At 48.0% G+C, this 57671-nt stretch carries 45 protein-coding genes (1 of these 45 running past the window's edge); 29 read left to right on the top strand and 16 right to left on the bottom strand.

Going from position 1 to position 57671, the window contains the following annotated elements:
* The 3 genes from rnhB to AAGC78_RS08500 form a co-directional block, all read left to right on the top strand.
* Nucleotides 1–420: the 3' portion of a ribonuclease HII gene (gene rnhB, locus AAGC78_RS08510; protein WP_435783635.1), read on the top strand. 207 nt of this gene lie to the left of the window's left edge; only the last 420 of its 627 coding nucleotides appear in the window; the start codon falls outside the window, past its left edge; the stop codon is at nucleotides 418–420.
* A gap of 24 nt (nucleotides 421–444) precedes the next feature.
* Nucleotides 445–3978 (top strand): DNA polymerase III subunit alpha, encoded by a 3534-nt coding sequence (gene dnaE, locus AAGC78_RS08505; RefSeq protein WP_435783634.1) that lies wholly within the window; start codon nucleotides 445–447, stop codon nucleotides 3976–3978.
* 223 nt (nucleotides 3979–4201) lie between these two features.
* The gene (locus tag AAGC78_RS08500; protein WP_435783633.1) at nucleotides 4202–5149 is read left to right on the top strand and encodes an acetyl-CoA carboxylase carboxyltransferase subunit alpha; all 948 of its coding nucleotides are present in this window, start codon (nucleotides 4202–4204) and stop codon (nucleotides 5147–5149) included.
* 67 nt (nucleotides 5150–5216) lie between these two features.
* Here the strand turns inward: AAGC78_RS08500 and AAGC78_RS08495 are convergent, their stop codons facing one another.
* The 8 genes from AAGC78_RS08495 to yciH form a co-directional block, all read right to left on the bottom strand.
* A complete protein-coding gene (locus tag AAGC78_RS08495; protein ID WP_435783632.1) occupies nucleotides 5217–7451 on the bottom strand; it encodes a bifunctional serine/threonine-protein kinase/formylglycine-generating enzyme family protein in 2235 nt (744 codons plus the stop codon).
* Nucleotides 7452–7624: 173 nt separating this feature from the next.
* Nucleotides 7625–10162 (bottom strand): YgiQ family radical SAM protein, encoded by a 2538-nt coding sequence (locus AAGC78_RS08490; protein WP_435783631.1) that lies wholly within the window; start codon nucleotides 10160–10162, stop codon nucleotides 7625–7627.
* Between the two features lie 102 nt (nucleotides 10163–10264).
* Nucleotides 10265–11491: a serine hydrolase domain-containing protein gene (locus AAGC78_RS08485; protein WP_435783630.1), complete on the bottom strand. Its 1227-nt coding sequence runs from the start codon at nucleotides 11489–11491 to the stop codon at nucleotides 10265–10267.
* A 142-nt stretch (nucleotides 11492–11633) separates the two neighbouring features.
* Entirely contained in the window at nucleotides 11634–12680 is a 1047-nt protein-coding gene (locus AAGC78_RS08480) for a helix-turn-helix transcriptional regulator (RefSeq protein WP_435783629.1), read from the bottom strand.
* Nucleotides 12681–12748: 68 nt separating this feature from the next.
* Entirely contained in the window at nucleotides 12749–13072 is a 324-nt protein-coding gene (locus AAGC78_RS08475; RefSeq protein WP_435783628.1) for a rhodanese-like domain-containing protein, read from the bottom strand.
* 112 nt (nucleotides 13073–13184) lie between these two features.
* Nucleotides 13185–13721 (bottom strand): energy transducer TonB, encoded by a 537-nt coding sequence (locus AAGC78_RS08470; RefSeq protein WP_435783627.1) that lies wholly within the window; start codon nucleotides 13719–13721, stop codon nucleotides 13185–13187.
* Nucleotides 13722–13924: 203 nt separating this feature from the next.
* Entirely contained in the window at nucleotides 13925–14146 is a 222-nt protein-coding gene (locus AAGC78_RS08465; protein ID WP_049629270.1) for a DUF3820 family protein, read from the bottom strand.
* Between the two features lie 2 nt (nucleotides 14147–14148).
* The gene (gene yciH / locus AAGC78_RS08460) at nucleotides 14149–14478 is read right to left on the bottom strand and encodes a stress response translation initiation inhibitor YciH (RefSeq protein WP_435783626.1); all 330 of its coding nucleotides are present in this window, start codon (nucleotides 14476–14478) and stop codon (nucleotides 14149–14151) included.
* A gap of 109 nt (nucleotides 14479–14587) precedes the next feature.
* Between yciH and AAGC78_RS08455 the strand changes: the two genes are divergently transcribed.
* The 3 genes from AAGC78_RS08455 (at nucleotide 14588) to AAGC78_RS08445 (ending at nucleotide 18770) form a co-directional block, all read left to right on the top strand.
* On the top strand, nucleotides 14588–15772 hold the full coding sequence (locus AAGC78_RS08455) for a serine hydrolase domain-containing protein (RefSeq protein ID WP_435783625.1): 1185 nt from the start codon (nucleotides 14588–14590) through the stop codon (nucleotides 15770–15772).
* Nucleotides 15773–15789: 17 nt separating this feature from the next.
* On the top strand, nucleotides 15790–16011 hold the full coding sequence (locus tag AAGC78_RS08450; RefSeq protein WP_435783624.1) for a SlyX family protein: 222 nt from the start codon (nucleotides 15790–15792) through the stop codon (nucleotides 16009–16011).
* A gap of 191 nt (nucleotides 16012–16202) precedes the next feature.
* Nucleotides 16203–18770, top strand: a complete 2568-nt coding sequence (locus AAGC78_RS08445; protein WP_435783623.1) for an EAL domain-containing protein — start codon at nucleotides 16203–16205, stop codon at nucleotides 18768–18770.
* A gap of 20 nt (nucleotides 18771–18790) precedes the next feature.
* On the opposite strand, the gene AAGC78_RS08440 is transcribed toward AAGC78_RS08445, so the two are convergent.
* The gene (locus tag AAGC78_RS08440; protein WP_435783732.1) at nucleotides 18791–20269 is read right to left on the bottom strand and encodes a M48 family metalloprotease; all 1479 of its coding nucleotides are present in this window, start codon (nucleotides 20267–20269) and stop codon (nucleotides 18791–18793) included.
* 282 nt (nucleotides 20270–20551) lie between these two features.
* Here AAGC78_RS08440 and AAGC78_RS08435 point away from each other — a divergent pair, with 282 nt between their 5' ends.
* The 4 genes from AAGC78_RS08435 (at nucleotide 20552) to aceF (ending at nucleotide 28613) form a co-directional block, all read left to right on the top strand.
* Nucleotides 20552–20812, top strand: a complete 261-nt coding sequence (locus AAGC78_RS08435; RefSeq protein WP_435783622.1) for a sulfurtransferase TusA family protein — start codon at nucleotides 20552–20554, stop codon at nucleotides 20810–20812.
* A 93-nt stretch (nucleotides 20813–20905) separates the two neighbouring features.
* Nucleotides 20906–23815, top strand: coding sequence for an insulinase family protein (locus AAGC78_RS08430; RefSeq protein WP_435783621.1), 2910 nt, complete (start codon nucleotides 20906–20908; stop codon nucleotides 23813–23815).
* 454 nt (nucleotides 23816–24269) lie between these two features.
* Nucleotides 24270–26918 (top strand): pyruvate dehydrogenase (acetyl-transferring), homodimeric type, encoded by a 2649-nt coding sequence (gene aceE, locus AAGC78_RS08425; RefSeq protein WP_435783620.1) that lies wholly within the window; start codon nucleotides 24270–24272, stop codon nucleotides 26916–26918.
* A gap of 96 nt (nucleotides 26919–27014) precedes the next feature.
* The gene (gene aceF, locus AAGC78_RS08420; protein ID WP_435783619.1) at nucleotides 27015–28613 is read left to right on the top strand and encodes a dihydrolipoyllysine-residue acetyltransferase; all 1599 of its coding nucleotides are present in this window, start codon (nucleotides 27015–27017) and stop codon (nucleotides 28611–28613) included.
* 76 nt (nucleotides 28614–28689) lie between these two features.
* Here the strand turns inward: aceF and AAGC78_RS08415 are convergent, their stop codons facing one another.
* The 3 genes from AAGC78_RS08415 to mobA form a co-directional block, all read right to left on the bottom strand.
* Nucleotides 28690–29280, bottom strand: a complete 591-nt coding sequence (locus AAGC78_RS08415) for a DUF1287 domain-containing protein (protein ID WP_435783618.1) — start codon at nucleotides 29278–29280, stop codon at nucleotides 28690–28692.
* Between the two features lie 39 nt (nucleotides 29281–29319).
* Nucleotides 29320–29712: a VanZ family protein gene (locus tag AAGC78_RS08410; RefSeq protein ID WP_435783617.1), complete on the bottom strand. Its 393-nt coding sequence runs from the start codon at nucleotides 29710–29712 to the stop codon at nucleotides 29320–29322.
* 70 nt (nucleotides 29713–29782) lie between these two features.
* Complete coding sequence (gene mobA, locus AAGC78_RS08405; protein ID WP_435783616.1) at nucleotides 29783–30406, bottom strand: molybdenum cofactor guanylyltransferase MobA; 624 nt, start codon at nucleotides 30404–30406, stop codon at nucleotides 29783–29785.
* 281 nt (nucleotides 30407–30687) lie between these two features.
* Here mobA and AAGC78_RS08400 point away from each other — a divergent pair, with 281 nt between their 5' ends.
* A complete protein-coding gene (locus tag AAGC78_RS08400) occupies nucleotides 30688–32133 on the top strand; it encodes a catalase (RefSeq protein WP_435783615.1) in 1446 nt (481 codons plus the stop codon).
* 85 nt (nucleotides 32134–32218) lie between these two features.
* On the opposite strand, the gene AAGC78_RS08395 is transcribed toward AAGC78_RS08400, so the two are convergent.
* Both AAGC78_RS08395 and AAGC78_RS08390 read right to left on the bottom strand, forming a co-directional pair.
* A complete protein-coding gene (locus AAGC78_RS08395; RefSeq protein WP_435783614.1) occupies nucleotides 32219–33919 on the bottom strand; it encodes a GMC oxidoreductase in 1701 nt (566 codons plus the stop codon).
* A gap of 2 nt (nucleotides 33920–33921) precedes the next feature.
* The gene (locus tag AAGC78_RS08390) at nucleotides 33922–34515 is read right to left on the bottom strand and encodes a gluconate 2-dehydrogenase subunit 3 family protein (RefSeq protein WP_435783613.1); all 594 of its coding nucleotides are present in this window, start codon (nucleotides 34513–34515) and stop codon (nucleotides 33922–33924) included.
* A gap of 399 nt (nucleotides 34516–34914) precedes the next feature.
* Between AAGC78_RS08390 and AAGC78_RS08385 the strand changes: the two genes are divergently transcribed.
* From AAGC78_RS08385 to tadA, 6 genes are all read left to right on the top strand, one after another.
* The gene (locus AAGC78_RS08385) at nucleotides 34915–35679 is read left to right on the top strand and encodes a helix-turn-helix domain-containing protein (protein WP_435783612.1); all 765 of its coding nucleotides are present in this window, start codon (nucleotides 34915–34917) and stop codon (nucleotides 35677–35679) included.
* A gap of 147 nt (nucleotides 35680–35826) precedes the next feature.
* On the top strand, nucleotides 35827–36471 hold the full coding sequence (gene pdxH / locus AAGC78_RS08380) for a pyridoxamine 5'-phosphate oxidase (protein WP_435783611.1): 645 nt from the start codon (nucleotides 35827–35829) through the stop codon (nucleotides 36469–36471).
* The gene (locus AAGC78_RS08375) at nucleotides 36471–37454 is read left to right on the top strand and encodes an NAD(P)H-quinone oxidoreductase (RefSeq protein WP_435783731.1); all 984 of its coding nucleotides are present in this window, start codon (nucleotides 36471–36473) and stop codon (nucleotides 37452–37454) included. Before pdxH ends, AAGC78_RS08375 begins: the two co-directional genes overlap by 1 nt.
* 8 nt (nucleotides 37455–37462) lie before the next feature.
* On the top strand, nucleotides 37463–38665 hold the full coding sequence (locus tag AAGC78_RS08370; protein WP_435783610.1) for a CaiB/BaiF CoA transferase family protein: 1203 nt from the start codon (nucleotides 37463–37465) through the stop codon (nucleotides 38663–38665).
* A 24-nt stretch (nucleotides 38666–38689) separates the two neighbouring features.
* Complete coding sequence (locus AAGC78_RS08365) at nucleotides 38690–38959, top strand: DUF1653 domain-containing protein (protein ID WP_435783609.1); 270 nt, start codon at nucleotides 38690–38692, stop codon at nucleotides 38957–38959.
* On the top strand, nucleotides 38956–39510 hold the full coding sequence (gene tadA, locus AAGC78_RS08360) for a tRNA adenosine(34) deaminase TadA (protein WP_435783608.1): 555 nt from the start codon (nucleotides 38956–38958) through the stop codon (nucleotides 39508–39510). Before AAGC78_RS08365 ends, tadA begins: the two co-directional genes overlap by 4 nt.
* A 312-nt stretch (nucleotides 39511–39822) precedes the next feature.
* Here the strand turns inward: tadA and ppnN are convergent, their stop codons facing one another.
* The gene (gene ppnN / locus AAGC78_RS08355; RefSeq protein ID WP_435783607.1) at nucleotides 39823–41235 is read right to left on the bottom strand and encodes a nucleotide 5'-monophosphate nucleosidase PpnN; all 1413 of its coding nucleotides are present in this window, start codon (nucleotides 41233–41235) and stop codon (nucleotides 39823–39825) included.
* Nucleotides 41236–41419: 184 nt separating this feature from the next.
* Between ppnN and AAGC78_RS08350 the strand changes: the two genes are divergently transcribed.
* Nucleotides 41420–42085 (top strand): alpha/beta hydrolase, encoded by a 666-nt coding sequence (locus tag AAGC78_RS08350; protein WP_435783606.1) that lies wholly within the window; start codon nucleotides 41420–41422, stop codon nucleotides 42083–42085.
* Nucleotides 42086–42103: 18 nt separating this feature from the next.
* Here AAGC78_RS08350 and AAGC78_RS08345 read toward each other — a convergent pair whose 3' ends face one another.
* Nucleotides 42104–43189 carry a beta-N-acetylglucosaminidase domain-containing protein gene (locus AAGC78_RS08345; protein ID WP_435783605.1) on the bottom strand — a complete coding sequence of 362 codons (1086 nt, stop codon included), beginning with the start codon at nucleotides 43187–43189 and terminating at the stop codon, nucleotides 42104–42106.
* A gap of 445 nt (nucleotides 43190–43634) precedes the next feature.
* On the opposite strand from AAGC78_RS08345, the gene pgi reads away from it, so the two are divergent.
* The 11 genes from pgi to alaS all read left to right on the top strand — a co-directional run.
* Complete coding sequence (gene pgi / locus AAGC78_RS08340) at nucleotides 43635–45296, top strand: glucose-6-phosphate isomerase (RefSeq protein ID WP_435783604.1); 1662 nt, start codon at nucleotides 43635–43637, stop codon at nucleotides 45294–45296.
* A gap of 136 nt (nucleotides 45297–45432) precedes the next feature.
* A complete protein-coding gene (gene edd / locus AAGC78_RS08335) occupies nucleotides 45433–47259 on the top strand; it encodes a phosphogluconate dehydratase (protein WP_435783603.1) in 1827 nt (608 codons plus the stop codon).
* 97 nt (nucleotides 47260–47356) lie between these two features.
* Nucleotides 47357–48844 carry a glucose-6-phosphate dehydrogenase gene (gene zwf / locus AAGC78_RS08330; protein WP_435783602.1) on the top strand — a complete coding sequence of 496 codons (1488 nt, stop codon included), beginning with the start codon at nucleotides 47357–47359 and terminating at the stop codon, nucleotides 48842–48844.
* The gene (pgl, locus tag AAGC78_RS08325) at nucleotides 48838–49548 is read left to right on the top strand and encodes a 6-phosphogluconolactonase (protein ID WP_435783601.1); all 711 of its coding nucleotides are present in this window, start codon (nucleotides 48838–48840) and stop codon (nucleotides 49546–49548) included. Before zwf ends, pgl begins: the two co-directional genes overlap by 7 nt.
* Before the next feature lie 82 nt (nucleotides 49549–49630).
* Nucleotides 49631–50266 (top strand): bifunctional 4-hydroxy-2-oxoglutarate aldolase/2-dehydro-3-deoxy-phosphogluconate aldolase, encoded by a 636-nt coding sequence (eda, locus tag AAGC78_RS08320; protein WP_435783600.1) that lies wholly within the window; start codon nucleotides 49631–49633, stop codon nucleotides 50264–50266.
* A gap of 109 nt (nucleotides 50267–50375) precedes the next feature.
* Nucleotides 50376–51383, top strand: coding sequence for a type I glyceraldehyde-3-phosphate dehydrogenase (gene gap / locus AAGC78_RS08315; RefSeq protein WP_435783599.1), 1008 nt, complete (start codon nucleotides 50376–50378; stop codon nucleotides 51381–51383).
* A gap of 14 nt (nucleotides 51384–51397) precedes the next feature.
* Nucleotides 51398–52843 (top strand): pyruvate kinase, encoded by a 1446-nt coding sequence (gene pyk / locus AAGC78_RS08310; protein WP_435783598.1) that lies wholly within the window; start codon nucleotides 51398–51400, stop codon nucleotides 52841–52843.
* A 79-nt stretch (nucleotides 52844–52922) separates the two neighbouring features.
* Nucleotides 52923–53738, top strand: coding sequence for a M23 family metallopeptidase (locus AAGC78_RS08305; protein WP_435783597.1), 816 nt, complete (start codon nucleotides 52923–52925; stop codon nucleotides 53736–53738).
* A gap of 48 nt (nucleotides 53739–53786) precedes the next feature.
* Nucleotides 53787–55619 (top strand): C13 family peptidase, encoded by a 1833-nt coding sequence (locus tag AAGC78_RS08300; RefSeq protein WP_435783596.1) that lies wholly within the window; start codon nucleotides 53787–53789, stop codon nucleotides 55617–55619.
* A gap of 89 nt (nucleotides 55620–55708) precedes the next feature.
* Nucleotides 55709–55903 carry a Trm112 family protein gene (locus tag AAGC78_RS08295; protein ID WP_435783595.1) on the top strand — a complete coding sequence of 65 codons (195 nt, stop codon included), beginning with the start codon at nucleotides 55709–55711 and terminating at the stop codon, nucleotides 55901–55903.
* 55 nt (nucleotides 55904–55958) lie between these two features.
* Nucleotides 55959–57671, top strand: a 1713-nt coding sequence (gene alaS / locus AAGC78_RS08290) for an alanine--tRNA ligase (RefSeq protein WP_435783594.1), incomplete at its 3' end; no start/stop codon positions are given.

Genomic DNA, 57671 nt, shown 5'->3' with positions numbered 1-57671 from the left:
CAATTGAAAGCAAAAAGTTGGTACATCGCACGTGCGTCAGTGGCGGAGATCGATAGCATCAATATTTTACAAGCCAGTTTATTGGCAATGACTCGCGCAGTACAAGGCCTGCATATTCAGCCGGAGCATGTGTTGGTTGATGGCAATAAATTGCCAAAATGGAAATACACGTCAGAGGCCGTTGTGAAAGGTGATAGTCGGGTCGCAGCGATTAGCGCTGCCTCAATCCTCGCAAAAGTCACGCGTGATCGTGAAATGATTGAGTTGGATAAAGTGTATCCAGGTTATGGCTTTGCTGATCATAAAGGCTATCCGACCAAGGTGCATATGGATGCACTGGATAGATTGGGAATCACACCAATACACCGTACATCCTACGCACCTGTGCGAGCCAAGATCGAACAAATCGCGCTGTTTTAATTTACATCATCTTAAGAAATTATTATGCCTGCTGCTAATTTTGTGCACCTGCGTCTGCATACCGAATTCTCGCTGAGCGATAGCTTGGTGAGAATTAAGTCGTTGGTTAAACGTGTGGCAGAATTAAATATGCCTGCCTGTGCGATCACGGATCAAACGAATTTTTACGGCCTGATAAAATTTTACAAGGCTGCACAAGGTGCGGGTGTAAAACCTATAGCTGGTAGTGATTTTTGGATTGCAAGTAACGACAGTGAAGGTAAGCCTACTCTCATCACTTTATTGGCGATGAATGACAAGGGTTATAAAAATATTATTGAGCTAATCTCGCGCGGCTGGCGACAAGGGCAGCAGCAGGGCGCAGCTTACATTCAGCGCGAATGGATTTGTGAGCACAGTGAAGGTGTTATTGCATTGTCTGGCGGAAAACTGGGTGATGTGGGTATGGCTTTGCTGGGCGGCAGAACACCGCAAGCTGCTGAGTTATTGCAAGAGTGGATGCGCGATTTCCCTGATCGTTTTTATCTGGAGTTGCAGCGCACTGGCAGGGAGAACGATGAAAATCATTTGCACGCGGCAGTCGATTTAGCATCACAATTACATTGTCCGGTAGTGGCAACCAATGACGTGCGCTTTTTAAAAGCGAGCGAATTTGAAGTGCATGAGGCGCGGGTTTGTATCGGTGAAGGGCGCACACTTGATGACCCTCGTCGTGAGCGCCGTTACAGCGATCAACAATATTTACGCTCAGCGGAAGAGATGGCTGAGTTGTTTAGCGATATTCCTGAAGCAATTGCCAATACAGTTGAAATTGCCAAACGCTGCACCATCAATATTCAGATGGGTAAATATTTTTTGCCTGAATATCCGGTTCCCGAAGGTCTTACCGAAGCCGAATTTTTTCGCAAAATCTCCCATGAAGGTTTGGAGTTGCGACTTGAGCGAATTCTGGATAAGTCTGCCGCGAATTACACTGAGCGCCGCAAAGAATACGAAGATCGCTTGAATTTTGAATTGGATATTATTAACCAGATGGGATTCCCTGGTTATTTCCTTATCGTAATGGACTTTATCCAGTGGGCCAAGGATCACGACATTCCTGTAGGCCCGGGGCGGGGATCGGGTGCGGGTTCGCTGGTTGCTTATTCGCTAAAAATTACCGACCTTGATCCACTTGAATACGACTTGCTGTTTGAGCGTTTCTTGAATCCTGAACGTGTTTCCATGCCCGATTTCGATATCGATTTCTGCATGGACAATCGCGATAAAGTTATTTCCTACGTTGCGGATAACTACGGCCGCGATGCGGTTAGCCAGATCATCACTTTCGGTACCATGGCTGCAAAAGCGGTAGTGCGCGATGTGGCGCGAGTGCAAGGGAAATCTTACGGCCTCGCCGATAAACTTTCCAAAATGATTCCTCCCACACCGGGGATGACACTTGCGCAAGCACTACAAGAGGAACCACAGCTCAAAGAATTTATTGAGATAGATGGTGATGCTGGTGAAATCTGGGAGATGGCGGTACAGCTTGAAGGCCTAACGCGTAACGTTGGAAAGCATGCCGGTGGTGTAGTAATTGCGCCAACCAAATTAACTGACTTCTCGCCATTGTATTGCGATGAAACGGGCAGTGGCCTCGTCACTCAATTTGATAAAGGTGACGTAGAAGAAGCGGGCTTGGTGAAGTTCGACTTCCTTGGTTTGCGCACGCTCACGATTATCGATTGGGCGCGCATTATGATTGATAAACAGCGCGTTAAAAAAGGCGAAGCCCCACTCGATATCAGTGCAATTCCACTTGATGATTCAAAAACATTTGGTTTGTTGAAACGCGCAGAAACAACAGCGGTATTCCAGTTGGAATCCCGCGGCATGAAAGATCTGATTAAGCGCTTACAACCAGACAATATTGAAGACCTGATTGCATTGGTGGCACTTTTTCGTCCCGGTCCGTTGGAGTCGGGCATGGTGGATGACTTTATCAACCGTAAGCACGGTCGCGCGCAAGTCGCCTATCCCGATGCAAAATTTCAACATCACACATTAAAACCAGTGTTAGAACCTACCTACGGTGTAATTGTTTACCAGGAACAGGTAATGCAAATTGCGCAGGTACTGGCGGGTTACACCTTGGGCGGCGCGGACATGTTGCGCCGTGCGATGGGTAAGAAAAAACCGGAAGAAATGGCAAAGCAGCGCTCGGTATTTGAAGAGGGCGCAAAAAACCAGGGTGTTGATCCTGAGCTAGCGATTAAAATTTTCGATCTGGTGGAAAAATTTGCGGGTTACGGCTTTAACAAATCCCACTCCGCGGCTTACGCCATTGTTTCTTATCAAACTGCTTGGCTAAAAGCACATTATCCTGCGCATTTTATGGCGGCAACCATGTCATCGGACATGGATAAAACCGATAAGGTAGTTACCTTTATCGAAGAATGTCGCACGATGAAATTAAAGTTGTTACCGCCCGATGTTAACTCCGGTGAATTTCATTTTACGGTTGATGATGCAGGCCGAATTATTTACGGATTGGGCGCGATTAAAGGCTTGGGTGAAGGGCCAGTTGAATCGATTATTGCTGCGCGCAGTGAAGGCGGTCCGTTTAAAGATTTATTCGATTTCTGCGCGCGCGTTGATTCACGCAAAGTAAATAAGCGTGCAATGGAAGCCATTATCCGCTCAGGTGCAGCCGATAATTTGGGGCCAACATTCAATACACCACAACACAATATTGATCACGATCGCGCGGTGATGTTTGCTGCCATGAGTGAGGCGGTAAAAACGGCTGAGCAAGCAACGGCAAATACTAATGCAGGCATGATGGATTTATTTGGTTCTGTGATTGCAAGCGATGATTCGAGCGCAGATGTGTACAGCGATTTCCGTCGTGTTCGCACCTGGACAATGAAAGAGCGCTTGAACTCTGAGAAAGAGACGCTTGGTTTATATCTCACCGGTCACCCGATTGATGAATATGAAAGTGAGTTAACACATTTGGTTAGTTCGCGCATTGCCAACCTGAAGCCGGACAAGGGCACCCAGACAATTTCTGGCCTGGTAATTTCCCAGCGCGTAGTGCGAACCAAGCGCGGCGACAATATGGCAATTTTGACTATTGATGATCGCACTGGACGCATGGATATCACCTTGTTTGCCGAGACCTTCAATAATTCGCGCGATGTATTATCGAAAGATGGCTTGTTGGTGATCAGCGGCCAAGTGCGCTACGACGACTTTAGCGGCATGTTAAAAATGAGTGCCGATAACATCCGCCTGCTGGCTGATGTGCGGCAGGAAAAGGTGCGCGAACTCTGGCTTGAGTTGGAGTCGGGTGCTTTACCCGCGAGTTTTTCACGGGAGCTGGGTGAAATGCTTGATCCTTATCGTCAATCGCCCCAGCAAGATGCTCGTTGTGCCATAGTCGTCGATTACCTGCGTAGCGACTCCCGCGCCCAGTTGCGCTTTGGTAGCGATTGGAATATTCGTCCGGAAGACGAATTGTTGCAGCGTTTGCGCGACAATTACGGCAGTAGCAAGGTTAAGTTGGTCTATTGATGAGTAGGGTGAAAGCCGTCATTTTGCCTCTTGTCAACGGGCAAATCAGGCGGCATATACCCTCATTTTCACTGGAAAAGATCGACTAAACCGCCTATTTCGCGTAAGGTAGCGACCCAATTGTGCCTCCTGCTATTTTGGCTAAAATGTCGCCGAAAGCCAGACTGTTGCACTCACCCTACAAGTCAAAATGGTAGTTTCCTACCCGGATCAAGAGCTAGCTATGAATCTGAATTATCTGGATTTTGAACAGCCCATCGCCGAACTCGAAGGCAAGATTGAAGAATTACAACTGGTTGGCAATAGTTCCGATGTGAACCTTGCCGATGAAGTCGCCAAGTTGCGCGAAAAAAGCACCAAGCTGACCGAAACTATTTACTCCAAGCTGACTGCTTGGGATATCGTAAAAGTTGCCCGTCATCCGTTGCGCCCTTACACCTCGGATTACATTTCGCGCATCTTCACTGAATTTGATGAGCTGCACGGCGACCGTCACTTTGGTGACGACCATGCAATTATTGGTGGTGTAGCGCGTTTGGATGGCAAGCCGGTAATGGTTATTGGCGAAGAGAAAGGCCGCACTGTTCATGAAAAAGTGATGCGCAACTTCGGTATGCCGCGCCCTGAAGGCTATCGCAAAGCCTTGCGTTTGATGGAAATGGCTGAGCGGTTCAAGCTGCCAGTCCTGACTTTGATCGACACTCCCGGTGCATATCCTGGTATCGACTCGGAAGAGCGTGGGATCTCTGAATCTATCGCACAAAATCTCGCCGTGATGTCGCGTTTGCGCACCCCGATTATTTGTACCGTAATTGGTGAAGGTTCGTCCGGCGGCGCTTTGGCGATTGGTGTAGGCGATCATTTGAACATGTTGCAATACTCCACTTATTTCGTTATTTCTCCTGAAGGTTGCGCCAATATTATTTGGAAGACTGTTGCCAAAGCGCCAGAGGCTGCGCAGGCGATGGGTGTTACTTCTAAAATTTTGCAAGAGTTGGGAATTGTTGATGAAACCATTCCTGAGCCATTGGGTGGTGCCCATCGCAATACCGATGAAATGGCGAGAAAGTTACAAGAGCGTTTGGTTGCACAGGTTGATCGCCTGAGCAAAGAGCCGATTGATGCTCTGCTGGAGCGCCGCTACCAGCGCTTGATGAGCTACGGTAATTAAATACGAATAGCATAAAAAAACCGCTGATGAAAATCAGCGGTTTTTTTATGCCTGCGAGTTGTGCATATTAATCGCGATTAAAGATGCTGTCGGAAATATCCCGGAAAATACTGCGGCGACGAGGTTTTTGTCCGCTTTGGACTGCATCGCGTATTTGCTGTTGCGGAATATCTTGCGCCAAGCGAAAGCCAATGGATTTGCGCGATTTGCTTGCCGTAAATGCTATCTGTGAATAAGCGGTAATTGATTCGACATTACTGACAAATGACCCGCCGCGCACCGCGCGTTTTAAACAACTTTGCCTTGCAACTTTATCGGCACAATCATTAATCCATTCGGCAATATTTCCCGCAGTATCGTGAATGCCAAAATCGTTGGGCGGAAAACTACCCACCACACGTGTTTCATTATTTAAAAAACTTCCCCACAAGGATTTACAACCGTAACGGCAGTTTGCCCGCTCGGGTGCGTCATCTTTATTATTGCCCCACCAATAGCTGCCAGTAGTATTGCCGCGTGCGGCATATTCCCATTCGGCGGCAGTGGGCAGGCGATAATTTTTCCCGGTAGTTTTACTCAGCCAGTTAGCGTAGGCAATTGCATCATCCCAGCTGATATTAATAACTGGGCGTTCACCGCGTCCCCAACCCATGTCATCAGGTAAGGCGCGATTGGTTGCCAACGCAAAAAAATCGTATTCATTGAAGGTAATTTCGTAGCGACTAATCAAAAAATCACTTTCGATACTAACCGGCTTGGTTGTATTCTCGTCGGTACTGTTGGCGTTTCCCATTAAAAAATTACCGCCAGCTAATTGCACCATCTCCGGAAGAGGTAATTGAGCTTGGTCAGTTATTTGCACCGCCTTTTGCAAAGCGACATCCAGGATCTGGTTTTTTTCATTTAACCTGATCCATTTGGTTTTGGTTGTATAACCCGGGTGGCTAACTTCAATGTGATAAGCTCCGGACGGAAGCATTATTCCCGGTGCGTATTTTTCTTTAATGTTGAGAATGCGGATGCGCGCACTTGCAGGTGAGGGCGTTACGGTGAATGCCAGTGGTGATTCTTCTTCTGTAGTACTCGTATCCTTAGCTGGCGTCTTTTTATTCCCCATCAAAGTTTCCCAGCGCGATGCTGTATCTGCATTCGATTCGGGAGGCACAATATTATTGGCGATAATGAAAATAAATAGCACGACTATTGAGCTGTAAACCCAGTAACGCTTGTGGCGGTTGTCAGCAAAAATCTCGTGGTTGGATGTATTGCTTGATGCGTCGTTATCAATTAACGGTGCAGACGCTATGCGTGTTGCGATGAGAGTGTGCTGTGAAGCAGGAGCAGAAATGATTGGTTGCTCTTTGGCTTTCGTGTTGAATTTATTCTTTGCTGTTTTGTAATGTCTGGACAACTTGTGAGTGAGTAAGCTTGCGTCTTGTTTAAGCAGAAGCCCTAACGTTTTTAGCCACTGTAGCGATGATGTCTTTCCGGGCGCTCCTCCTAGCAAAAGTGAATTGCCATCGAGTAATTGCAATTCTGTTATTAATTCTTTTGCGCTTTGAAAACGTTGTTCCGGTTTTTTGGCGAGCAATTTATCCAGCACAGGTTGCAGGAAAAATAAATTCGATGGCAACTTAGGCGCTTGTTCATGAATATGCTTTATCCCTAATGCGAGTGAGCTATCGGCATGAAAGGGTTTTTGACCGGTGAGCATTTCAAATAAGACTACACCGAGGCTGTATAAGTCTGCACGGCCATCGCTTTGCTCACCTTTTGCTTGTTCGGGACTCATATAGTTGGGCGTGCCGACTATAGTTCCGACCTGCGTCATATTCACTTTCGATTTGATCGTTCGTGCTATACCAAAATCGGTAAGCACTGGTGAATCATCTTCGCGAAACAGAATATTTTCCGGTTTGATATCACGATGCACATAGCCTTTGCTATGCGCCCACTCCAACGCTGCTGCAATTCCAAGAGTCACTTTGAGTGCGCTCTCGATGTTGATGCCTTTGCGAATTTTTTCTTCCAATGATCCCTTGGGCAAAAACTCCATTGAGATGTAATTTAATTCTTCGTGCCGACCTATGTCGTAGATAGGAATAATATTGGGGTGGGATAACTGCCCGACGATATTAGCTTCGCGTTGGAAACGCTGATGGAATTCCGGGTCTTTATCAAGGGCGGGTTTCATCACCTTCAATGCAACTGTACGCCCGACACTGTGTTGTGTCGCAAGATAAACAGTCGCCATACCGCCGCTGTTAATCTTTTTGATGATGGTGTAGCCAGGAATTTGCATCTTAATCAGTAAGTCATATTTTTTCGGGTAAGCGGGAAGATGATCGTAGGATTGATTTTAACGGAGATTGCTGAATATAAACTGGCTGGGTTGCACAAATCCTTTTGTGCTGCATTCATTTTTTCTCGCGGTGTCTATTTGCTGGCGAGTTAAACTAACACTTGCTTCGAGTGTTAACGGTTTTTCGGGCTGCCGGGTTTACCAAGCGGTTTTTTTCCGGCAGGGCGATTATTGCTGTGCTGCGGTTTACTGGTTTTGCTACCAGTGAGTTCTTTTTTCGCAGATGATCCTGCTGGCTTGGTTGCTGTCTTGCTAGCAGTCGTTTGCGCATTGAATTTTTTTGCGCTTTCAAACTTATCACCAAAGGCTTTTGCTGCAGGTTTACTCGCAGTGCTGGTCGTCTGATTATTGCCGGACTTGCTAGTGAATTTACCTGAACCGGGTTTGCCAGTCGGTTTGCCACCGCGCGCATTGGGGTTGTGTCCTCGTCCGCTAGGGCGTACATCTGCTTTCTCATCCGGGATCAACGCGGAAGCGCTGTTGCCGATTAAGTGTGGCTTGCGCATGCTGCGCAGCGCTTCACGGATAATCGGCCAGTTAGCTGGATCGTGATAACGCAGTAACGCTTTTTGCAAACGACGCTGCTCTAATCCACGCGGAATATTAATCTTGCCACTCTTGTAGGTAAGTTTTTTCAGCGGATTGCGCTCACTCACATACATCGCAGTCGCGAGCGACATGGGCGATGGATAAAAGGTTTGTACCTGATCCACTTCAAAATTATTTTTCTTTAGCCAGAGCGCAAGGTTGAGCATATCCTCATCGCGCGTGCCGGGGTGAGCGGCGATAAAATACGGAATTAAAAATTGTTCCTTGCCTGCTTCTTTCGAGAACTTGTCGAACATACGTTTGAAGTCGTAGTAGCTCGTCATCTTGGGCTTCATCATCTGCGCGAGCACATTATCTTCGGTGTGCTCAGGCGCGATTTTTAAATAACCGCCAACGTGATGCGTGACTAGCTCTTTTACATATTCGGGATCGCGCACGGCTAAGTCATAACGCAAACCTGATGCAATTGAAATCCGGTTTACACCTTTAACTTTGCGCGCAGCGCGATACAAATTCGTTGTATGTTTATGATCGGTAGTCAGGTTTTTGCAAATTGTCGGATGTACGCACGATAAGCGACGGCATTTACTTAGCGTCGGCATATCTTTGCAGGTGAGGCGATACATATTCGCCGTCGGGCCGCCCAAATCAGAAATGTGTCCGGTAAAGCCCGGTACTTTTTCGCGGATATCTTCAATTTCTTTCAGAATTGATTCTTGCGAACGGCTTTGAATAATGCGCCCTTCATGTTCGGTGATTGAACAGAATGTGCAGCCGCCAAAACAGCCGCGCATGATATTCACTGACGTTTTAATCATGTCGTACGCGGGAATTTTTTGTTTGCCGTAAACCGGATGTGGCACGCGCGCGTAAGGCAAATCAAATACACCATCGAGTTCATCGGTTTCCAACGGAATCGGTGGTGGGTTGATCCAAACTTCGCGGTTCTCATGTTTCTGGATCATCGGGCGCGCGTTATACGGATTCGCTTCCTGATGCAAAACCCGCGAGGCGTGTGCATACAAAATCGGATCTTTGCGCACTTTATCGAACGACGGTAAACGCACGTAGACTTTTTCGTTATCAACCAGATCGCTCCGATTTTGCAGTGGCATAGGAATAATGCGAATCGGTTGTGGCTCATTAGGATCGAGCACTTTTTCGCTTTCGATTCCCTGTGCAGGGCAGCCTTGCGTTTTTAATTGATCTGCGGCTTCCGGATTTAATGCAGCAATTTGCTCGGCCATTTTGTCCGGATCGAGCTGGCGTAAACCAATCTGCGAATTGTTGATGTCAGCTTGCGCTGCATCCACAACGGATTTTGAATTGTGTTGATACTCGTAAGGGTTTGGCAGCTTATCGATATTGCCCGGCCAATCGATGCGGGTTGAATCGATTTCCGTCCAGCCAGCAGGCGCTTCTTTTTTGATAACCACTGTGCCGCGAATGCTGGTCATTTCTTTAATGCTTTTTCCTGCCGCCAGCGAATGCGCAATTTCGGCGATGGCGCGCTCGGCGTTGCCGTACAGCAAAATGTCAGCGGTCGCATCGATCAATACCGAACGACGAACTTCATTGCTCCAGTAATCGTATTGCGCAATACGGCGCAAACTGGCCTCGATTCCGCCAAGCACAATCGGCACGTCTTTGTAAGCTTCTTTGCAGCGCTGGCTGTACACAGTCACGGCGCGGTCGGGGCGTTTACCACCTTGGCCGCCGGGAGTGTAGGCGTCGTCCGAGCGCATACGCAGGTCGGCGGTGTAGCGGTTGATCATGGAATCCATGTTGCCCGCACTTACACCAAAAAACAGGTTGGGCTTGCCCAGTGCTTTAAACGGCTCTGCGCTTTTCCAATCGGGCTGGGCAATGATACCCACACGAAAGCCCAGTGATTCCATAAAGCGGCCAATCACCGCCATACCGAAGCTAGGGTGATCCACATAGGCGTCGCCACACACGATGATGATGTCGCAGCTATCCCAACCCAATTTATCCATTTCCTGCCGGCTCATAGGCAGGAAAGGCGCGGGCTTATAGGTCTTCGCCTGCGCGTGGATGTTGGGTTTTGTATAGGAAAACAGGTGTTTGGCGGTGTTGCTCATGCTTGGGTACTGCGCTGGGTAAGAATCAGGCGGCTATTGTCCCAGAAATAGGGGAATGGCAGTAGGCTTTTTTGGGAAATAGCCGCTCGGATTCGTATCGATCTATTGCTGTGAGAACAATCGTGCCAGCGGAATGCTCACTCGCCCGAAGTCCCAAAACTCCTCGACATTGGAATTGATCATAACGGCCACGGCCATATTCTGCGCTGGAATCACCATCAGCCAGCATTGTGAGCCGCGCGATACGCCGCCGTGATTGGTATTGTAGAGTTTTCCTTGTTCGTCTTCGTAATCGGCCCAGCGCCAGCCGAGCGCATAATTATTCTCATTGATGCTGCCATCTTTTAGTGTTTGTGGTTGCCAGAATAACTCGCGAGTGGTTGGCAGGATAAAATCATCATCTAGCCAGGCTGAACCGAGCTTTACCAAGTCGGATGGAGTAGAGATGAAACCTCCGCCCGCGAGGCGGTGGCTCAAGTCAACCGTTTGCCAGCGGCGAAAATTTGGGTAGCGACCATCGTCATTCCAATAAAAATCAGCGAGCCTGCTGCTCCCGTTGGCTTCGTGTTCTGCATCGGTCGCCTTCATATTGAGGGGAGCAAAAATTTCCCTGTGCATCGTTTTCAGATAAGTATCGCCTGCTACCGCTTCCAGAATTGCGCTGAGTAATACTGTGTTAAAGGTGGCGTAGTGAAACTGACTACCTGGCTCAAATAGCAGGTCGCTGCCGTCAAACACCTCTAGTGATTTCTCTACCGATATGTAGCGTTTTTTCAGCGCTGCTAAATGATAAAAGCCCCACCAGTCGCCAGTGTTGTCGATGTAATCGGGTATGCCGCTGGTGTGTGAGGCGAGTTGCCGGGGTGTGAGTTTGCCCCAGCTTTCGTTAGGTAAATTCGCGTGATAGTTCGCGATGGGGTTATCCAAATCGATTCTTCCTGCCTGAACCATTTTAGCGAGCAGTGTTGCTGTTAATGCTTTGGCGGTGCTGCCGGTGCGGAATTGGGTATCTGCAGTTGCCGGTATTTTCTGCTCGATATTGGCCCAGCCTACTGCTCCTGCCCAAACGATCTGTCCATCGATAGCGACTGCTGCCGAAATCGCGGGAGCATGGATATTGGTTTTATGTTGCGTGAGCAAATCCAATGCTGCTTGCGATTGTGGGTGAGCTGCGAAATTCGTCGATTGGGGTGTCGATTCCGGCAAGACAAAATCGGTCGGAAAAAACATAGGGACTTTGCCTTCATAGGCGAAGTATTGGTAGATCGGCCAACTAAACCAAATAAATATAGCGAGAACGCCCGTCGTGATTATTGTTTTGCGAAGCATAGATACACACCTTGTGAGTTGTTTTTAGAACTGGCACAAAGTGGCTAAAACGCGGGTGAAAATCTTATCGAATTCAAAAAAAGCTGATCATTTTTGAAAATGCGCAGCTGTTTTTATGAAACTTATAGTGTTTGAGTGAATTTCATCCTTGTTTGCTGCTGCGGTATGCAGTTGGTGTTTCACCGGTGATATCTTTAAATGCACGATTAAACGGCGCAATTGAACCGTAACCCAAATCAAGCGCTATGGATAACACGGGCAAATCGGATTCTGTGAGGCGTTTACGTGCTTCGGCGACGCGGTAATGATGAAGGAATGCAGCAAAATTGGTGTAGCCCAGATGTTGGTTGATGAGTTTGCGCAAATGATGTTCGGGGCAATGTAATTGTTGTGCGAGCTGTGTAATCGATAACTCCGATTGCAGGTAACCTTGTTCGGCGATGAAATCTTGCAACCGTGCATAAAGTGCGGACCCTGCTGGATTCGCATTCTGTGGCTCGGGATTTTCTGCTGTTAATGAATGAGTGGGTTGCAGGGTAAATGCTGTTTGGTGATTAAAAATCATCAATACCGTTGCGGAGCTGATCACCAGGCACAAGATGGATGTAATCAGCATAAATACATGATTGCGATTCAAACCACTATTGCTCAACTCAACAAGCGCCAGTACCACAAAATACAGTGCTAGCAGTGACACTAACCACGCCCGTGCATGACGCCGCTGCTCAATTAAATCGTCACTCCAGCTGCGCAGCACTGATACGATCAAATGCAGCATCAGGACTAGTCCCACCAAATGATTGAGATCGTGATAAGGACCAAAACCATCCAATACCAGAAAATAATAGCAGTGCCAGAGTGCGAGCAAACCTACAGCGAGCTTACTCCAGCTCGGCCAATGTGAGTTCCGAAAATTGTCATCAAACAGATGCAGGCCATACCACCAAATAAAAAAGGGCGTTGCATCCGTCAGCACTAGCAAGATATTGCGGGTCAGCCCTTCAGGGCGTGGAGAAAAGGGAGCGGTAAGCAACAGGAAGGCAGCAAAACAAATAGGAAGTACGATGGGTGCAATACGCTCAATAGCCGCTAATTTTTGCCCTCGGGATTGCTGCAGAAATAAAATGGCCAGCAAAAATAGCTGGCCGATGCAGGCGTAGCGAATAAAAAAATCAATCGAGGTAAGCATGCTGTCCTTTAGTGCTTATTGTGGCGCTTATGATGATGCTTATTATTGTATGCGCCGCAGTGTATTGATTATTTTGCTTGCTGTTGCAGCAGCGCCTCGTATCCACCTTCATTCACTGCATTTTTAAAACCCATGGCTTGCAGGGTTTGTTGGGCGATACCCGAGCGGTTGCCGGAGCGACAGTAAAGGTGGATGGTCGCATCTTTGTCGGTAGTAACTTCGCTGATGCGCGCAGCGATTTCCTCGTAGGGAATATGGGCGGCACCTTCAAGATGACCAGCGTTAAATTCGTCGGCGGTGCGGACATCAATCCAAATTTCGTTTGCGTGGGCGAGGGTGGACATGATCAACAATAAACCTGTAATGAGTAAGTAATTTAGGCTGCGCAGCATAGCAATCTCCCGTTGAGGTATTCCAGTTTTATAACGTTTATAGCCATCAGAAACAACTACGCCCGCAATGCGGGCGTAGTTGGAGGGGCGTTGGATTTTGGCTCTGGAGCGATTAAGCGCTCGCCAATAATCTGTCGTATTTGCGGCTGAGCATATCGTAGAACTGTTCACGCACTTGCACGATGGTGTTTTTCAGTGCGGTAATTTGCTCCAGCGAAATATCTTTGCGGCCGATGTAAACCTGCTTGCGGTAAACGGCAATCTTGGCGCCGTACAAACGCAGGCTGCGCTCCAGATTCTTCTCACCCAGCATCAACAATTTGGCTTCTGCTTCGGCCAGCTTCTTAAATTCGGCTACCAACTCGGTATTTACCGCATCCAGCTCGATACGGCGCGCCTGCGGCCAGCGGTCGCCGAATTGGATCGACTCCACCACCAGTGACGAATATTTGGCGAAAATGTGGGTAACGGTTCCCACCTGGGTGGATACCTCTTCCAGAATCTGCAGGCGGCGGTTGTCGCGCGCGCTGGTGCCCGGCTGGTTATTCCCTTTGCGCAGCACAATCCACGCAGTAACGGCGGCAATCAAGGCGCCCAAGCCAATTTTCAGGGAAGTGTCAGTTAGTTGTAGAAAAAGCTCGTTATCCATTTGGTAATGCCCCTCTGTCAGAAAAACGGCGGTTTAAATGCGTTGACAGGGGTTTTGCAAAAAATAGGCCAGTGATTGACCTGCGGTGAGGGTAGATGTGTGCCGGTATGCAGTTCAAGACCATCTGAGACATGGATGTCGAAGATGAGCCTCCATGGATGGATTTACGGCGGGTCTTGAACTGCATACCGGCATACATCGGATTAACGCAGAGGTTTAAGCAGTGGCTCCAACCCATTCAAGCGAATTTCATACATCAGCCCAAGCAATTGGCCGAGCTTGCCTTTAGGAAAGCCTTCGCGGCCCATCCACATAAGATAATGTTCGGGGATATCGGCAATTACATGGCCGGCATATTTGCCGTAAGGCATGGGAGTAGTGACCAGCTCTTTTAGCAGCTGCGGATCAAAGGGGAATTCGTCCATGATCAGCCGCCCGCCAACTTCACGGTGAAGCCGCGTTTTTCCAGCTCGGCCTTGAGTTTGTCGCGTTGGTCGCCCTGGATTTCAATCACGCCATCTTTCAACGAGCCACCGACACCGCAGGTAACTTTCAAGGCTTTGGCGAGGTCTTTTAATTTGGCTTCATCGAGCGGGACACCGGTAACTGTGGTCACACCCTTGCCATTGCGCCCAGCGGTCTCGCGGCGGATGCGGACTATGCCATCACCCTGCGGGATGCTCGCAACGGGTTTTTCTTCTTTCACCCGACCGGTTTCGGTGGAATAAACGAGGCGGGAGTTTTTGTCTTTGCTCATGGTGGCAGCTCACAGGAAACAAGCTGCCAATTCTAACCTCGGGCACTGGTAGAATGCGCGCAACTTTTTTCGACAATCTTTCACAGCAGTGAATTTACGGGATCGAACTATGACAGTGAATGGCCAATGGGCGCCGCAATGGCAACCGCTTATCGATGCATTCGCCGCTAATTTCGCGCAGGGTGAGGAGGGCGCGGGTATTGCGCTGGTTCATCGCGGTGAATTGGTGGTGAATGCATGGGCGGGTCAGCGCAGTAATAAGTTGGCTGGGCTTGAACGCGTTGATTGGAGTGAAGACACACTGGTCAATATTTTTTCGGCCGGCAAAGGTATGGTCGCGCTGTGTGTTTTGCAGTTAGTGGCTGCAGGAAAATTGCATCTGGATGAACCAGTCGCGGCTATCTGGCCGGAGTTTGCACAGGCTGACAAAGAAGCAATCACGCTGCGCCAATTGCTGTGTCATCGCGCCGGTATGTCGGCATTTCACCAGCATATTGCGAATGAGCAGATTTTTGACTGGGCGGCGATTACGCAAGCGGCAGCGGCGGAATCTCCCTGGTGGGAGCCGGGCACCGCGCAAGGTTATTCTCCATTTATGTTTGGTTGGATTCTCGGTGAGCTGGTCAAGCGCGCGAGCGGCAGCAATAGTTTTAACGAGTATTTCCAAGCGCATGTGGCCCAGCCGTTGGGAGTGAATTGTCACTTTGGTGTGCCTGATAATTTGCTGGATGCAATTGCTGATACCGGCCCGCTAAAACGTCCGTTGGGTGCTGCTGCCAGTTCAACCGGAGCCGATAGCATCGCGCTGGGGAAATTAATGAAAGCCGATCCGCGTGGCGTCACCAATCGTGCGTTTTCCAATCCCATTAGTTTGATGACCGCCACTAATTCCCATGAATGGCGCCAGGCGCAAATCCCGGCGGCCGGTGCCCATGCAGATGCGCGCGCGTTAGCGACTGTCTATGGCGAACTGGCAAAGGTGGATACAGATTTATTAGCGGCGTCCGCGCTGCCATTGTGCTGGCAAGAACAAACCTTTACCGATGATCGCACTCTCGGACTGCCTTTGCGGATTAGTCACGGATTTATGTTGTCGCAGCACGATCGCGCTGATTGTCGCTACGGTCGCGGTGCGCGCGGGTTTGGCCATCCAGGCGCGGGCGGCTGCCTTGGTTTTGCCGATCCCGACCATCAATTGGGTTTTGGTTACGTGACCCATCGAATGGGGCAGGGCTTATTGATCGACGAGCGTGCTGTGCGTTTGATCGATGCGGCTTATACCGTCCTTAAATAAAAAAGGTGAGCAGGAAAATGTCTGACATTGAAGAACAATTAATTGATGTACAAACCCGCGTTGCCTATCAGGAAGATACGCTGGCGCAATTAAATGATGTGATTACGAAGCAGGACGCCGAGATAGTTCAGCTGAAACAGCAAGTACGTTTGCTGGCCCAACGGTTGGATGAATTGGCGCGCGATCCGGCGCAAGGTGGGGATACAGAAATCACCAATGAACGACCGCCGCATTATTGACGGAGGTAGTTGGCTGATTTTTTATCGAGCTGGCCGGCCATTTTTTTGACGTCTTTGCCCCACAAATTGGCGCATCAATTACCATTAAACAGAATAACACCTGCCAAAGTGCGTATTCAGGCGCAGCTGAAAAATTCTTGTCTACACTGTGAGCTTGATAAGTCTTTTTTGGTATGGGGCTACTTTTCACTATGCAGCACTCCAGTTCAACGAGTGGAACGACAAGCCAATTGTCGGGTGAACTCGCTATCGAAAGCGCGTTGGGTGCGTCCAACATTGCGTCTTGGAACATGGATGTTTTAACCGGAGAGATGAATATCTCTGCGGAGCTATTTGAATTTTTGGCTGACCCTGCTCCTGAATTATCATCCCTTTCTGATTTGATGGCGTTGTTACCAAACGCCGATAAATACCTTTTTCTCCAATCGTTTAATTCCGATCATCTGGATCAAGACACTGACCGGTTGCGTTCATGCGATGTGCGTTTGGTTGGCCTGACGGGCGAACCGCGTGTGCGTTTTGTCGGGCGTTTGCAAGCGGGAGCCGATAAATCTGTTCGTCGTTTCGAAGGTATGGTGATCAGTGTGCGCCACTGGTTGGCAAACACCAGCGATGAGCACGCGCTGCAATTTTTATCCGGCCTGTTTGCCGAAAATCCGATCCCGAGTGTGATCACGGATAAACACGGCATCATTCTGCATATGAATCAGTCGATGGAACGTTTGTTCCATTTAACCCATCGCCAGGCAGAGAGCGCGGCAGGCTTTTATTCAGTGCTGCGCGATAAGCGCGCCAGTTCAGATCCGGAATTAGGGGCTGTGCTACGTGCTGTGTATGATCGTGGGGAAATTCAAACTATTGAGATGAATTACTCGCTGGGTAATATTCATCGCAGCCGTTTTATTTGCGATAAGAATTTATATTTCCGCGCAAGTTTTTTGCCGATCCGCGACCGGCAGGGCAACACTGAACGGGTGTTGATTCAACTGCAGGATTTGTCGCGTGAGAAAAGTGCGCGCGATGCGTTGCAAGAAAGCGAGGCGAGTTACAAAGCGTTTATCACCAATAGCTCGGAGGCCATTTGGTGTTACGACATGCTGCCTGCTGTGCCGGTGCAGTTGGAGTTGGAAGAGCAAGTCAAAAAAATTGCCCGCAGTGCGCGCCTGGTTGAAGCAAACAAAGTCCTGTTAAATATGCTGGGTGCCGACTCGCTGGACGACATATTGGGCATGGGGCTAATGGAAAGCGGCTCAACCAATTATGTGTTCGATATCCATTATTTTATCAATAACAATTACGAAATGATCGACCACGATATAGTGCGACAGGATCATCGCGGCAAAAATTATTATTTCCAGATTTGCTGTACCGGCATAGTGGAAGATGGCTATCTAAAACGTGTGTGGGGCACCACCAAAGATATTACCGCACGCAAACGCTACGAAGAAAAGCTCCGCTACCAATCATTCCATGATTCACTAACGGCATTGCCCAATCGCGAGAAATTATATCTTGATATGGAAACCTGCTTTGAGCAGCGCAGTGCTGATCAAATCAGTGCGCTGTTATTAATTGATCTGGATCGTTTTAAAGAAATTAACGATACCCTTGGTCACAACGTGGGTGATCATTTATTGCAATTGATCGGCCCGCGACTGGCGAATGAAATGTCTGAAGTGCCTGGTACGGTGGCGCGTTTAGGTGGCGATGAATTTGCGGTGTTTTTGCCGCGCATCCGCAGTACGCATCAAGCGGTGGTGTTTGGGCATCGGCTGTTGGATGCGCTCGCACAAGAATTTGATCTGGATGGTTTTACTACACAAATTTCCGCGAGTATCGGGATTGCGATATCACCACAGCAAGCGCAGGATCATCACGCGCTGATGCGCTATGCCGATATTGCCATGTACCACGCAAAAGGGCAGATGTTGGGCTTATCGATTTACAGCCCTGAATATGATCCGCACTCCACTAAACGACTCGCAATTGTGAGTGAGTTGGGGCGTGCGATTCGCGAAAACCAATTGTGTTTGTATTACCAACCCAAAGTATTGCTGAACGAAAAACGCTGTTACGGTTTTGAGGCGTTAATCCGTTGGATTCATCCCGAGTTAGGTTTTGTTCCGCCCGGTGATTTTATTCCTATCGCCGAATTAACCAGTTTGATTCACCAGCTCACTGCCTGGGTATTGGAAAAAGCAATTGAGCAGTGTCGTCGCTGGCAAGACCAAGGTATGTCTTTGAGTATTGCGGTGAATTTATCAGCGCGTAATTTGATGGATGACAATATCACCAAATTGGTGGAGCGATTGCTGACCAAATACCAATTGCCTGCATCGCGACTCGAACTGGAAATTACTGAAAGTTCGATCATGACTGATCCAACGCGCGCGTTGCGTAATCTCGATGCGCTGCACGCATTGGGGGTGCATTTGGCGATTGATGATTTCGGTACGGGGTATTCGTCGCTGGCGTATCTCAAGCGCTTGCCAGTGCAAACCTTGAAGATTGATAACTCGTTTGTGCGCAATATGCTGGAAGATCTGCAGGACGAGTTGATTGTCAATTCCACCATCCATCTTGCGCACAATTTGGGTTTAACTGTGGTAGCCGAAGGCGTAGAAAACGAAGCCTTGCTCGCGCGCTTGAGTGAAATGCGGTGCGATGAGGCGCAGGGATATTTTATTGGTCGGCCGATGGCGGTGATTAATGCGGATGAGTGGATTGTTGAATCCGGGTGGATCAAGCAGACATCTTGATGATGGCCGCTCCTTAACGATTAGAAACCTTCGTTGCGCATTTGTGCTTCTACATATTTCAAACGCTCTTCAATCAAGGCGGTGCGATAAGCGTTATTCTTGGTGAGTTTTAATGCGTTGCGTAACTGGATTTGTGCGCGGTCATAAATACCGTTCAAAATAAAATATTCAGCGCGCGCTTCATGTACACCGAGAATATTTCCTGCCAAACCATTCACTTCTGCAAGCAAATACCACACGTAATCATCGTTGCTGCGTTTGCGCGAATAGCGCTCCAAAATGTCGGCGCATTGTTGGTAAATTCCCGCCTTCATCAAGGCTTCTGCATGACGGATGATCAATGGATAGTTATCCGGATTCGCTTTTAATTGTGTTTCCAGAATCTCCAGGCCAGCTTTATAACGCTCTGCAGAGATTTCAATATCGGCGCGCATGATTTGGTAAGTGATGCGCTCAGGTTCTTTTTCCAGCAGTGGGGCGAGGGCATCGCGGGCGGCATCAAATTGGCTCGCTTCAGATAATGCCATTGCCCAACCGTAGCGGCTGGCATCGGGATTACTGCTGTCCTTGTCCAGCTCGCTTTTGAACATTCTGGCGGCGATCTGGGGTGTTTCCTCCGCTTCTACCCGTACGCGGGTGCGCATCAGTTGGAATTCCATATCGTCTGCCGCAGGTACTCGTGGGTATTGCTGGGCGCGGTTGCGGGCGTCAGCCACACGAGTTTCACTCACAGGGTGGGTAAGCAGGTATTCCGGCGGGCGGCGGTTCAGGCGATTCGCGCGAACCATTTCCTCAAACATATCGGCCGCGGCATGGGGGTCGAGTCCTGCTTGAACCATGGTCTGCATACCGATCCGGTCGGCTTCTTGTTCGTTTTGACGGCTGAATGCCAAAGACGCTTGCTGGGCGGCGGCCTGGGTTCCCATAATCGCGGCCATACCTGCATCACTATTACTATTGGCGGCCAATACCAGACCGGCGAGCATACCGGCGAGCATCGGCATCATCATTTTCTTCTGCTGTTCCAACCGGCGCGCATAGTGGCGCTGGCTCAAGTGGCCCATTTCGTGGGCGAGAACGGCGGCCAGTTGGTTCTCGGTTTTGGCGTACATCAGTAGGCCGGTATGTACCCCGATGATGTTTCCGGGTACCGCAAACGCGTTAAGCGTGTTATTTTCGACGACAACCAGATCCACCCGCTTTTCATCCAATTGGCTGTAGGGTATTAATTGGCCAAACAGGTTTTCCAAATAGCTGATGATCAACGGGTCGGATGATGTTGGAACCTGGCTGCGATAGGCTCTTAGCCAGCGCTGACCGAGGATCTTCTCTTGCACCGGTGAAATCATGATCGAACTGGTATCCCCAAGATTGGGCAATTCCACCTCTGCATGACTGCTGTAAGGGTTGGCGATAAGGCCGCCGAGGAGCAGTAGCACTAATCCGGCAGGCGCCAGCAGGCGCTGGGTCAAGGTTGAAATACAGCGATGAAAAGACATGGACACGGTACTGATTGACTCCTGCGGGATCGCGCTCGAATTTGCCTGTTGGGCAAAAAAATAGGGCGTAACTCTAGCCTTTTTGATGCTTAAAGACTAGGTTAGCAACCTTTTAAGACCATAAGCCTTATATCCGGTTCGATCAGTACCCGAATATATCCGCTTGATGGATTGCCAGAGTGTCTGGATTTACACAGCCAGTGCTTTTATGAGTGATTGCTTTGTGAGCAGCGGCCATGCCATCGCCTTACAATGCGTGCCTTTCGATATTGGTACCAAACCTTGAGTGAAACTATCGATTGTTTTACCTATCCCGTCAGCCGTGAACTGGATGCGCGCGGCTTGCGCTGCCCAATGCCATTGCTGAAAGCCAAACAGGCTTTGCGCGATTTGGCCGCGGGGCAGGTGTTACGGGTTTTGGCTACGGATGCCGGTTCAGTGCGCGATTTCCAGGCCTACGCAACATTGAGCGGGCAGGAATTGATGGCGTTTGCCGAGCAGGATGCCGTTTATTGTTATTTGCTTAAAAAGTCAGCGACCTGAAAGGGGCGCGGCTGGAAATTGATCAATCAAGGTTTCCCGTTATGGAAATGTTGATATCCAAGTGAGTTTGTTATGGTGAAATTGTGTTACAGAATGAATTTGGCTTCGAGTACATCCTGGCTGTTGGCGCTGGTGTGTTTGCTGTCCAATCAATCTCTGTTTGCACAAAGCACCAATGTTGTCAGCAATACCAATTCTTTATTTGATGCGACCCTTCCGCTTAACACGGCTATCAGTGTTATCAAAAGCGAAAACGACAAGCGCAGCTACCGCTACCTTATATTAGATAACCAACTGCGCGTTTTATTGATATCAGATCCGGTCACTGAAAAATCAGCTGCAGCGCTGGATGTAAATGTTGGTGCAAACCAAAATCCTGCCGATCGCTTGGGGCTTGCTCACTTTCTGGAGCACATGCTGTTTTTGGGTACAAAAAAATATCCCCATGCCGGTGAGTATCAGGAATTTATCTCACAGCACGGCGGCAGCTTTAATGCCTACACCGCAGCAGAAAATACCAACTACTTTTTTGAGATTGACAATAACCAACTTGATGCTGCGTTGGATCGGTTTTCCCAATTTTTTGTTGCCCCTTTATTTACTGCTGAATATGTTGATCGCGAGCGCAATGCGGTGCATTCCGAATATCTCGCCAAGCTGAAAGATGATTCGCGCCGCGAGTGGGAGGTTTATCGTGAGTTGATGAATCCGGCCCATCCCAGTGCTAAATTTTCGGTAGGGAATTTAACCACTTTAGCTGATCATGATAGCCATTCTATTCGCGATGATATGGTTGCGTTCTACGAGCAGCACTATTCATCACATTTGATGAATTTAGTGGTGTTGGGGCGCGATAACCTGGACGTACTTGAAGCTAGTGTGCGTACACGTTTTAGTGCTGTGCCCAAACGCGACATTAGTATTAGTAATAAATATCCACCGTTATTTGCGGGTGATCGTTTACCGGCCAGCCTCGAAATAAAACCTGAAAAAGAGTTGCGCCAACTAACCTTCAATTTTCCGATCCCTGATCCTGATCAGTTTTACGACAAAAAACCGTTTGCCTATATTGCTAACCTGCTGGGGCATGAGGCGGAAGGGAGTTTGTTGTCGTTATTGAAACGATTGGGCTGGGCGGATGCCGTGTATGCCGACACCAATTTACAAAGCCGTGGTGATGCGGTATTCCGTTTGACGATCAAGCTGACCCCGCAGGGTGTACGAGCACGCGATCAAATTGTTTCGCTGGTGTTTTATTGTATCGAACAAGTACAAGAGCGTGGTCTCGCGGCTTGGCGCTATACCGAGCTGCAACAATTGGGCGATATGAGTTTCCGTTTTCAGGAAAAGCGTGCGCCGATGCAAACCGTCAGTGCATTGGCTGAGTCGATGAAAACCTATCTTCCGCATGACATTTTGCGTGGTGATTATCTTTATTCCGCTTACGATGAAAGATTAATCAAAAAAAGTTTGTCTTATTTAAACAGTAAAAACTTGCTGTTGGTGTTGACTGCACCCGATGTAAAACCTTATCGCGTATCGCCACTTTATTCAGCTCCCTACAGCGTTCGAACTGGAGTCTCCGGCATACTGGAATTAAAGCCTGCTGTGCGTAAGGAGCTATTCCTGCCTGAGAAAAATTTGTTCATTCCCAAGCGGCTGATTGTCAAGTCGGGTTCCATGCTGGAAGATCCTGCGTCGATAGGTGGTAAACCGCAGCTGCTGACACAAAATAAAAATATGCGTGTATGGTTCGCGCAGGATCAAAAATTTGCCCAACCGCGTGCGCTGATTAATTTGCGTATCAAGTCTCCGCTGATTTCTGCCAATGCAGATGGCGCAGCACAAGCGCAGCTTTTTGCGGCCTTGCTAACTGACCAATTGAATGAGTTTGCGTACCCGGCGCGCCTTGCGGGCATTGATTACAATGCAATTGCCAATACTCGTGGATACGACATTAATATCTTTGGCTACTCCAGTCGCCAGGGGTTATTGATGAACAAAATTATGGAAGCGATGCGCCTCGGCAAATATAAAGAAGAGCGCTTTAAGCTTATCAAAGACGATTTATTACGCACTTGGCGTAACCAGAATAAAGACCTGCCTTATCAGGTTTTGGCAAAACAAGTGCCGGTGCTACAGTCTGAACCTGCATGGAGTAAAGCGCAGTTAATTGCAGCTCTTGAAAACAAAACTTTCGAGCAGTTTTCCCAATTTACGAATCGCCAGTTGATCGATGCCAAAATGGACGCGCTTTTTTACGGCAACTATTTCCGTGCAGAAGCGTTGAAATTATCAGTGTTGGTTGAGCATGAATTGCTGAGCCGTCAGGCTGGACGCGATCTGCCGCCGGTAAAATTATTGCTGTTGCCTAAGGGATCAGAAAAACCTTGGCTGTATTCGCATCCATTGGAGCATAGCGACAATATTGTTGAATTACTTGTCCAGAGTCCATCGTTGTCAATAGATGATACTGCTCACATGATGTTAGTGCGACAAACATTGCAGCCGGCTTTCTACAATCATTTACGCACAGAAAAACAATTGGGTTACGTAGTTGCTGCTGTAGCCGCGCCCATATTGAATCTCGAAGGTAGTTTGTTAGTGGTGCAATCGCCAACCACATCAGAAGAAAAGATTATTCGCGAGATTGATTTATTTTTGGATGAGCAGCATTTAGAGCTGGGCGAAGATTTTTTAATCAATCAACAATCATTAATTAGAAAATTGCGCGAACCTGCGCGCTCCTTGCAAGAGCAGGGCGAACGCTATTGGAATGCGATTACTAATTACGATGAAAGTTTTTCTCGCCGCCTTGATCTTGCAGAAGCAGTTTCGCGCATTACACCGGAATCGCTCGATAAATATTATCGCGCAGTATTTATGGATAAAAATCGCCGCCTATGGCTGACTTCCGATTCGATGCAAGCTCGTGAAAACTTTTTCCAAGTGCAAGACTTATCGATCCATAAACAACAAATGCAAAGCATCGCACAACCCTGATTTTGGTTTGTATTTGAGCAATATAGACCTTTGGTAGGATCGATCTCCCGCTTATGCTTTTTTTTGGTGCGGTAAAAAGGAAAATTATCATTATTTTTACTGTTTACTGCTTGGTGAATCCCAAAACTTTGGGTAATAATGCCAGCCCTGTTGCGAACCGGTTTTTTTAATAGCTTGATTCTATTTAAAACCTTGGGTTCTGCAATTTGTGCACTAAAGTTGTGCCCCTCCGGAGTGTTACCAAATAGGGTAGGGCTGGTAAAAAATTCCCACTTATGCAAGAATTCGGGGATTTTTTACACAAGTAAAAGGAATATTCCTCCTGTAACTCCATGAAAGTTCTGCACATTTTTTATTAAATGAGCGAATTTTGTGCGAAGCCCAGATCCAAATTCCTGTATTAGATACTACTGCTACGTGATGTGCGCATGTGCGCATAGCTGAGGAGATTTGAATGCTACAAGATATTGATGCCATTGAAACAAAAGAGTGGCTGGACGCCCTTAAGTCAGTTGTTCGTCACGCAGGTAAAGACCGCGCTGCTGAGTTATTGAAGTCTTTGTCTGAATCCGCTGTTAACCATGGCATTGAACAGCCTTCATCTATCCAGACTCCTTACCGCAATACCATTCCCGTAGAAAAAGAAATCAAGTCTCCCGGTGACAACGCCCTGGAGCGCAAAATTCGCTCAATTATCCGTTGGAATGCCATGGCAATGGTCATGAAAGCCAACGATAACGATGAAGGCCTTGGTGGCCATATCGCCTCATTTGCATCATCTGCAACCTTATACGATGTAGGTTTTAACCATTTTTTCCGCGGTAACGATGGCGACACGCCTGGCGACCTGATTTATTTCCAAGGTCACGTTTCTCCCGGTATGTATGCCCGCTCTTATGTTGAGGGCCGTTTAAGCGAAGCCCATTTGGATAATTTCCGTCGCGAAGTGAATGGCGGTGGTTTGTCTTCTTACCCACACCCATGGTTGATGCCAGACTACTGGCAGTTCCCAACCGTATCTATGGGCTTGGGCCCAATTAAGTCTATCTATCAAGCGCGTTTTAACCGTTATATGGAAGCGCGTGGTTTGATCCCGAAAACGGATCGCAAGGTATGGGCATTCCTTGGTGACGGTGAGTGTGATGAGCCGGAAAGCTTGGGCGCAATTTCTCTCGCAACCCGTGAGAAGTTGGACAATCTGATTTTTGTAATCAACTGTAACCTGCAGCGTCTGGACGGTCCGGTGCGCGGCAACAGCAAAATCGTACAAGAGTTGGAAGGCGTCTTCCGCGGTGCTGGCTGGAACGTAATTAAAGTTCTATGGGGTCGTGGTTGGGACGAGCTGCTGGCTAAAGATAAAACCGGCTTGCTGCAAAAGCGTATGGATGAAGTAGTTGATGGCGAGATGCAAAACTACAAAGCTAACGGCGGCGCTTACACCCGTGAACACTTCTTCGGTAAATATCCGGAGTTGCTGGAGCTGGTTAAAGATATGTCTGATGACGACATTATGGGCTTGGCTCGTGGTGGTCATGACGCGCACAAGGTATACAACGCTTACCATCAAGCCGTTAATACCAAAGGTAAACCAACTGTTATTCTGGCCCAAACCGTTAAAGGTTACGGCATGGGTACTGGTCAAGCGGTTAACAAAACCCACTCATTGAAAGAGTTGGATGTTAATAGCTTGAAAGCTTTCCGCGACCGTTTTGAATTGCCAATCAGCGATGAAGATCTGCCGAAGCTGCCGTACTACCGTCCGGCAGAAGACAGTCCTGAAATGCAATACATGAAATCGCGCCGTAAAGAGCTGAAAGGCTTTGTCCCATCGCGCGATCCAAGTTTCGATCCACTGTTGGTGCCAGCACTGGATGCATTTGCGGCGCAATTGAAGAGCACTGGTGAGCGTGAAATCTCCACCACTATGAGCTTTGTGCGTATCTTGTCTTCGCTGGTAAAAGACAAACAAATCGGCAAGCAAATCGTACCGATTGTTCCAGATGAAGCGCGTACCTTCGGCATGGAAGGTATGTTCAAAACCGTCGGTATCTACTCATCCGAAGGTCAAAAATATACTCCGCATGATGCGGGTCAAATGATGTCTTACCATGAATCTGCCACTGGCCAGATTTTGGAGGAGGGCATTAACGAAGCAGGTTCTATGGCTTCATGGATTGCTGCGGCGACTGCGTACAGCAACTACAAAAAGCCAATGATTCCGTTCTACATTTACTACTCCATGTTTGGTTTCCAACGTATTGGCGACTTGGCGTGGGCTGCGGGTGATTCGCAAGCGCGTGGCTTCCTGTTGGGTGCTACTGCTGGCCGTACTACCCTGAATGGCGAAGGTTTACAGCATCAGGATGGCCACAGCCATGTATTTGCCAATACCATCCCGAACTGCCGTTCTTATGATCCGACTTATGCACATGAGCTGGCCGTTATTATTCAGGACGGTATTAAGCGCATGTATCACGACAATGAAAATGTGTTCTATTACATTTCATTGATGAACGAAAACTACCAGCATCCTGACTTACCAGAAGGCTCGGAAGAAGGAATCATTAAAGGTATTTATCAATTGGAAAAAGGTGCTGGCAAAGCCAAGAACCGCGTTCAATTGATGGGGGCTGGAACAATCCTGCGCGAAGTACGTTTTGCTGCAGAAATCCTGCGCAAAGACTTCGATGTTGAAGCAGATGTGTGGAGTGTGACCAGTGTGAACGAATTGACCCGCGATGGTCAGCGCGCTACTCGCTGGAACATGCTGAACCCGACTGCTGCACCGCGTAAGCCCTATATTACCCAGGTATTGGAAGGCGCCGAAGGCCCATTCATTATCTCCACTGACAATTTGAAAACCTATTCCGAACAGTTGCGCGCTTATATTCCAGGCGATTACACAGTGTTGGGAACAGAAGGTTTCGGTCGCAGTGACACCCGTACCCAATTGCGTCATTTCTTCGAAGTGAACCGTTATTTCGTGGTAATTGCAGCACTCAAATCTTTGGCAGACCAAGGCAAGATTAAAGCCGATGTGGTAGCCAAGGCCATCAAGAAGTTTGGTATTGATCCGGAAAAAGCGGATCCAATGAGCGTATAAAACCGTCGCCCTCCCACAAAGAGGGCGACGTTGTTTGTATCCGTCCAAAACATTTATCAAATGTAGAAACAATTGAATTAGCGAGGAACGACTACAGTGGCAATTCAAACTATTAAAGTGCCTGATATTGGCGGCGCAGAAGGCGTTGAAGTTATCGAGATCTCTGTAAAAGTGGGCGATGTGATCGCCGAAGGGGATTCAATTGTCGTGCTTGAAACCGACAAGGCTTCAATGGAAATCCCGGCCGATATAGCAGGCAAGGTTGTCGCTATCAAAGTAAATTTGGGTGATAAGGTTTCTCAAGACAGTTTATTGCTGGAAGTAGAAGCAGAAGGTGGTGCGGCTCCTGCACCAGAAGCTGCTGCTCCTGTTGCAGCTGCTCCAGCAGCCGCAGCGCCGGCACCTGTTGCAGCAACGACTGCCGCAGCGGAAGTACAAATGGTTGTACCGGATATCGGCGGCGCAGAAGGCGTTGAAGTTATCGAGATTTCGGTAAAAGTAGGCGATGAAGTTGCCGCTGGCGATTCATTGATCGTGCTTGAAACTGACAAAGCATCAATGGAAATCCCTGCCGAAGCAGCGGGTAAAATTGTTAGTCTCGCAGTAAAAGTGGGCGATAAGCTTTCCCAAGGTTCAGTGATTGGTGTGTTGGCCACTAGCGGTGGTGCACCTGTTGCTGCGCCTGCAGCCACCCCTGCAAAAGCAGAACCTTCTCCAGCAGCAGCTCCTGTGCCAAAAGTTGAAGCACCAAAAGCAGCACCTGCGCCAGCAGCTGAAGTTGCGCAAACTGGTGATGTGTACGCAGGTCCAGCGGTGCGCAAACTTGCCCGTCAACTCGGTGTTGATATGGGCAAAGTATCTGGCACCGGCCCACGTGGTCGTTTGTTGAAAGATGACGTTCGCGGTTACGTGAAGCCAATCGTTCAAGCTGCACAATCTGGCGCAGCGGTGGGCGGTGCAGGTATTCCTCGCGTACCGGCAGTAGATTTTGCCAAGTTTGGTGAAATCGAAACCGTGAAAATGAGCAAAGTGAAGAAGATCACTGCGGACAACATGACCCGCAACTGGTTGAACGTTCCACACGTTACTCAATGGGATGACGCGGATATCACTGATCTCGAAGCATTCCGTAACGGTTTGAAAGCTGAAGCTGAAAAGCGTGGCAGCAAACTGACTCCATTACCTTTCATCATGAAAGCTTGTGCGGCTGCGTTGGTTGCAGAGCCAAGTTTCAACGTATCTTTGCATCACGATGGCGAAAGTATCGTGCAGAAGAAATACGTGCACATTGGTATCGCGGTAGATACACCTAATGGTCTGATGGTTCCAGTTATTCGTAACGTGGATAAAAAAGGCTTGTGGGAATTGACTGACGAAATAAATGCAATCGCGAAAAAAGCACGCGATGGTAAGTTGTTGCCAGCTGATATGCAGGGCGGTTGCTTCACCATTTCCAGCTTGGGCGCATCTGGCGGTAACGGCTTTACGCCAATCGTTAATGCACCGGAAGTTGCGATCCTCGGTGTAAGCCGTGCGCAAATGAAACCAGTATGGAATGGTAAAGAGTTCTTGCCGCGCAATATGTTGCCGCTGTCTCTTTCTTACGATCACCGTGCAATTAACGGTGCTGATGCAGGTCGTTTCTTCACTTATTTGACTGCAGTTATCGCTGACGTTAGACGTTTGCTGTTGTAATCAAACGCGTATATCAGTGTTAATAAAAAGGCCAGCAATTGCTGGCCTTTTTTGTTTTTGGTGATTAGAAAAATAATCAGTAGCGATAGTGTCCGGTAATGGCGTAATCAAACAGCATATCTTCGAGTTTAGGACCCGCGCCAATATTATGGACAATTAAAGGGCGTTGGCCATCAGCAGAGCGTTGATCCGTGACTATACCAATATGCGGTAAATTACCGGGCAGCATCCAGGTCACAAGGTCACCCGCTTGATAATGTTCCGGCTTGTTAGACGCAGATAATTTTTTTCCGTGACGGGTAAAAAATGTTTGCAGGTTAGGGACACGGCGATGATCGATATTGGTATCGGTTTTAGTTTGGTTCCAATTTCGCTTCGCTGGATAAAGTGCGAAATTCGCGCGCATATCTTCATGTACTAATTGTTGAAGATCGATATCGAGTTTGCGATACGCGCGAATGATCACATCAGTGCATACACCATACTGCGCAGGTACATCACCCATCGGATAAGCGATTTTAAAATAGGCACCATTATATGTAACTGAGTCGTTGGTCTGCGTAATTGCGGCGGCGACCAGCGTTTTTGTTTTGCCAGCTTCCACACTGATGTCTGCAATACTGCTGTTAGCAAGAAATAATAGCAGCCCACTTACTAATCCTCTCACGAATAACCTTGCCATCATCTACATCCTTCGCATAAAAAATTAGTTATTACCTTGTTGTATCGATGTTTTCCAGTAAAGTAATTTTGCAAAAGGCGAAATGTATTTTGTTAAAAGCGTAACTATGATCAGCCCTAAGATTACGCCAGTCGTGTTAGCAACTATATCCATTCCACTGAACGTGCGTGGTGGATTGAAATGCTGCGCAACTTCGATACCAATGGAAAAAATAACCAGGAAGCTTGCGCGTCGCCAAAGAGTCCAGGTAGGGCGCGCAAAACTAATTGAAATAGCGGCAACGCTGTAACCTGCAAAATGCATTAATAAATCGTTAAAAACAGGAATGGAATTTTCCGGATGGGGGGTAAGGCCGAGGTAGGTGTAGATCACCAATAAAACGTAAAACTGCAGCAGACATAGATAACGCCAAAGCATCGCAAACTCCTCATGATTAGTGCGGGAGCATAACAGTTTGGCGTTATTCAGGCGATTGTGACGGGCGCAGTTATTTTAGCAGGCTGACCATAGGTTCAGCGGCGTAGAGGTCTTGCGGTGTATTGATGTTGAAGAACGGATCATAACCATCTGCCGCAAATTCTACCTCGACCAGCTTTTGCTTTTTAATCCAATCTTGTAGACGCGGTACATCGCCTGTCTCCAGTTGTTTTTCAATCACACCAATAAGCGAGGCATGCCAAAGCGCAAAAATAGGATGGGCGCGATGATTGGATGTCGCCACTGCCAATTGCGCTTGTTGCGTAGCTGCAGCGGTAACTAGACGGGCGACGAGATCGGTTGGAAAGAAGGGCGTATCCGAAGCGAAGCTGGCGAGCCATTCCGCATCCGGGCTATTGCTCTTCATCCACTGCAAACCAGCATGGATGCCCGCCAATGGGCCAAGGTTATTCGGATAAACATCGGGCACAACGGGCAAGCGGGTGCGGGCAAAACGCAGGCTATTGCCATTGGCATTTAACAATAACGGGTTAACTTGGGGTTGGGCGCGCTCGATAGTCCGTTGTAGCAGGGTTTTACCAACCAATGGTAATAGGCATTTATCGCCACCGCCCATCCGGCGGGCTAAACCGCCAGCCAGGATAATGCCGACAACGGATTCGGGTGTACTCATAGATTTTTGCTGCGTCAGTATCTTGGTCTAGGATTAGTGGGGCGCCTAACCATTAATTGGCGCGCCATTCATTATATCTGCTTAAAGTTTAGTTTAGCTGCTGACAGAAGACGCAACCATGAATTTTACGGTTCCTTTCCGCCTGTCACGATTCCCCACCTAGATAATTATAAAAAGCTATTAATTGAATTTAGATAATTGATTTTTTATATTTTTAGTCGTCACCTAGTATAGCTTTGAAATTCAAATACCGTGTTAACCATAAATGGATGGATGTAATTATGAGCAAAACTGACTTAACGACCTCAGCCGGTGCTCCGGTGCCTGACGACAATAACAGTATCAGTGTTGGTCCGCGCGGCCCCTTGACGTTCGACAACCATTACCTGTTTGAGAAGCTCGCGCACTTCAACCGTGAACGCATACCTGAGCGCGTAGTGCATGCGCGCGGTACTGGTGCCTATGGCCATTTCACGTTGACCAAAAGTTTAAGCGATTACACCATCGCAGATTTTTTGCAAAAAGTGGGCGATAAAACCGAAGTCTTTTTGCGTTTTTCTACCGTTGGTGGTGGGCAGGATTCCAGTGATTACGCGCGCGATCCACGCGGTTTTGCGGTGAAGTTTTATACCCGCCAAGGCAATTACGATGTAGTGGGCAATAACACGCCGGTTTTCTTTTTAAATGACCCGATTAAATTCCCGGATTTCATTCACTCACAAAAGAAAAATCCGCAAACGAATTTGCCTGATCCTGCAGCGGCTTTTGAATTCTGGGCTAATCATCCACAGTCGTTACACCAGATGACAATCCTGATGTCGGATCGCGGTATTCCGCTGTCCTACCGCCACGTGCACGGCTTTGGTTCTCACACCTTGAGTTTGTGGAACGATAAAGGCGAGCGCTATTGGGTGAAGTGGCATTTCAAAACCAATCAGGGCATTAAAACCCTGACCGATGAAGAGGCTGCAAAAATGCCGCCGTTCGGTGCGCAAAAAGATTTGGTAGATGCGATCAATCGCAATGAGTTTCCGAGCTGGGCGGTGAAAATCCAGATTATGACTCAAGCGCAAGCGGAGACTTACCATATCAATCCATTTGATTTGACCAAAGTCTGGCCGCACAAAGATTTCCCGTTAATTGAAATCGGCCAGCTCGAATTAAATCGCAACGTACAAAATTATTTTGCCGAGACCGAACAGTCTGCATTTGCGCCGAGCAATTTGGTTCCCGGTACGGGAGCATCGCCTGACAAAATGCTGCAAGCGCGTTTGCTTGCGTATCAGGATGCACATCGCTATCGCGTAGGAGTGAATCATAATCAGCTGCCGGTGAATGCACCGCGTTGTCCGGTTAATCATTACCAGCGCGATGGTGCCGCTGCCGGTTGTCCATTTAGCAATGGCAGCCAGCCGCAAAATAGTGGTGCAAATTATTATCCAAATGATCGCGCAGCGCAGGGTTATCCGGCTCCGAATCCGGCATACCGTGAACCGCCAATGACCTTGAGTCATGCGGTGGTGGATCGCTACGATCAATTGAGTGAAGATTATTATTCGCAGGCGGGCGATTTATTCCGCTTGATGAGTGATGATCAAAAAATACAACTCGCACGCAATATTGCTGGTGGTTTGTCGAAGGCAAACGCATCGATTCAGGAGCGGATGTTGGGTTATCTGCATAAAGCTGATCCAACTTATGCAACCATGGTAAAAGCACTTTTGTAATTATTGTTCGAGAGAAATAAAAACGCCGCTGTTAATGCAGCGGCTTTTTTATTTGTGCTGGGTATTGCGTTAACAGGTAGCTCGATTAAAGCTTGCCGGCCACTATTTGCTTATGTGCATAGTCCACAGCGCGTGCGGTTAACGCCATGTAAGTGATACTCGGATTTTGTGTTCCAGAACTTGTCATGCACGCACCATCAGTCACAAATACATTGGGCACATCATGCATTTGATTCCATTTGTTTAGCACGCTGGTTTTTGGATCTCGCCCCATACGCGCCGTCCCCATTTCATGAATACAGGCTCCTGGTGCAGTGGCGTTATTGTACGAAGTGATATTGGTACAACCAGCGGCCTCTAACATTTCTATCGCACACTTAACGCCATCTTCACGCAGCTTATGCTCGTTCTCGCGCAGCTTTGCGTCGAAGGTGATGAGCGGCATTCCGTGTTTGTCGGTCTTGCTAAAATCGAGAAACATACGGTTCTCGTGATAAGGCAACATTTCGCCAAAACATGTCATTCTCACACCATAAGCGCCCGGTGTAAAAATAACGTCTTTGAGTGCGCTACCGATTACGCCTTCAGGTGCATTATTAATGCGTTGTGCTTGCCCCTGATAACCAAAACCGCGCAAGTAATCTTTCTTCTTACTTTGCTCATCAAGGTTAGTAAAACGCGGAATATAAAAGCCGGTTGGTTTACGACCGGAATAATAGGTATCTTCAAGCCCGGGCAAAATGCCGGACGCCCCCATTCCATAATGGTGATCCATCAGATTATGGCCAAGTTCGCCGCTACTATTGCCTAAGCCATTTGGAAACGTTTCCGAGCGACTGTTAAGCAAAATCGCAGTAGTGCCCACAGTACTGGCATTACAAAAAATAATGCGTGCGGTAATTTCCTGCTGTTCGCCCGTTGTCGCATCTTTAATTCGCACACCAGTCGCCCGGCCACTAGCTGCATCATAGACAATTTCTTGCACTATGCTGTTGGCGCGCAGGGTTAAGTTTCCTGTTTCCTCGGCAACGGGCAGTGTGGCTGATTGACTACTGAAATAAGCACCAAATGGGCAGCCGCGCCAGCAGCGGTCGCGCGATAAACATTGGCTGCGTTTACCTTTATGTTTGTCCGGTTTGTACTCGCTCAGGTTGGCGACACGACCTGGAGTAACTACGCGGTCAGGAAATTTTTTCGCAACACTTTCACGCAAATGTTGTTCAGCACAATTGAGCGGAAATGGTTTTAAAAATACACCGTCAGGAACTTGCTTCAAGTTTTCTTCTTGTCCACTTACGCCAACAAATGTTTCGACGTAGGTGTACCAGGCTTCAATATCAGCGTAACGAATTGGCCAATCAACGGCGATGCCTTCTTTTTTGTTCGCTTCAAAATCAATATCGCTCCATCTGTAACACTGACGTCCCCACATAAGTGAACGCCCACCAGTATGATGGCCGCGAATCCAGTCGAAGCGTTCAACTTCCTCGTAAGGGTATTCGTCGTCTTTATTGACCCAATGTTTATTTGCCTGTCTAACCCACCAAGGCAAACGATCTTGTTTGTGATAATGAGTAGCGATTTCTTTTTGGGGAACCCGATCGTTATGCGGCAGATCCCAAGGGTCCATCATCGCCGTAGGATAATCTCCATGTACCACGTCGCGGCCGCGCTCAAGTACGAGGGTTTTGTAACCTTTAGTACATAGCTCCATAGCGGCAAATCCGCCGCTAATGCCTGAGCCAATTACAATTGCGTCAAAATCGGTTGCAGTAGTTCTAATCATTTTTATAGTGCCCACGCTTTATTGTTAACTTCATTGACTGAAATACAGGGTTTGTAAAATCCTGGAATCGGCAAATAATTTAAAAACTTTTCACCAATTTCTTCAGTCGTTAAGTAATAGGCGATTACTTGTTGCTTGAACTCTACCAAGGCTTTTTTTGCACTTGTTACATCTTCACTCTGGCTCAGCTCAAGTGACTTTAGTGTTTCTACTTGATCCGTCGGTGAGAGCTGTAAAAATTTCTGCTGGCCTAGATAGCGTTCCAACGCTAACCACTGGGTTTTGAATGTGGCTTGGTAGTTGGAATCAAAAATCTGTCCCAACATGGAATCGAGTGTGACGTGAACTTTTACATCGGTCGCGGAAGGGCTGTCGGTGCGCGGCAAAATCGTATCCGCCAGTAATCCAACCAGCGCAAATTGCTCGGGTGTAAAAAAATGCAAAAGGTTGGAGTTGGCGCTGATGCCAGTTCCTTTTGCCTGATTTTGTTCAGCTGATTGCTCAGAACATCCCGACAAAATTGCACTCGCTAATGATGCGGATACAGCCGTGCCGGTAATCCAAGCGGTATACCTGAGAACTTCTCGTCTATTCATGGGGGTTGCCTGTGTAGGTGATGTCTTTTTATTTTTAATTGGACTGGCAGTTGAGTCCTTTGGTTAACTCAAGCACCATATGGTCAATATATACATAAGGTATTGGTGATGTAAATTGGCTAGCAATAACTGCTGCCAGATTCCTGCATAGCCGGGTTTGTTTGCCTAACAAAAGCTGTATCGACATGACATTTCTTAACGAAAAGTGTAGTTGTTTGGTGGGTACTGAGGTTGTTTGTTGGAAGCAGAAGATACTTTTTATCCCGTAAGGAGAGACCACTACAAAATTCATGTAGATTCATCAATATTCATCTTCCTAGTCCTGCATGAATTACCAAGAATAATCATAAATCCCAAGGGCATAGCCCAATCCCGTCCCCACTACAATAAGGAATTTCAATGAACATTGGAGAGCGCATCAAACAGCTGCGAACTGATAAAAACCTGACTCAGCCTCAACTTGCTGAGTTGGCAAATATCGAGCAGTCATACTTGTCTAAGTTGGAAAACGATAAATCCGTTCCCTCTGCAGACATTTTAATGGCAGTTTTAAGAGCACTGTCTGTGGATATCCCGACCTTTCTTCAAGGGTTGGATGAAAGCGTAATTGAGCGGCACTTAATGCAAGTACCTGAAATTACTTTGCATCGTAATGTGGAGTCGCGCCTGAGAGTTCGTGCGGTGAAGCGATGGTTGTTTGCATCGGCTCTCTGTTGTGCGGTTGGGCTGGCACTAGTGTTTGGTGGGTTGAAGCTGTTGCTATTTAGTCCGGTGGAGACAAGCTTGTATAAGTATGTGTCTGATGGGGTGATATTGGCTGGCGAACCCGAAGGCCTATTTGATCAATGGGAATTCAATCTGCGCAGAAAAATGAGTGCAACTACCCGTTTATTAGAACCAGATTTTGAACAGGCTTTTCATACAGCAAGAGATGAATTCCGTAAGCGCTTAAGTAATGACAATAAGCTGAGCATTATCAATAAAGGGCAGAAATTTAGAGAGGAGGTTTCAGGAGGCTATCGTATTTATCAGCTTCAGGGTGTTGATTCGGATACTAATCGGGTGTTTGAGCGCTATAACAATTGGCTCGCAGTGCTTGGGGCTTTTTTAGCGTTTGGCGGGCTAACTGGGTTTTTTGTGGAGTTTCGACTGCGTCGATTATGAGTTTGATGACGAACAAATGGCTAGCAAGAAGGTCGTATTAGGGGTTCTGTGAGTTAGAATAGCCTTATCGCATGCACTAAGTAAAAGGCACTGCTTGCAGTGCCTTTTTGCATTCCGGGTAATGATTAATTTGGGCGGAGTTACGGTATGGAATTAAAACTTGAGGATTTTCGCCGCGAGTATACGCAGGGCGGGTTGGATTTTGCGGATCTGGCGGCTAGTCCGTTTGAGCAATTCAATCAATGGATGGAGCAAACCATCAAATCCGGTATTCCAGATCCTAACGCCATGACCATCGCTACGGTTGATGCAAGCGGACAGCCTTCGCAACGGATCGTGTTGTTAAAGCATCTTGATGAAAAAGGATTTGTGTTTTATACCAACTTGAATAGTCGTAAAGCGCAGGATCTGAAACAGAATCCAAAAATTAGCTTGCACTTTCCCTGGTATTTTTTGGAGCGGCAAGTAAAAGTCTGCGGTGTTGTTGAGCAGTTGTCGGCAGCCGATGTGTTGAAATATTTTATCTCGCGCCCGCGTGAAAGCCAGTTGGGTGCTTGGGCTTCACACCAGAGTCGGCCGATTTCATCGCGTGCCTTGTTGATGCAACAATTTGAGGCGATGAAAAATAAATTCGCCAAGGGTGAAATTCCGCTGCCGGATTTTTGGGGTGGCTTCCGCGTTAAACCTCATCAGATCGAATTCTGGCAAGGCGGTGCGGCGCGCCTGCATGATCGCTTTGAATATAATTTGCAAGCCGAGGGTAGCTGGGCAATTCAGCGACTTGAACCATGATGAAATTTATTGCCTTAACCAACGCTGGCGGCGTGGAAAATTTACAGCTGCAGGCGATGGAGATTCCTGAACCTGCTGCTGATGAGGTATTGATCCGTGTTTACGCTGCGGGGATTAATCGCCCCGACATTATGCAGCGGCAAGGTCTATATCCGCCGCCTGCGGATGCATCGCCTATTTTAGGTTTGGAAGTGTCGGGCGAAATTGTTGCCTGTGGTGCAGAAGTAAATGATTGGAACGTTGGTGATAAAGTTTGCGCCTTGGTGAATGGTGGCGGCTACGCTGAATATGCGCTGGCTCCTGCAACCCAATGCCTGCCTATTCCTGAAAGCTTTTCTTACGTACAAGCTGCTGCGTTGCCAGAAACTTTTTTTACCGTGTGGCATAACCTGTTTCAACGCGCGCAATTAAAAGCGGGCGAGATTGTATTAATTCACGGCGGTTCGAGTGGCATAGGTACTGTGGCCATCCAATTGGCGCGCGCGTTTGGTGCCAAAGTATTTGCCACAGCGGGTTCAGCAGATAAATGTGAAGCTATTGAATCCTTGGGGGCGACAGCGATTCATTATCGCGATCAGGATTTTGTAGCAGTTATCAAGGAGAAAACCCAAGGGCAGGGCGTGAATGTGATTCTGGATATGGTGGGTGGTGATTATATCCAGCGCAATTTTTCTGCTGCTGCAAAAGATGGTCGCATAGTGAATATCGCGTTCTTACAAGGCAGTAAAACCCAAGTGGATTTTATGCCGCTGATGCTAAAACGCCTGACGTTTACCGGTTCTACCTTGCGTGCTCAATCTGCGCAATCAAAAGCACTCATTGCAAATGAGTTGAAGCAAAAAGTCTGGCCATTCCTCGAAAATAAAACCATTGAGCCAGTGATTGATTCGGTATTTCCTTTTGCGCAAGTTGCTGCTGCCCATACACGTATGGAATCTAGCGAACACGTGGGAAAAATTATCCTGGATTTTACGTTACAGTGAAAATAAATATGGCAAATAAAAATCGTCGTCCGCTGGATGGCATTCGCGTCATTGAAATAGGGCAGTTGCTCGCCGGCCCTTTCGCCGGTTGTATGCTCGCGTATTTTGGGGCGGAAGTAATAAAAATCGAGCCACCTGAAGGGGATCCTATCCGTGGATGGCGTGTATTGGAAAATGGTACTTCCCACTGGTGGCGGAGTATCGGGCGCAATAAAAAAAGTATCACACTGGATTTAAAAAAATCCGAAGGCCAACAACTTGCGCGGCAATTAATTGATAGCGCCGATGTGGTGATCGAAAACTTTCGCCCTGGTGTAATGGAAAACTGGGGCTTGGGCCCGGATGAAATAAAAAAATCGAATCCTAAAATAGTTTACGCGCGAATTTCCGGTTACGGTCAAACCGGTCCTTATGCAAGTAAGCCGGGTTTTGCATCTGTGTGCGAAGGTATGAGTGGTTTTCGTTATGTGAATGGTTTTCCTGACCAAGCGCCGGTGCGGCCTAATTTAAGCATTGGCGATACCATTTCCGGTATTCATGCTGCGCTCGGTATTGCATTGGCATTGTTAGAGCGTGAGCGAAATGAGGATGGTGATGGTCAAGTAGTGGATGTTGCACTCTACGAATCCATGTTTAATTTAATGGAGGCTGTGGTGCCGGAATTTTCTGGTGCAGGTGTTATTCGTGAACCTTCGGGTACTACCGTCACTGGCATTGTGCCGACCAATACCTATCGCTGCAAAAATGGAAAGTATGTCGTGATTGGTGGTAACGGCGATTCCATTTTCCAGCGGTTGATGGAAGTGGCTGGGCATCCGGAAATGGCGAATGATCCACGCATGGCAAATAATGCCGGGCGTGTTAAGCACGAAGTGGAAATTGATAATGCGCTAGCAGCCTGGTGCATGAGCAAAGATGCGGATGATATTTTGCAATTGCTGGAGCGAGCGCGTGTACCGGGCGGTCCGATTTATAATGTGCAGGACATGTTTGCCGATCCACATTTTAATGCGCGCGGAATGTTTGAACAGGTAGAAATTAGTGGCAAACCATTAAAAATTCCTGCGATTTTACCCAAGCTATCAGAGACACCCGGCAAAACAGATTGGCCCGGCGGTGATATTGGTAGTCACACGCAAGAAATTTTGCAGTCGGTGTTAAATCTATCGCAAGCCCGTATTGATGAATTAAAAACCACGGGCGTTATTTAAGGTACATTCATTAAGGTACATACAATGACTATAAAACCCGGTTTATATCGCCATTACAAAGGCAATGATTATTTTGTCTTTCAAGTGGCGACCCACAGTGAAACGCGCGAACCGTTGGTGTTTTATCGCTGCTTGTACGGCGATTACTCATGGTGGGTACGACCCTTGGCTATGTTCAATGAAACGGTTGAACTTGCGGGCGAAACTATTCCGCGCTTTCGTTTTGTACGCTCACTAACCGAGCAAGAGCTTGCTGATTATTTGTCGCCGTTGGTGGAAGTGAAAAAATCGTGAGTAATGGCGAGCAGATAAATCCTGAAGATCACGCGGTATTTTCTGTGGACGACGAACACTGGATGCGCCATGCAATAGTGCTTGCTGCAAAAGGTGAAGTATTAGGTGAAGTGCCGGTGGGGGCGGTGATTGTTCAGGATGGGAAAATTATCGGTGAAGGTTTTAATCAACCGATTAGCAGTCACGATCCAACTGCGCACGCCGAGATAATCGCATTGCGGAACGCGGCGCAGCAGATACAAAATTATCGCCTTATCGGCTCAACAATCTACGTCACACTCGAGCCTTGCACTATGTGTGTCGGCGCGTTGGTACATGCGCGTATTGCGCGTTTGGTGTTTGGTACTACGGAAACTAAAGCTGGTGCGGTAGTGAGTAAATCGCAGTTGTTGGATAGCGATTACCTTAATCACAAAGTTGATTATGCCGGTGGATTAATGGCGCAGCAGTGTCAGCATCAATTAAGTGATTTTTTTGCGGCGCGGCGGGAGCAAAAGCGGAAGGAAAAACAAGAGCGGCGCGAAGCATCAGTTGATAATCAAGATCCCTAAAATGAGTAGGGGCCGCATAAGCGGCCCCATACACATACTATCCCTAAGTAGAAGTAGTCAATTTGCGTCGATTTTCCTTTCGATTCCCTGACCGCCGTTCCTCCTGCGCTAGTGCAATCCTTTGATGTCATCCGACATCGCGTCCCTAACAGGTGGGCGCATCCATTGACCTTTCCTGGCCAGCACACATCATTGTCTACTTCCTTGATGTGACCATTATCTAGTGATGGCTGCTGGCAAGATAGTCGCTAAAGTCGCTAGTTTTTGTGAGACATTGACTACAATCTAGATCGCTTGAGTATATGTAATCGACTATTTTATAACCTTATAGCAAGGGATATATGCCCGCCCAGGCAGTTTCATCCGGCTTTGCTGTGCGAAAGATTCCAGCAATTCATCCACTGGTTGCATGATCTCGGGATCACCATGCAGTTCGAAGTGACCAAATTGTTCGATGGCCAGTATGCCTTCCTCCTTCACATTACCTGCAACTATCCCGGAAAACGCACGGCGCAAATTGGCGGCGAGCTGGTTAACCGGTTGGTTTTTGTGTAGCTCCAGATTGCGCATATTCTCGTGGGTAGGGATAAAAGGTTGTTGCAAGTCGGGGCTGATTTTTAACTGCCAGTTGAAGTAGTAGGCATCGTCGCTGTGCTTACGGAATTCGCGGACCTTTTTTATTCCCTCTTTCATCTCGTGTGCAACGGCGTCGGGATTATTGACGATAATTTTGTAGTGCGATTGCGCCTCTACTCCAAGGGTATCGCCAATAAATTTATCGATGCGCGAGAAATATTCCGCCGAGCTTGCCGGGCCGGTAAAAATGAGAGGGAAAGGGATATCTTTGTTGTCGGGGTGCAATAACAAGCCGAGGATATAAAGAATTTCTTCTGCAGTACCTGCACCACCGGGGAAAACAATAATGCCGTGGCCGAGACGCACAAATGCCTCAAGGCGTTTTTCAATATCGGGCATGATGCTCAGTTGATTAACAATCGGATTGGGAGCTTCTGCCGCAATGATGCCCGGCTCAGTAATACCAATGTAGCGACCGTTATTAATCCGTTGTTTGGCGTGGCCGATCGTTGCACCTTTCATTGGCCCTTTCATCGCACCCGGACCGCAGCCGGTGCAAATATCCAATCCACGCAAACCTAATTGATAACCAACTTCTTTGGTGTAGTCGTATTCGATGCGGTTGATGGAGTGGCCGCCCCAGCACACAACCAGATTAGGGTCTAATCCTGCTTTTAATAAATTGGCATTACGCAGCATGTGGAATACGGCATCGGTAATACCTTCTGCGCTGCGGACATTGAATTTTGGATTACCGCTAAGTTCATCGTTGTTGTAAATCACATCGCGCAATACGGTAAATAAATGTTCGCTGATACCGCGAATCATTTTGCCATCGACAAATGCATTCGCAGGTGCATTTTTAACAGCGAGTTTTATACCGCGTTCTTCCTGCACGATGCTGATATCAAAATCTTTGTAGCGCTCCAACAATTCTTTGCCGTCATCGAGGTCATTGCCAGTATTAAGTACAGCGAGCGCGCAGCTGCGGAATAATTTATACAGGCCGCTTTGGCTGGAGTCCAACAGTTTGGCAACTTCAACTTTGGATAACACATTTAATTGATCAATCGGGGCGATGATGGCGCTAACGGTTTGATATTCGCCAGCTTCTTGGTGGAAGGGTAGATCGGGGTTCAAGTTACTCATTAGTATTCCTTAGCATCACTGATGCAGTGGTTCCGGTAGGTCGCTACATAAACCAAGTGTAGTGTTATTTTGCCGTTTGTGCGCATCGGGGTGCTTGCCCAATTGAGTAATTGTCAGCAATATTGCATATCGATAAAAGTTTTGAGCAAAAATTAAACAAAGTTTCCCGTAGAAGAGAATCCTTATGGAATATTTACCTTGTGTTGAAAAACTGAACCAACCGCAATTACCGGTAACTGCCAGTGTTATTTGGTTGCATGGCTTGGGCGCAGATGGCAACGATTTTGCGCCACTGGTGCCCGAACTGCGGTTGCCCAAGGATTTATCAGTGCGTTTTGTTTTTCCTCATGCGCCGCATATTCCAGTCACCATCAACAATGGTTATGTGATGCCGGCTTGGTACGATATTTTGGAAATGAATCTGGATCGCAAGGTTGATGAAGCGCAACTGGTTGCCAGTGCGGATGCAGTGCAGAATTTGATCGAGCGCGAGCTTGCGCGTGGTGTGCCCAGTGAAAAAATTATTCTGGTTGGATTTTCGCAGGGCGGGGCAGTGGCCTATCAGGCAGGTTTAACCTATGAAAAACCTTTAGCTGGGTTGTTAATTTTGTCGAGCTATTTTGCTACCCATGCGACCGCCAGCATTCATCCCGCAAACCAGAAAACCCCAATACTGATTCAGCATGGCACGCGCGATCCAATTGTTAACGAAACTTTGGGTCAGCGCGCCTATCGCTTTTTGCAGGATCGTGGTTGCAGTGTAAATTATGAATCTTATCCGATGGAGCACACGGTCTGCATGGAGCAAGTTGAATCCATGTCACGTTGGATTCAAGCTGTTTTAAAATAAATATTGTTGCTAAAGCTGTTATTCAGTCAAACAGGCTGGATCAAACAGGTATTCATCGTTCAGCCAGGCAACAATTTCCTGTGCGTAAGGATTGCTGCCAAAGCGCTGATAGGTTTCCCGCAATATTTGCCGTTCAGTTGTCGTCAGGTTTTTTAAGCCGCAATCTTGTAATTGCTCAATATCATTTTGTAATTGCTTTGCGAGAGCGGTGCCGCAAAGGTCATTACAAATGTTGGTAAACGCGGACGCAGGCGAATAGTTTTCTTTTTCGCGATACGCCAGCGGCAAGCTGGCTAGCGGAATTTGTGAAAGCCAGGCTTGATTCATTGGGTTTACGGCGTGCCCTGCTACTTTGCCTGTTAATTGGCTGTGGTCTTTGTCGAATGCACGTAATTGCAGCAGGTTGGATTTTACTGCTCCGTCGTTAACGGGGTAGTTGTCCCACAAAAAAGGCTTGCGGCCAATCAGCTCAGTCACTTGAAGTAGATGCTCAGTTGAGTAGTTTGGCGAGCAGACTTTTTCTCCCGTCCAGAATATGTCTATACCTTTATCCAATTGTTGGGCAAAAGTGCGCCAATAATTTTCCGGCATAGCACCAAATACTTTTTCCAGTACTGGATCAAAACTGTAATAGGTTGGGCAGAAAATTATTTTTTTTGCGTTGCTAATTGCTGCGGCTTGATGGGCGATGTCGGTTTGGATCTGCGCGAGGCCGGGAATATCGCCACGCATATCGTCAAATAAAATACAGAGAATGTCGGGTTCAAGTTGATTGATTTGCCGAATGCGTTGATCCAATTGCGCGCGTTGGTTATTTGATTGATTGAGATAAATTTCATGGGGACTGAGGCCGATACCAAATTGAACGCCGGCAGCGTGATAGGTTTGGCGTAATTCCAGTAGTGCTTTTTTTTCAGCGAGCGGCCAATCGTCTTGCCAGTGTTTGCGCAAATGTTTGTCGCTTTTTGGTGCGTAGATGTAAAAGCTGTACTGATTTAGCGCAAGAAACTGCGCATAGTTTTTTCGAATATCCCAGCTCCAGCTGCGGCCAAAAAAGCCCTCTATAATTCCGCAGGGCGTTACATCGTTGTTATTTGTTTGCATGAATAAATTACTGGCTCGATGATCAATTATGGCGATAGTGTTTTTACTGTTGGGTCAGCGGGTTTTTGTAGTGAGCACGCAGGGAATTCGCCATCGGCAAATACTGTGCTTTAATTGACACTCAAAACCCATCTGCCTATCATAGCGGCCTTTTTGAGCAGCGCAATTCACGCGGATTTTGGGTAAATTTTGTGTGATTTCTTGATGCCGGTTGCTGATGCCATTTTTATTAATTTCGGTGCATTCGCAACTTCCAAGTTTGGTTTGCGCTGAAAGGCTTAATCCTAGGATGGCGAGCATACAAGTTTGAAGCTGGTAGGAAGTTTATCCTTTCTGCTTGTTGTCTTAAGCGTTGTCTGAGTCGGGTCGGGCTCGAGTTTAATAGAATAGAAATCAACCACTTTGTTTAGGTATACCACCTACGCATTTTATTTGCGGAGTAGAAATGACTAATCCTGATGTGCGTCCTACCGATTTGCCCTCCTGGAAAACCCTGACTGCCCATGCGGCCCAACTGAAGTCACAACATCTGAAAGACTTGTTCGCCGCTGACGACAAACGTTTTGATAAGTTCTCGCTACAACTATCCAGCCTGCTGTTTGACTACTCCAAAAATTTAATTACTGATGAAACCAAAGCTGCGCTCTTGGCGCTGGCAAAAGAATCCAATGTTGAAAGCTGGCGCGGCAAGATGTTTGCTGCAGAGCACATCAACGCCACTGAAGACCGTGCTGTTATGCACGTTGCCCTGCGCGATAAATCCTCCAAGCCAATCGTGATAGATGGCGCTGACGCTCGTCCGGCCATTAATGCCGAACTTGAGCGTATGCGTAAACTGAGCGAGAAGCTGCGTTCAGGTGGCTGGGTTGGTTTTACCGGTAAGACTATTACCGACATCGTGAGTATCGGCATTGGCGGCTCCAATCTCGGGCCATTGATGGTCTGTGAAGCGCTGAAGTCTTACAGCGATAAACGCTTCAACATGCATTTTGTATCCAATATCGACGGCGCACAGATTGCCGAAGTATTGGAAGGTTTGAATCCTGAAACCACATTGTTTGTTATCTCCTCCAAGACCTTTACCACGCAAGAGACCATGACCAACGCGCGTACTGCGGAACAATGGTTTATGGCAGCGGCGGGAGACAAGACTGCTATCGCCAAGCATTTTGTGGCGGTGTCGACCAACCGTAAGTTGGTAACTGCCTTTGGTATTGCAGAAGAAAACATCTTTGATATGTGGGATTGGGTCGGCGGCCGTTTCTCACTGTGGTCGGCGATTGGTCTGCCGATTGTGTTGTTCCTTGGCTACGAGCTGTTTGATGAGCTGCTGCAAGGCGCTTATGAAATGGATCAGCATTTCCAAACCGCACCTCTGGCTGAAAATGCGCCGGTGCTGTTGGCTTTGGTGGGGATTTGGAACCGCAATTTCCTTGGCTATCCTGCCCACGCATTGTTGCCTTATGACCAGTGCCTGCACCGTTTCCCTGCGTATATGCAGCAGGCGGAGATGGAGAGTAATGGTAAGTCAGTGAATTGGGCTGGCGAGCAAGTCAGCTACGGCAGTGTGCCGCTGGTATGGGGTGAAGTTGGGATCAATGGCCAGCACGCGTTCTACCAAATGCTGCATCAGGGCACCGATATTATCCCTGCTGATTTCATCGGCTCTATCGCTCCAACTGTAGCTGTTGAAGGTCACCACGATGCCTTGATGGCTAACTTTTTTGCCCAAACCCAAGCGTTGATGCTGGGGATTGATGCCGACCAAGTGCGTCGTGAGCTGTCAGCTAAAGGTATGAGTGCATCGCGTATTGAAGAAATCGTGGAGCACAAGGTACATCGCGGCAATCGTCCAACCAATACCTTCCTGCTGAATAAGGTGGATGCGCGCTCGCTGGGTGCCTTGATTGCGCTTTATGAGCACAAAATTTTTGTTCAAGGTATCATTTGGCGTATACATTCATTCGATCAATGGGGCGTTGAGTTGGGCAAAGTGCTTGCCGCTGGTATCCAGCCTGAGTTGGATCTGGCCAAAGAGACCAATCCCAAGCACGACGCTTCTACCCGTAATTTGATCGATTTCTACAAGCGCGCCAAAACGGTCTAAGGTCGCGCAGCTGTAGAGTGCAGAAGCATAAAGAGTGCAGAGATAAACAAACTAGAGCGCCGGGCAATGCATCCGGCGCATTGTGTGCAAACCTCCGCGTTTGCGATAGATGCAGCCCAAGAGCAATGGTATCCCAATGACTGACGTATTAAGCACAGATCCAAGACTGGTTGAAATTACCGAGCGAATTATCGCCCGCAGCCGTGACTCTCGCGCTGCCTACCTGGCGCGGGTCAACAAATTCCGCAGTAAAGGGCCTGCTCGTCATCATCTGGGATGTGCCAACCTTGCCCATGGTTTTGCTGCTTGTAACGCATCGGATAAAGAAGCCTTGGCCGAAGGTCAGGCACCTAATCTGGGTGTGGTTTCCTCTTACAACGAGATGCTTTCCGCTCACGTTCCTTACGGTGAGTATCTGGAGCCGATCAAGGCTGCCGCGAAAGAAATGGGTATGACCGCGCAAATGGCTGGTGGTGTACCGGCGATGTGTGACGGTGTGACTCAGGGCTTCCCGGGTATGGAGCTGTCGTTGTTCAGCCGCGATGTAATCGCGATGAGTACTGCGATTGCCCTCTCGCACGATATGTTTGATGGTGCTATCTGCCTTGGTGTGTGCGACAAGATCGTTCCTGGTTTGATGATGGGCGCGTTGTCATTTGGCCAATTACCGATCATCTTTATCCCTGCGGGCCCAATGACTCCAGGTTTGCCGAATGCTGAAAAAGCCAAGGCGCGCCAATTGTTTGCCGAGGGTAAAGTGGGGCGCAAAGAGTTGCTGGCAGCTGAAAGCGCGTCTTATCACAGCGCTGGTACTTGCACATTCTACGGCACTGCCAATACCAACCAGATGTTGATGGAGATCATGGGTATCCATCTGCCGGGCAGTACGTTTATCAACCCTTACACTCCAATGCGCGAGGCATTGACTCGTGCATCGGTTCATCAGCTGGCGCGTATCACACGCGATGAATTGGTAACTTTGTCGGACATAGTGACCGAAAAATCCATCGTTAACGGTATCGTTGGTTTGATGGCTACTGGTGGTTCAACCAACCATGCAATGCATATAGTGGCGATTGCGCGTGCCGCTGGTGTAGAGATTAATTGGCAGGATTTGTCTGATATTTCGGATATAATCCCGCTTATGTGCCGTATTTATCCAAACGGTTTGGCTGACGTAAACCGCTTCCAGGCCGTTGGTGGTATGGGCTTCCTGATGCGTGAACTGCGCAACGCTGGCCTGCTGCATGACGATGTGAAAACTGTGATGGGCGGACATGGCTTGGCTGCTTATACCAAAGAGCCGTTCCTGGAGAATGGCGAAGTGGTGTGGCGCGAATCAGTGACCGAGAGTCTTGATGATGCAGTATTGCGTCCAGTTGCCAAACCTTTCGCACCGGAAGGCGGTATGCGCTTGTTGAAAGGTAATATTGGTCGCTCGGTGATCAAAATTTCTGCAGTTAAACCGGATCATCGCAAAGTAGTTGCGCCAGCTATAGTGTTCCACAGTCAAGAGGAGCTGCAGGTCGCCTTCAAACGTGGTGATCTGGAGAAAGATTTTATTGCTGTTGTGCGTTTCCAAGGGCCGAAGGCGTGCGGTATGCCAGAGTTGCATAAACTGACTCCGCCGCTGGGCGTGTTGCAAGATCGCGGTTTCAAAGTGGCTTTGTTGACCGATGGCCGCATGTCTGGCGCCTCTGGTAAGATTCCCGCTGCGATCCACATGACACCGGAAGCCTTGGATAATGGCCCAATCGGCCTGATCCGCGATGGCGATATGATTGAATTGGATGCTGAATCCGGCACATTAAAACTGCTGGTCAGTGAGGAGGAGCTAAGCTCTCGCCAACCTGCCCAATGTGATTTATCAGCAGTTCACTATGGTATGGGGCGTGAATTATTTGCGCCACTGCGTGCCACGGTGGGCTTGGCTGAAGAAGGAGCTACTGTATTTAACTGGTAATAACCCGTTAAATCCCGGACCCCGGACTTGTGTTCGGGGTCTTCGTTTTTAAAAAAAGTAAATCCACTGTCTAGATTCACAAACAGGATTACCCCACATGCTTGAAGCATTTGATTTTGTCATCTTTGGTGGCGCTGGCGATTTGGCCCTGCGCAAGTTGATCCCCGGTCTTTATCGCGCCCATCGCGAAGGTTCATTGCCTGCCGGTTCACGCATTATTCCGACCTGCCGCAATACCCAAATGGTTGCCGAATACAAAGACAAGGTGCGTGAAGCCGCTGAAAAGCACTTGAACGCGGATGAATTTGTCGCTGCCGATTGGGATGACTTTGCCAAACGCTTGTTCCCCGTATTCGTTGATATCGGCACCAAGGATGAGCACTGGGATGCTCTCGCACAATTGCTTAACAGCGGTGGCAACAGCCAGCGCGTGTTCTATCTCTCTACTCCGCCGTCTGTATTCAGCATCTGCTGTAAGCATTTGCACGAGACTGGTTTGATCACCGATCACTCGCGTGTAGTGGTGGAAAAACCATTGGGTTACGACGCTAAAACAGCGGAAGAAATTAACAGCCAGATCGCTGAATATTTCAAAGAAGATGCAATTTTCCGTATCGACCATTACCTCGGTAAAGAAACTGTACAAAACCTGCTGGCGTTGCGTTTTGCCAACGGTATGTTTGAGCATTTGTGGGATGCCAAATCAATCGATCACGTACAGATCAGTATTTCTGAAACCGTAGGCCTTGAAGGTCGTGCGAGCTTCTATGACGGCGCTGGTGCATTGCGCGATATGGTGCAAAACCACATTCTCCAGTTGCTGTGTTTGGTGGCGATGGAATCACCAAACAAAATGACTGCCGAGCGTATCCGCGCTGAAAAATTAAAAGTGCTGGAAAACCTGCGTCCGCTGACCGGCAATACCGTTAAGTACAACACCGTACGTGGCCAATATGTCGCCGGTGAAATGGGTGGTAAACAAGTTCCAGGTTATTTGGATGAGTTGGGCCAAGCGAGTAACACCGAGACGTTTGTTGCCATCCGCGCTTACATTGATAACTCTCGTTGGGCCAACGTGCCGTTCTATTTGCGCACCGGTAAACGCATGAAGCAACGTTTTGCCGAAATCGTTATCCAATACAAAGATGTTGCGCACCGTGTGTATCCGGAATCGGCAGGTGCATCTACACCTAACCGCCTGATTATCCGTCTGCAACCGGAAGAGAGTATCAAGATCATTATGGTGTCCAAAGATTTGGAGAAGCACGAGACTCATTTGCGTCCCGTTGTGCTGAACCTGAATTTTGCTGATACCTACAAAGATTTCTACTCCGACGCCTACAAGCGTTTGATGCTGGATGCCGCCGCTGGCGATGCCAGTTTGTTTATCCATCGCGCTGAAGTTGATGCTGCATGGGCTTGGATCGATCCAATTATCGAAGCTTGGCAACGTCCCGAGAACAAGCCGCACGGCTATATGGCTGGTAGCTGGGGTCCACAGGCATCTGCACAAATGCTGGCCAGTGACCGCCGCCGTTGGTTCTCCATTGACGAAGTACTGTCAGGAGCTGATCAGGAATGGTAACTGAACGTTTATTCGAAAGCCGCGCAGAGATGATTGCTGCGCTGCAAGCGGAATGTGAGACATCATTGCGCGAAGCGATTGAAGATCGTGGCGAAGCAAGTTTTATGGTGTCCGGTGGTAGTACGCCGGAACCGCTGTACAAAGCACTGAGCAATTCAGATCTTGATTGGGAATCTGTTTACGTCGCTTTGGTTGATGAGCGTTGGGTTGATTTTGAGCACGACAAAAGCAACGAAGCATTTACGGTAAAACATTTAATCCAGAATAAAGCGGCCGTTGCTAATTTGGTTGGAATGAAAAATTCCGCTGAAACAGCAGCAGAAGGCTTGGATGATTGCGAAAGTGCCTATCAACAACTGGCACAACCGTTTGATGTGACTATTCTGGGTATGGGTTCTGATGGACATACCGCTTCATTGTTCCCGCATGCGCAGGGTTTGGATGAGTCGCTAAACGCTGAATCTACACAATTGTGTGCTGCAATCATTGCGAAACAAAGCGAAGTTACCGGTGCAATTACCGAGCGTATGACCTTAACTCTCGCCGGCTTGTTGCGCTCTAAATCGCTGGTGTTACTCATTACTGGTGATGAAAAGCTCGCCGTGTTGCGCGCAGCTCAAGCTGGCACTGACGTAAAAGAAATGCCGATTCGCGCTGTATTACAACAGCAAAAAGTGCCTGTTATTGTTTATTGGGCACCGTAATTTTTTACCGAATTCCGAATGATTTGCGTGAGTTTTTGTGCAAATTAATTGTCGAACTTTTTTGAACAACGAGGGATATACAGTGGCTTTAACTATCGATCAAATTGTCAGAGTGGCGCCAGTCGTACCCGTTATGGTGGTAGAGCGTATTGAAGATGCTGTGCCTTTGGCCAGAGCGCTTTACAACGGTGGCTTGAAGGTATTGGAAATCACCCTGCGTACTCCCTGTGCGTTGGATGCAATCAGTGCAATGGTAGAAGATTTGCCGGATGACGCCGTTATCGGTGCTGGCACTATCATCACTCCAGCTGATTTGGAAAAAGCAGTGAAAGCCGGCTCAACCTTTTTGGTAAGCCCGGGCACCACGCCAGCGTTGATCGAAGCGGCTAAAGCATCACCTGTTCCGCTGTTGGCTGGTGTTGCTACCCCAACTGAAGCAATGAATCTGTATGTGCAAGGTTTTACCCATCAGAAGTTCTTCCCTGCGGAAGCGGCTGGTGGCGTACCTATGCTGAAATCGATTGCTGGCCCGTTGCCGCAAATTACTTTCTGTCCAACTGGCGGAATTGATTTGGCAAAAGCGCCAAGCTATCTGGCTCTGCCAAACGTACATTGTGTTGGCGGAACCTGGATGGCTCCTAAAGAATTAATGAAAGCCGGACGTTGGGATGAGATTGAGCGTTTGGCCCGCGAAGCGGCCAGTCTGCCACGCGGTTAATCAAGGGGCGCCGTTTGCAGCGCCCTATAGAACAAGCATTAGAGCAGGGCGCAGCAAGTAAGCGCCCCTACAGCAAAGAATTATTGAACAGTTTATTTAGGAGAATGTAATGACTATTAGAGTGGCAATTAACGGTTACGGTCGTATCGGTCGCAATGTACTGCGTGCTTTGTATGAATCAGGCAAGCGCAGCCAAATCCAGATCGTTGGTATCAATGATTTGGGTGATGCCCACCTCAATGCTCACCTGACCAAATACGATTCAGTGCATGGCCAATTTAACGGTACTGTTAAATTTGAAGGCGATACCATGTTCGTTAACGGCGATGCGATTCGCATTACTTCTGAGCGTGACCCGGCTAAATTGCCCTGGGGCGAATTGAATGTTGATGTTGTGTACGAATGTACCGGTATTTTCACCAACAAAGAAAAAGCAGGTTTGCATTTGGCTGCTGGCGCGAAGAAAGTAATCATTTCTGCCCCAGGTACTGATGTTGATGCAACCGTAGTATTTGGTGTGAACGACAAAGTATTGAAAGCAACTGACACCATTATTTCTAACGCATCTTGCACCACTAACTGCTTGGCACCAGTTGCCAAAGTGTTGAACGATAGCTTCGGTATCGTGCAAGGTTCTATGACCACCATTCACTCATACACTAACGATCAAGTGTTGTCTGACGTGTTCCACAAAGACATTTACCGTGCGCGCTCAGCTACTCAATCAATGATCCCAACCACTACCGGTGCTGCTAAAGCAGTAGGTTTGGTATTGCCTGAATTGAAAGGCAAAATGGACGGTATTTCTGTTCGTGTTCCAACCATCAACGTTTCTTTGGTTGACCTGAACGTGTTGGTAGAAAAAGACGTAAGCGTTGAATCTGTAAATGCGGCGATGAAAAAAGCTGCTGAAACAGAAATGCCAGGCGTGTTGGCTTATGTTGATGAGCCGCTGGTTTCTATCGACTTCAATCACAATCCACACTCTTCCAACTACGACTCACTGCAAACCAAAGTGTACGGCAAGTGGGTAAAAGTATTGGCTTGGTACGACAACGAGTGGGGTTTCTCCAATCGTATGTTGGATAACACCATTGCACTTATGTCAGCCAAATAAGAGAAGCAGCCATCATGTTAAGACGTACTAAAATCGTCAGTACTTTAGGCCCTGCTTCCGAGTCCCCGGAAGTATTGGAAAGATTGATCCTTGCCGGTGTGGATGTGGTTCGTTTGAACTTCTCCCACGGTTCACCAGAAGATCACAAGCGTCGTGCAGAAACCGTGCGCGCGCTTGCTGCCAAGCACAACCGTTTTGTTGCGGTGTTGGGCGATCTGCAAGGGCCAAAAATTCGTGTTGCACGTTTTGCCGAAGGTAAAATCCATCTTAAAGTGGGTGATAAATTTGTGTTGGATGCATCACTTGAGCGCGATGCCGGTAACCAACAACAAGTGGGTATCGACTACAAAGAATTGCCAAATGATTGTAAGCCTGGCGATGTGCTTCTGCTGGATGATGGCCGTGTTGTTCTCACCGTCGATAAGATCGAAGGTCCGCGTATTTACACTACCACTAAAGTGGCTGGTCCCTTGTCGAACAACAAGGGTATCAACCGTCAAGGTGGTGGTCTGACTGCTCCTGCGCTGACTGAAAAAGATATCGCTGATATCAAAACTGCTGCAGAAATCGATGTAGATTACCTTGCGGTATCTTTCCCTCGCTCTGCAGAAGACATGAACTTTGCGCGCAAACTTATGTTGGCTGCAGGTGGTCGTGCTGGTCTGGTATCTAAAGTTGAGCGTGCAGAAGCGGTTGCTGATGACGAAACTTTGGATGGCATTATTCTCGCCAGCGACGCGGTAATGGTTGCACGCGGTGACTTGGGCGTTGAGATTGGTGATGCGGCTCTGATCGGTGTGCAAAAGCGCATCATTGCGCGTTCACGTGCACTGAACAAAGCGGTAATCACTGCGACCCAAATGATGGAGTCGATGATCAACAGCCCGTTGCCAACTCGTGCAGAAGTATTCGACGTTGCTAACGCCGTACTTGATGGCACCGATGCGGTAATGTTGTCTGCAGAAACTGCTGCCGGTAGTTTCCCGGTAGAAACTGTTGAAGCAATGGTGCGCATTATTCTCGGTGCTGAAAAACATCCAACGGCCAGTTTTGATAACTATCGTATGGATCAAGCATTCAGTACTGTTGATGAGTCGATTGCCTTGGCTTCAATGTTCACTGCTAACCACCTTGATGGTGTTAAAGCGATTATTTGCTTTACCGAATCAGGTAGTACTCCACGCTTGATGTCTCGTGTTGGTTCGCAATTACCTATTTTTGCGTTCTCCCGCCATGTGAGCACTCAGCGTAAAGTGGCAATGTACCGCGGTGTACAACCTATTGCATTCGATACCAACAGCGCTCCATGCGCAGATGATTTTGTCCGTGCAATTGATATGTTGAAGTCGCAAGGTACTTTGGTTGATGGCGATCTCGTAATCGTATCAAGTGGTGATACAACCCTACTGGGTGGTACCAACACTATGAAGATTTTGCGTGTTGGCGATCAAACTGCCTAAGCGTAAAAAATCAAAAAAAACGGCAGCTAGTCTGCCGTTTTTTTTGTCCAAAATTTAGTATCCGCAGCTGGAGTCTAATGTGAAGTTATCTCAGTCAGTCATTGGTATTTTATTCGCGCTATCGAGCATGGCAGCGACCGCGCTTGAATTGAAAGGCGAATGGCAACAGGGGGCAGTGATTCTCGGTAAGGTGCCGCAGGGAACCCAAGTAGAATACCGTGGTAAAAAGTTGCAAATATCACCAGCGGGCGAGTTTGTTATTGGTCTCGGGCGCGATGCGGCTCAGAAGGCTAGCTTCATCACGATTGACAGCAATGGTCAGCGCAAAGAACATCAGTTTGCGGTTAAAAAGCGTAGCTACAACATTCAGAAAGTAACCGGTGTACCGCAACAGACAGTCGAACCGGATCCAGCGCAGGTCGAGCGCGCCAAACGCGAAGCGCAAATGTCGGCAGATGCACGTAAAGGCGATTTGCCGCTGACTTTTTTTGCGCAGAAATTTGAATGGCCGCTAATCGGCCCCATCACTGGTGTATACGGCAGTCAACGCTTTTACAACGGCGTACCCAATTCACCGCATTATGGCGTTGATATCGCCAAACCTGTTGGCACCTTGGTGAAGGCACCAGCAGGTGGTGTGGTGACGCTGGTACATCCCGATATGTTTTTTTCTGGTGGGACATTAATTATCGATCACGGCCACGGTCTTTCATCGACTTTTATTCATTTGAGTGAAGTGCTAGTGAAAAAAGGCGACGCAATAACCCAAGGACAAACTATCGCAAAAGTAGGCAAGACCGGGCGCGCTACCGGGCCGCATTTGGATTGGAGAATGAACTGGTTTGAAGAGCGGGTTGATCCGCAATTGCTTGTTGAACCTATGCCAGCAAAATAAAAATTGAATTTTTGTTGATCCTTTTTTCAGAATTGTAATGGACTGTTTATGAAACGAGTTTCTTTGGTTGTAGGTGCTTTTGTCGCGGGTATTATTTTTACCTTGATCGCGGTGCAAGGTTCTTTTCGCGATTTGCGCTTCGCATTCTCTCCGTCATTAAGTTTCGCAAATGGCGCTACTTATATTGGCGATCTCAATGCTCAAGGACAGCTTGAAGGGCAGGGACGTATGACCTGGACGAATGGTGATGAGTATGATGGTGAGTTTCATGCTGGCTTGATGCATGGCAAGGGAAAATTTTCCTCAAAATATTCCGGTCATTACAAAGGCGATTTTGTTAGTGGTTACAGTGAGGGGCGCGGTGTTGTGGTGTATGTAGATGGCACCCGCTATGAAGGTGAGTTTGTAGCAAATCAATTTCAGGGCAAAGGCAAACTTATTTATCCCGGTGGCAATGCATACGAGGGGGATTTTGAAAATAATAAAATGCATGGTGTAGGGAAACTGAGTTTTGCTGATAAGTCTGTCTATATCGGGCAACTGGTGGATGGTGTTATTCAGGGTAAGGGCGAATTACGTCGTGTTTCAGGTGAAAAATACACTGGCGATTTTGTTGCAGGAAAGATGCATGGACAAGGTGTATTTGATGATGGCAGAGGTAACCGCTACAGCGGTGAGTTCCAATCAGATAGCTTTACTGGCTCTGGTACTTATGTAAGTGAAGATGGATATACCTATGTCGGCGAATTTAAAAACTGGCAACTAAATGGTAAGGGTGTACAAACAGACGAGAAGGGCAATCAGTGGGAAGGTGAATATCAAGATGGCCAGCTTGAAGGGCAAGGTAGTTACATCGCGAAAAAAGGCGAACAATATTCCGGCGAGTTCAAATATGGTCAATACAATGGTAACGGAAAATTAGTTGATCGTAATGGCGATATCTACGAAGGGGAATTTTCTTACGGAAGAAAAGATGGCAAAGGAATATTAATTTATAAAACACCTATTGATGGTGTGAATCGTATTGATGGTCGTTGGCGTTATGATCGTTTGGTGGATGGCGGCGATGCAGTAAAAATTTTCTCGCCGGAGGAAGTCGCTGAACATGCACTCTATAAAGAATCCGGCGAGTTGCAGCGTGCTCTGGATGCGGTGAAAGTTTCAGATCCGCAAAAAATAGAATTATACAGTTTGGTGGTCGCTGGTTACGGCACTGAAGAAGTGTTTCATCGCGAGAGTACCTTTATCGAAAAGCTTTTTAATACGCAATATGGAAATAGCGCGACTGCTATTTATTTGGCTAATAGTCAGCGCTCTCTGGCACAACATCCATTGGCAACGCGCACCAGTATCAGCGCTGCTATCGAACGCCTCGCAGAAAAAATGGATAAAGAGCAGGATATTTTCTTTTTATATATCACCAGCCATGGTTCAAAAAACAAAACCATATCGCTTAATCACAATGGTCTTGCATTTAAAGACATAGACGCAAAATGGTTGGGTGATCTACTTAAGCAAACGGGAATCAAGCACCGTGTCGTAGTGTTATCAGCATGTTATTCCGGCGGTTTTATTGATGATCTGAAAGATTCCAACACCATGGTGATGACTGCAGCGGCAGCGGATAAAACATCATTTGGTTGCGCCGATGACAGCTTGTTCACCTATTTTGGCAAGGCTTACTTTAAGGAATCGCTCAAGCCGGGTGTGGATTTTGAACAGGCTTTTTATCAGGCAAAAGAACTGGTGGCAGGCTGGGAGAAAGAGCAAAAAATCACCAAGTCTAATCCGCAAATTGCTACCAATCCTGGCGTGTTAAAACAGGTGAAACGCTGGCAGGCTCAGCCTTCGGCAGGGCTTTCGGGTGATTTAAATCCCTAATTGCACCTATAGCCCCGCAGCTCTAGAGACAGGGCTGCAAAAGGCAGTGTAAGATACCGCCCCCGGTTAACTAAGCACGACCTAAGATCATGATAGATAAAAAGTTACTCAGTATTTTGGTGTGCCCTGTGAGCAAAGGCGAACTTGAATATCGCCCTGAACAACAGGAGCTGGTGTGTTGGGAAAGTGGCTTGGCCTATCCCATCCGCGATGGCATCCCGGTGATGCTGGAGCATGAAGCGCGCAAACTCAGCGCCGAAGAGATAGAAGAGCATCACGCCTAACCGACGGTTGCCTTCTTTAAACCTTGCAGAAATTTGAATATTTAGTGGATACCTTATGAAGAGCGCTGAAATTCGCGACGCCTTTTTGAAATACTTTGAAAGTAAAGGTCACACAATAGTGGCCAGTAGTTCGTTGGTTCCTGAAAATGACCCGACCCTGTTGTTTACCAATGCGGGCATGAACCAATTCAAAGATGTATTCCTGGGCGGCGACAAGCGTTCTTACAATCGTGCCACCAGCTCCCAGCGCTGCGTTCGTGCTGGCGGCAAGCATAACGATCTCGAAAATGTTGGATACACTGCGCGCCACCATACTTTCTTTGAAATGTTGGGCAACTTCAGTTTTGGCGATTACTTCAAGCATGATGCTATCAAATTCGCGTGGGAATTTTTAACCGTAACATTGCGTATTCCTGCAGAAAAACTCTGGGTGACCGTCTATGCATCAGACGACGAAGCCTACGATATCTGGAATAAAGAAGTAGGTGTTCCGGTCGAGCGCATCATCCGCATCGGCGACAATAAGGGCGCCCCTTACGCATCGGACAATTTCTGGGCGATGGGTGATACCGGTCCTTGCGGCCCTTGTACCGAAATATTCTACGATCACGGCGCTGATATCTGGGGCGGCCCACCGGGTTCACCGGAAGAAGATGGCGACCGCTATATTGAAATCTGGAATAACGTGTTCATGCAGTTCAATCGCACTGCTGATGGCGTTTTGCATCCGTTACCTGCACCTTCGGTGGATACCGGGATGGGGCTGGAACGTATTTCTGCCGTTATGCAGCACGTACACTCCAACTACGAAATCGATTTGTTCCAACATCTATTGAATGCGGCTGCTGCGGCAACTGGCACCAGCGATATGGAAAACAAATCCCTGCGTGTAATTGCCGATCATATCCGTTCCTGTTCTTTCCTGATCAGCGATGGCGTTGCTCCATCCAATGAGGGGCGTGGCTATGTGTTGCGCCGCATCATTCGCCGCGCGATTCGTCACGGCAACCAACTGGGTCAAAAACAACCTTTCTTCCACAAGCTGGCAAAGTCTTTGGCTGAGGTGATGGGTGATGCTTATCCCGAGTTACATAAAAACCTTGCGCAGATCGAACGCGTATTGCTGCAAGAAGAAGAGCAGTTTGAAAAGACCCTCGATAAAGGTATCGCCGTTCTTGAGGATGCATTGAGCAAGCTTTCGGGCACTGAAGTTCCCGGTAAAGTGGTATTCACTTTGTATGATACCTACGGTTTCCCGGTCGATTTAACCGCTGATATCGCGCGTGAGCGCGGCCTGACAATTGATCAGGAAGGTTATGATGCGGCAATGGCGGAGCAGCGTGCCCGTGCTCGCGCAGCTGGCAGCTTTAAGGTTGATTACAATGCGGCCGGTCTTGAATTGCCTGCTAGCGAGTTTCTTGGCTACAGCTCATTGGCAGAGCAGGGCAAAGTGCTTGCTCTGGTTAAAGATGGCAAAAAAGTAGAGCGCTTGGTTGAAGGTGAAGATGGTGCTGTGGTTCTGGATCGCACCCCTTTCTACGCTGAGTCTGGTGGTCAAGCTGGCGACTGCGGATATATCGAGCTGGGCGCGAATCGTCTTGAGGTGCGTGATTGCCAGAAGCAAGGCGCATCTAGCTTGCATGTTGTCCGTGTTCTTCAGGGTGCAATTTCTGTTGGCGATACTGTTTCTTCTAAAGTTGATGCTAATGTGCGTCAAGCGACCGCGTTAAACCATTCTGCTACTCACTTGATGCACGCTGCACTGCGC

The sequence above is a fragment of the Cellvibrio sp. genome, assembly GCF_039207905.1.
GTDB lineage: Bacteria > Pseudomonadota > Gammaproteobacteria > Pseudomonadales > Cellvibrionaceae > Cellvibrio.
The sequence above is the reverse complement of the archived record's forward strand: the minus strand, read 5'-3'. Positions and strand labels throughout refer to the sequence as shown.

Coding starts and splice junctions, on each gene's coding strand:
- AAGC78_RS08450 (WP_435783624.1), top strand. CDS start 15,790: ATGTCTGACATTGAAGAACAATTAATTGATGTACAAACCCGCGTTGCC.
- aceE (WP_435783620.1), top strand. CDS start 24,270: ATGCTACAAGATATTGATGCCATTGAAACAAAAGAGTGGCTGGACGCC.
- AAGC78_RS08390 (WP_435783613.1), bottom strand. CDS start 34,515: ATGAATAGACGAGAAGTTCTCAGGTATACCGCTTGGATTACCGGCACG.
- AAGC78_RS08465 (WP_049629270.1), bottom strand. CDS start 14,146: ATGGACGAATTCCCCTTTGATCCGCAGCTGCTAAAAGAGCTGGTCACT.
- AAGC78_RS08490 (WP_435783631.1), bottom strand. CDS start 10,162: ATGAGCAACACCGCCAAACACCTGTTTTCCTATACAAAACCCAACATC.
- AAGC78_RS08485 (WP_435783630.1), bottom strand. CDS start 11,491: ATGCTTCGCAAAACAATAATCACGACGGGCGTTCTCGCTATATTTATT.
- AAGC78_RS08475 (WP_435783628.1), bottom strand. CDS start 13,072: ATGCTGCGCAGCCTAAATTACTTACTCATTACAGGTTTATTGTTGATC.
- zwf (WP_435783602.1), top strand. CDS start 47,357: ATGCTTGAAGCATTTGATTTTGTCATCTTTGGTGGCGCTGGCGATTTG.
- gap (WP_435783599.1), top strand. CDS start 50,376: ATGACTATTAGAGTGGCAATTAACGGTTACGGTCGTATCGGTCGCAAT.
- AAGC78_RS08440 (WP_435783732.1), bottom strand. CDS start 20,269: ATGTCTTTTCATCGCTGTATTTCAACCTTGACCCAGCGCCTGCTGGCG.
- yciH (WP_435783626.1), bottom strand. CDS start 14,478: ATGAGCAAAGACAAAAACTCCCGCCTCGTTTATTCCACCGAAACCGGT.
- AAGC78_RS08500 (WP_435783633.1), top strand. CDS start 4,202: ATGAATCTGAATTATCTGGATTTTGAACAGCCCATCGCCGAACTCGAA.
- pyk (WP_435783598.1), top strand. CDS start 51,398: ATGTTAAGACGTACTAAAATCGTCAGTACTTTAGGCCCTGCTTCCGAG.
- pgi (WP_435783604.1), top strand. CDS start 43,635: ATGACTAATCCTGATGTGCGTCCTACCGATTTGCCCTCCTGGAAAACC.
- AAGC78_RS08410 (WP_435783617.1), bottom strand. CDS start 29,712: ATGCTTTGGCGTTATCTATGTCTGCTGCAGTTTTACGTTTTATTGGTG.
- AAGC78_RS08375 (WP_435783731.1), top strand. CDS start 36,471: ATGAAATTTATTGCCTTAACCAACGCTGGCGGCGTGGAAAATTTACAG.
- pdxH (WP_435783611.1), top strand. CDS start 35,827: ATGGAATTAAAACTTGAGGATTTTCGCCGCGAGTATACGCAGGGCGGG.
- AAGC78_RS08370 (WP_435783610.1), top strand. CDS start 37,463: ATGGCAAATAAAAATCGTCGTCCGCTGGATGGCATTCGCGTCATTGAA.
- dnaE (WP_435783634.1), top strand. CDS start 445: ATGCCTGCTGCTAATTTTGTGCACCTGCGTCTGCATACCGAATTCTCG.
- edd (WP_435783603.1), top strand. CDS start 45,433: ATGACTGACGTATTAAGCACAGATCCAAGACTGGTTGAAATTACCGAG.
- AAGC78_RS08395 (WP_435783614.1), bottom strand. CDS start 33,919: ATGATTAGAACTACTGCAACCGATTTTGACGCAATTGTAATTGGCTCA.
- AAGC78_RS08495 (WP_435783632.1), bottom strand. CDS start 7,451: ATGCAAATTCCTGGCTACACCATCATCAAAAAGATTAACAGCGGCGGT.
- AAGC78_RS08385 (WP_435783612.1), top strand. CDS start 34,915: ATGAACATTGGAGAGCGCATCAAACAGCTGCGAACTGATAAAAACCTG.
- AAGC78_RS08455 (WP_435783625.1), top strand. CDS start 14,588: ATGACAGTGAATGGCCAATGGGCGCCGCAATGGCAACCGCTTATCGAT.
- mobA (WP_435783616.1), bottom strand. CDS start 30,406: ATGAGTACACCCGAATCCGTTGTCGGCATTATCCTGGCTGGCGGTTTA.
- AAGC78_RS08400 (WP_435783615.1), top strand. CDS start 30,688: ATGAGCAAAACTGACTTAACGACCTCAGCCGGTGCTCCGGTGCCTGAC.
- ppnN (WP_435783607.1), bottom strand. CDS start 41,235: ATGAGTAACTTGAACCCCGATCTACCCTTCCACCAAGAAGCTGGCGAA.
- AAGC78_RS08345 (WP_435783605.1), bottom strand. CDS start 43,189: ATGCAAACAAATAACAACGATGTAACGCCCTGCGGAATTATAGAGGGC.
- AAGC78_RS08295 (WP_435783595.1), top strand. CDS start 55,709: ATGATAGATAAAAAGTTACTCAGTATTTTGGTGTGCCCTGTGAGCAAA.
- AAGC78_RS08350 (WP_435783606.1), top strand. CDS start 41,420: ATGGAATATTTACCTTGTGTTGAAAAACTGAACCAACCGCAATTACCG.
- AAGC78_RS08480 (WP_435783629.1), bottom strand. CDS start 12,680: ATGCTTACCTCGATTGATTTTTTTATTCGCTACGCCTGCATCGGCCAG.
- AAGC78_RS08430 (WP_435783621.1), top strand. CDS start 20,906: ATGAATTTGGCTTCGAGTACATCCTGGCTGTTGGCGCTGGTGTGTTTG.
- AAGC78_RS08300 (WP_435783596.1), top strand. CDS start 53,787: ATGAAACGAGTTTCTTTGGTTGTAGGTGCTTTTGTCGCGGGTATTATT.
- AAGC78_RS08445 (WP_435783623.1), top strand. CDS start 16,203: ATGCAGCACTCCAGTTCAACGAGTGGAACGACAAGCCAATTGTCGGGT.
- AAGC78_RS08470 (WP_435783627.1), bottom strand. CDS start 13,721: ATGGATAACGAGCTTTTTCTACAACTAACTGACACTTCCCTGAAAATT.
- pgl (WP_435783601.1), top strand. CDS start 48,838: ATGGTAACTGAACGTTTATTCGAAAGCCGCGCAGAGATGATTGCTGCG.
- AAGC78_RS08365 (WP_435783609.1), top strand. CDS start 38,690: ATGACTATAAAACCCGGTTTATATCGCCATTACAAAGGCAATGATTAT.